We start from the raw sequence: 51,907 nt of genomic DNA on the forward strand, positions 1-51,907 counted from the left end.
CCCGAAGGACCAGGCGGCCACTCACTCCGAGCCATCAAACGGCAGGTCACCATCAGCCACACCCAGTCCTCCCGGACCACCAGCATTCTTAAGGGTCACCATGCTCATCGTCACCCGCGAGGGTGACCGCCGCTGCAAGCTCCCACCGCACCAGCGTGCCCTGGTCGCTCTGGTGTACCTGCGCAAGCACGAGCCCTTCGCGCAGATCGCCGCCGGTTTCGGCATCTCGGTCGGCACCGCACATGCCTACACCAGCGCGGTCATCGATCTGCTGGCCGCCCGTGCCCCCGGTCTGCTGCGCGCACTGCGCGAGGAGGATCCCGAGTTCGTCCTGCTGGATGGCACCCTGGCCGAGTGCGACCGCCTCGGTGAGGGCCGGGCCGACTACTCGGCCAAGCACCGCCGGCACGGGGTGAACGTGCAGGTGGTCACCGACCCCCAGAGCGAGGTGTTGTGGCTCTCCCCGGCCCTGCCGGGGCACTGCCACGACCTCACCGCGGCTCGCGCCCACCGCATCATCAGGATCTGCGAACGTCAGGGGGTGCCGATCCTGGCCGATCGCGCTTACAGCGGTGCCGGCGCGTGGGTGACCACACCGGCCAGACGGCCTGCGGGAGGCGAGCTGACGCTCACCCAACAGACCACCAACCGGGCCCTGTCGAGGGCGCGGGCCCCGGTCGAGCGTGGAGTCGCACGACTGAAGTCCTGGCGGATCTTCCGCAAAGCGCGGTGCAGCCCGAATCGAATGACGTCAATTGCAGCAGCGGGGTCAAGCACGAGGGCGCCCAGAGCGTGCTGTGGGGCGCCGACGTCCTCGAACAGCTCGCCGGTGACAGCCACGACGCCCACCTCGCCCGCTCCATCAGACCGGCAAGGTCACCGCCAAGGACACCGGAGAGTAGGGCAGTTACGGCGACGGCCACGATCGGCGAAGCCTCGACAAAGCCGTCGAGGGCGCGATCACGCGCCCGATCCCGAAGACCGCCGGAGCGCAGATGCGCTACCTGGTCAGGCAGCACCGGCGCAGCACTAGGCGCGTGGCCGAGCTGCTCGGCGTCAGCCAGCGCACCGTCGAACGCTACGTGAAGAACCAGATCAAAAAGTCGCGTCCGGAACTCGCCGACCGCCTGCAGCGTGAGGTCCGCACACGCTGGCAGCCGCAGGTCAGGGCCAAGCCGAAGCAGACCGCGGCCACCACCGTCGGCATCATGATCGATGTCCAGGCCCGGTTCGGCTACACCGCCGCCCGCGGCAGCACCGACGACGCCCGCCTACGCCACCTCACCCTCGCCCTGCCACCCGGCCACGCCGCACGCCTCTTCCAGGCCCGGGAGGCCGGCCTCACCGAGGACCAGCTCCGTCAGATCGCCGCCGAAGCCCTGGGCGAGGTCTACTTCCGCGACAACGGCCGCCGCGCCCACGGCCTCGAAGTCGAACTCACCGACCTCCTCGACCTCGAGTTCGAGCTGTAGCCGGTCAGGGGGCCAGACAGGACAGGCACGGGGGCGCCGACGGCCGCTGCCCGTTGTGGTCGCTCTGCTGATGCGCAGTTCCGCGGTCTCCCATAGCGGTTCTTTCCTGGCGATGGGCTGGTCAGGGGACGTAGCGGTTCGCGAACGCTGCATCCTCCGCGCGGCCCGTTGCCCTACGCCGACGGCACCGTCATCGCCGTGACCGGCATCGCCGTGGCGCGGCCGCGCTGACCGCGCCACGATTCGTCAAGGTCGGCAGGACGGCCGGACGGTGAGCAGCTCGGTGCGCAGCACGGGCGTGCCGTCGACGGGCGCCGGGTCCTGCGCAGTTGGTTCGATACCGCCAGCAGCGATCTTGTCGAGCGTCTCCAGGCCGGCGGCACCGACCGTGCCGAACACCGTGTAGTTCGGTCGCAGCGCGGAGTCGCCGTAGACGACGAAGAATTGCGAACCGTTCGTGTTCGGCCCGGCGTTGGCCATCGCCAGCAAGCCGCGCCCGTAAAGGCGACGGGCGCCGGTAGGATCGCTCGGTGCCGGCGGCAGGTCCACCGGCAGCTCGTCCTTGTACTTGTACCCCGGCCCGCCTTCGCCGGTGCTGGTCGGGTCGCCGCACTGCAGGACCTTCAGCGTCGGGTACGCCGTCAGCCGATGGCACACCGTACGGTTGTAGAACCGGTGCTGCGCCAGATGCACGAAGCTCTGGACCGTGCACGGCGCCTTCGCCCGGTCCAGACGCAGCGGGAGCGGGCCCTGGCTGGTCCGGACAGCCACATCGATCGTGCCGTGACTGGGGGTGCGTCGTGGATCGGGCGGCAGGGGTACCGGCCGCGCCGCCGGCTCGTCCGGGGTCTGGGTGTACTGGCAGGGACCGTGCGTGGTTCGCGGCGGGGCATCGTAAGCGGAGGCGGTGGTGCTGCCCCCGGACACGACTAACGCTGCCGCCGCCAATGCGGTCATGAGAGCTCGGTTCATCCTGCACACCCTCCAAAAGATCGTCAGATTTCGGAGCGGTCGCAGTCTAGAGCGCGGCCTGGCGGGCGAGAACCCGCCCGCAAGCCACATCGGGCCATCGTGAGGGGGGTGGTGGTGACCACGAGAGGTTCCTCTGGGCGCCTGGATCGGGACGACAGGCCGGGGCGCAAGGACCGCCCCGGCCTGTCGTCGCTCGCGTCAGTGGCCGGTCGGTGGGAGGAGGGAGAAGATCTTGCTGCCGTTCCTGGCGATCAGCACGTCCTGGTACAGCAGGAGTTGGGGCGTGTCCGAGAGGCCGCCGGGCTGCGGTTTGCCGGTGTCGATGTGCGCGTGCCAGATCTGCTTGCCGGTGCGCAGGTCGAGGCCGGACAGGTCTCCGGCCGGGTTGAAGAAGTACACGGTGGCCTGCCTCGTCGACACCACGGGGGACGCGAGAGATGCCATGGTGTCCTTGCCGGGCATCGTGACGCCCACCGGGCCGGCCCACAGCGTCTTTCCGGTGGTCAGCGAGTAGGCGGAGGCCTGGCCTTTCCAGGACACGGAGATCAGGCGATCACCGGCGACGGCCCAGTTGGCGATGTGCCCCTTGACCTGGTCGGGCAGTGACGTCCGCGTCCCGGAACTGCTGAAGGCGGACAGCTGGAAGTCGTCGCCTGCCGTGTCCGCGGCTCCGGCCAGGACCATCCGGTCGTTGGAGGTCCCGAAGAGCTGCTGCCTGCCGGGAAGAGTCGTGACCTTGTGGGCCTTGCCGGTGGCGGGGTCGAGACGGAAGACGTCGGTGTCGTGCACTTCCTCGCTGTCCTGGGTGCACAGGAGGTAGGGCACACCGCTCAGCACGGCCCGCTGGCACACCTCGCCCTTGGCCCAGGTGTGGCGCCACTTCGTCTGACCGGTCCGCGGGTCGAGGGCCGACATCGTCCGCAGGGACGGGGTGTTCGCCCATACCGCGCCGTCGATGAGCATGGCCGCCTGGCCGGTGCGGTCGTCCTGCGGCATCTCGACCGACCACAGCCGCCGGCCTGTGGCGGCATCGACTGCCATCAGATCGGTGCCGCCGGCGTAGTCCCCGTTGGGCAGGTGCTTCGCCGTGTGGTTGCGGTAGGCGTAGACCACGCCGTCGCGCACGGCGAAGGGGTGGTCGTTCCCGTCGCCTTCGCCGTTGACCTTGACGGTCCACAGCCGCTCGCCGGTGTTGGCGTCCACCTTCGCAACGTCATACTCCGACCCGCTGCAGTACAGTGCGGAACCGTCCGCCAGACAGCCCCGCTCGCTGACGCCTGCCACGCCGCTCTGCCACGGGTGCCAGCCCTGCGGCGACGCCGCCGGCCGCACAGGCCGGCCCTGTTCGGCCGCACCGCCGCCCCACGGGCCGAGCATCGCCCCCGCAGCGATCGCGACGACGGCCACCGCAGCCCCCGCGGCCTGTGAGAAACGACGCCGGCTGCGCCGCCGTACCACCTGCTGCGCCAGGTCCCTTGGCGCGAGCACCCGGTCAAGGGCGACCGCGTGCAGCGTCTCCCGGACCTTCTCCTCCACCCGCTCTGTCGTCATCCCTGGTTCTCCTTCGCCGTGTAACTGAGCGGCCGCAGCTGTTGAGCAGGCCTGTCGGGCTCAAGCTCCGGTACGAGCGACCGGAGCTTCGCGAGTGACCGGTGCGCCGTGCTGCGCACCGTGCCCACCGGGATGCCCAGGAGCGCCGCGACCTCGGCCTCGGGCAGATCCTCGAAGTAGCGCAGTACGACCACGGCGCGCTGGCGCTTCGACAGACGGCCCAGCGCCGCCCACAACGCGATCCGCAGCTCCGGGTCCGCCCCGGCGCCCGCCGGTCCGCCGGACTCGGGCAGGACCCCCACCGTGGTCTCGGCGTGGTGTCTGCGCAGCCGCCAGCGGTTGACCTGCTGGCGGTACAGGATCTGGCGGACATACGCCTCGGGCTGTTCGATGTGAGCCCAACGCCCATAGGCCTTCATCAGCGCGATCTGCAGCAGATCCTCCGCAGCGTGCCGGTCCCCGCCGGTGAGCAGCACCGCGAGCCGCAGCAGCACGGTGGAGCGCATCGCTACGAACTCGTGGAATTCATCGTGGCTCAAGGCCTCCATCGACCCTCCCCTTCTTCACGACCCCCACGACGCGGTGAGCCCCTCGTGGCTATCCCTCAACTGGGCGAGACTGTGCGTTCCTACCAAGCCGGCCACAGCCCTTGGGCCACCGCCGGCCGTGAGGCCGGCCCAGTTCACCAGAACCTCTCGCGGACAAAACAAGGCGGCACCACCTCGGGTGGGCCGGGTGGGCGAACCAGCGGTCGGCGTCAGGGGGCTGCGGGCTGTCCGCTCGCCGTTTCCGTCATGTCGCCAACGATGAGGGTGTCCTCGGGATCCGATCGACGGCGGGTCGGACGGAGGCCGGTCAGGACGATGTGACGGCCGAGGCGAACACGACATCGTTGAGGCACAGGACGAGGCGCGGGCCGATGTCCGAGACAGTTTGCCGTTGGAGGTCGCCAGACCCTCACGTGATCACTCACCATGCCAGGCGCGTCGAGCGGCTCGCGAAGACGCGACACCTCAACGTGCGAGCCCACCAGTCCCAAGGCCGGCGGACATGGCTGCGGACGGTCGCGTCGTCCCCTGTACGCTGCCGGGGCGAGCGACGGCCAGGGCCCGCATCGGGCTGATTGGCCGATGCCAGGGGGCGTTGGCGGTGCGGCGGGCCGCCGTCTCGAGGTCGCCCTGCTGAGTGGTAGGCGGGTGGGGTGCGGACCGGCTCGGCGAGTGGACGGGGCGGTGCCGCGAGGACGGGCACGGTCCCCGCCCGCCCCTGGGCGCGCTCCCCGGCCGCACGGCCGCGCTCCTGCGCTCACGCCGGGCCGACCACGCGGTCCTGTGCGGGGGGGGCGGTACGCGGCGGCGAGTTGGGCCACTGCCGGGTCGGTGCGCGAGCTCCCCGACACGCAGCGCCGCTCCGCCGAACTCCAGTGCCACCGCAGGAAAGCGGGTCGTCATCAGCTGGGCGCAGCCGGGGCCGCCGAACTGGAGGGCGAGCGCGTCGTCCGGGTTCCAGGCGTCGTCGATGACGATAAGCAGCCGTCTGCCGCCGATCCGGCGGTGCAGCGCCTCAGACCAGCCGACCAGGTCTGGGGCGGTTAGCTCCTGGAGGCCGAGTCCGACATGTTCTCCCCACAGTGCCAAGTGCCGTACGACATCGGTGGTTCCGGCTCGTGAGCCCAGGCCTGCCCACAGCACGCCGTCCGAGAAGCGGGCGCGCACATCGTCGTCGTAGGCGAGGTCCAAGGCGAGCGCGGTCTTGCCGACGCCAGGCAGTCCGTACAGGGCGACCGACCCGAGCTGGAGCGCCCCTCCGATCCGGGCGCGGAACTCGTCCCGCCCGACCAGCTCAGAGGGGCGAGGAACGGCGCCGGGACGGGCTCGGGCCGGGGGGATGTGGACGGTGGCATGGTCACCAACCAGTGCGACGTCACTGGCTCGCCCTGGGCGGGGAAGGGGTGCGTGTTCGTCGCCAGCGAAGGTGGTCGTGGGCGACAGCTGTTGCTGCCATGGTGTGCCGATGAATACGACACCGGATGGACGGCCTATCCCACCCCCGCATGCTGACGAGCGGGCCATGCTGGAGGCATGGCTGGACTTTCACCGTGCAACTCTTGCCCTGAAGTGTTCGGGCCTCAAGGATGATCAATTACGGCTTGCTGCAGTGTCACCCTCGTCGATGACGCTGCTCGGTCTCGTTCAGCACGTGGCTGAGGTGGAACGCAACTGGTTCCAGCGTGTATTCGCAGGTCACGATATGCCGCCAGTCTTCGGGAAGAGCAACGTTGACGGCTATGCGCTCCGGCCGGACCGGGGGCTCGACGAGGCGACGGCTGCCTGGCAGGCCGAGGTCGCCCGAGGCCGAGAGCTGATCGCTGACGCGTCACTGGACGATTCCGGTCGCCTGTCCGAACAGGAAGCGGGTTTCGTCGGCGATGAGGGGGTCTCCCTGCGCTGGATCATGGTGCACATGATCGAGGAATACGCACGTCACAACGGTCATGCTGATCTCATTCGCGAGCAGATCGACGGAGTCACCGGCACATGAGATGTGCTTGCGCGGTCGCAACTACCGCGCAAGCACCCGCTCCGGCTCTCAGCCGACGACGGTCTGCTCGGCCAGGGCCTTGGTGTGGGCGAGGCGGTAGGACTCGGTGCCGGTCTGGATGATGGCGCCGCTGAAGGTGAGCCGGTCGACGATCGCCGCGCAGAGCCGGGGGTCGGTGAAGGTCTTCGTCCACCCGGCGTCAGATGACGCGGATGTTCTCCGCTTGAGGGCCCTTCTGGCCTTGGGTGACGTCGAACTCCACGTGCTGGCCCTCGCGCAGTTCGCGGTAGCCCTGAGCGGCGATGTTGGAGTGGTGGGCGAAGACGTCCGGGCCGCCGCCCTCCTGCTCGATGAAGCCGAATCCCTTCTCCGCGTTGAACCACTTCACAGTGCCCTTGGCCATGCCTGTCTCCTCCGAAGGGGTTCGGGCCCGCACGGTGCTGCGGGTCCGGAGGTAATCGCCCTGGTCCGGAGAGGGCTGCACAGCAAAGCGCCCGCAGGCAAGGTGACCGCGGGCGAACGACTTCGGAACCACGACTGCTCTGTGGATTACGCTAATCCCTCTGCTGCGATACCGCAGGCCGAAACGCTGCCAGCCCTGTCGTGTGCCAGTGCAGGCGTTGCCGCGAGCCGCTGAAGGCGACCGCCCGCAGTGACGCCAGGTTCTGCTCGCCGGCGTGCGCCCCGGCAAAACGCTGGTGGCACCGCCACTACGCGGAAGCCGTCGAGTCCAGCTTCCTCCTCACCGAGTGCTGCACAGCCGAGGCGCTGCCTGGCCTGCGGACGCCGGTTCGTCCAGTGGATCCCCGATGCCCGTGATCTCCGCCATCTCCGCCCGGATGCCCTCCACCGGCTTGAGCGCCCGCCGCGTGACCAGCCAGGTCACCCCCGCCACGACCGCGAGCAGGCACGGCAGACCGATCAGTATCGCGCGGGTGGCCTGGTCCAGCGTGGCCTGTTCGTCTGCCGGCGAGGCGCTGGCGTACACGGTGTAGGTACGTCCGTCGTACGTCGTGCCGTGGACGGCCGCGAAGCGGTTCTCGTGGGTCTCGTCGCCGACCTGCACGGTGAGCGCCCTGAGGTCCACGTCGATGCCGACCTTGCCGCGCGCCGGGGTGCTGTCGTGCTCGTCATCTTCGTTGTTCTCGCCGCTCGACGTCGTGCCCTCCCGCTGCCGGCTCATCACCTACAGCAGCGCTGGCCCCTCACCCGTCCTGGTCCACCCTGACGGCACCTTCGTACCGCTCGACCAGGCCACCGACCAGCCGCTGGGAGCCCTCCCCCGTCACGTCCCGCGCCCCAGGCCGCCCTGCCCTACACACCCGGCGACACCCTCGTCCTCTACACCGACGGGCTCATCGAACGACGCGACGAGGACATCGACCTCGGCCTGAACCGCCTAAACTCCCTCGCCGACAATCCCCGGCTCAGCCCGGGCCACCTGGCCGACGTCCTGCTGTCCCGCCTTGGCGTCAGCGGCGGCGGACACGATGACATCGCCTTGATCGTCGCCCGCCTTTAGTGCCCTGCTGCAGCAAGGTCTGAGGCGATCGGCGTCCTGTGCCGTGGCCGACGTGATTGTCGCGTGGGCTGCTTCAACACACGTGCCGCTCGTGCTCCGGCGGGTACAAGTTGCCGTCCCTGAACTGCTCGGCGCCCCAGCGTGCGGCCCACCGTGATCACGGCAGTGCGCAGGAGACGGGCGGTCTTCACCTGGGCGGCGATGTCGTCGAGGGAGGACGGCGTTGCCACGCTGGCGGGCTTCATCGGCGACGAGGGCGCCGCCCTCGGCCTGGTCGAGGACTTCCACGCCCTCGTAGCGATGCTCGCCGAACGCGACCCTAAGATCGTCCATTGGCGCTTCGTTCAGTAACTCGCTCTCAGCCGGAGGCAGCGCCGCCCCGGGGGCAGGGAAAGGTGTCGGGCTCGGTTCCCCACTTGGCGGGATTCTGCCGGTCGGGCAGTATCCCGCAGCTGAGCAGTGTGGCCGTGGCACCGCTCGGCTGGGAGATCTCACGGATGAAGACTGCCTTGTCGGGCGGGTACTTGTTCTTGCCGTCCAGCTGCAGCACGCCGGAAGCGCCGGGGTACTGGGACACACCGTGGGCGGTGAGCCACAGATAGATGTCGTTGGGCTGGACGTCGTGGGAAGCCGGCAGAAGGCTCTCGATGACCTTGCTGACGATGCCCACGGTGTCGAAGCCGCCCGCGGCGTCCGCGTCGCCGCTGCGGCTGCCGAAGACGGTAGCGAAGTCCCGGGTGAACTGCGCGTAGGGATCCCGCGAGTCCTGCGTGGGAGCGTTCGCCGTCTCGTAGAAGAGCGTCATGTACGGGTAGGCGCGCGCTGTCTGTGCGGGATGGAGCTGGAAGTCGATGGGGGCGCTTTCGGAGATCAGGGGGATGGTCGTGCCCTCCGGCGGCTGGCACTGACCGCCGGCACTCTGCATCGCGTTGAGGAGGCTGGGAAGCACTCCGGACCGGCCCAGATAGACGACGATGCCGTGGGTCGCGGCGACCTTGTCGCACACCTCGGTCGCGATGGTGTCCGGTGTGGTCGCTCCCGGCTTCTCACTGTAGGTGACCTCGTCGACGTCGCCGTGCTTGCGGTAGGCGCCCACGACGACGTTCTTCAGGTCCGTACTGAAGTACATGTCGGTCGGGTCGTACACGACAACGGCGTGCGGTGTGCCGCTGGTGAGGTCGTGGACTGCGGGCGAGCGCCGGATGAAGTCGGCGAGGATCGACCCCACTCGCGTGTCGGGCGCCGAGATCTGGAAATATCGCTGAGGTGAGTCGGGTCCGACCATGTTGCTGCCGGACACACCGTTCGCGATGACCGGGATTCCGGCCTGGTCCAGCTCCTGGACCGCGTTGAGCGACTCGGGACGGCTCTGGGTGATGCCGACGACCGCTGCGATGCGATCCTCGCGCTGACGGGTGATGATCATCTGTGCGACGTCCGGGTCCTTCGGCGCCGCGGTGCTGCGCGCACCGTACTGGAAGTACTGGCCGGTGTTCGCGATGAGCAGGCGGATCGGCATCTTGTTCTGGCGGACCCCCGTGTTGAGCTTGTGCTGCTGGGCGATCGCGCCGCGCAGGATTTGCAGTCCGATCGGGGGGTCGTCGTACACCCCGTTCTGCAGGCTCAGGGGCGCGAGGAACACGAGGGTGCGGTAACGCCCGTCGGGAATCTGGGCGTTCTCCTCGGCGACCTGGCGTTCCAGGTCCCGGAGCTCCTCCCCCCGGTGTCCCGGCACGGCAAGATCGCATTGCTTGCCGTCGGTAATGCCCACCCGCTCACCGGTCTTGACCGTCACGCACGAGGGCAGCGCAGGAGGAGGAGCAGGCCAGAGGTAATGCGGGGCAAGGAGGACGCTGGCGGTCGCCACAGCCAGGACGGGCAGGACTGCCGGACGCAGCCAGTCGAGAGAGTGGTTCCTTCGGGCCATGACCCCCGGATCCTTCTCGATCTTGTTCTTCGCCGTGCCCTCCGTGTCGTCCTCGGCCGGCAGCGCAACGAGGCGTACGGGTTCGGCGCTGCCCTCGTTGAGGAACGTGAAGACCTTGTCGGCGATGCCGTTCGGCCGGTCGGAGTCGGCGCCGAGCGGGGCGGCATAGTCCGGGGGCGGTCCTGCGCAGGCGGCTAGGACGAGCAGCGGCCTGGACGGATGATCGCCGGCCAGTTCCTCGAACGTGCCGAGGAACGCCCGACCGGGGCCGTCCACGTTGTCGATCTCCGGGATGAGGATGACGAAGGACCACCGACGCCGGGCCCACAGGTGACTCAGCCAGGTTCTGCCCCGGGTTGCCGTGCGCAGGTCGTTGAGGAGCGCGCGCAGCAGGATGCGCCGCACGCGTGGGTCCTCCCGGTCCAATTCCCCGTCCCGGCAGAAGGCGAGCGCGGCGTCCAGGAAACAGGTCGCGTTGCTCTCGTCCGCGACCCAGCCCAAGCCCCAGTGCCGCAGATAGAACCGGTAACACAGCTTGGGAAAGCCGACGATCACGGCAGCAACGAGCCCTTGGAGCCAGCCGGTCAGGAGATGCTGACCCAGGAAGTCCGCGACGCGAGCGCCGGCGCGCAGCGTTTTCCGCCTTGTCAGCAGTGCCGTGTACAGGCCATCGACGATCGGCTGCTGCTGGGCCTGGAGATCTCCCGTGCCACGCTCCGATTCCAGCACGGCGCGGCAGGTGTGGAAGGCCGGCAACCGTAGACGCCCCGAAGGCAAGGTGAGCTGGAACCGCAGCGCCACTCGGTCGATTGCGGTGAGGAAGCCGCCGGTCAGCTCGGCGTCGTCGACAACCGCGTGTGGCACCTGAAAATGCGAGGTCCCGCGGCCTCGCGACAACCGGTGCTCGTACTCTCGGATCATGAAGCCGGGCGAGCGGGCATCTCCGCCGTCCTGCCTGGTGAGTACCAGGGCCGGCACCCTTTGGGCCTTGGACCTTGTGGCCGCGAAGGTGTCGAGCTGGCGTATCAGACGGTCCGACCACCTGGGGTAGCGCGGTGCCGAGTCATGCCTGGGCGAGTCGTGCACGCATTTCCTCCCGGTGAAGTAGGGAGGTCAACATGCCATGAGTGGTGGCCTTGAAATGACTACTTATCCGCCACTGAGACCTAATGAGTGATTCGGATCGATTCGAGGCCGTCAGTTGTCAGCACCGGGATGCGGGACGTCTGCACGTTGACAGCGGTGCGTCACTTGAGTGGGTTCCGGCTGATCCATCCGCTGACGCACTGTGAGTAGCGAGTCCGCCCTGCCGACCGTATCGACGAGGAGGGCGGTACGGGCGACGATCCCTACGGGGCGGGACCGCGGTGTTGAGGAAAAGTCGAGGAAGAAGACGGCGCAGGCGATCCGGCCTTGGCCGCACCGCTGAACCTGGCCGCCGAGCGGATGCTGGGCGGCACGGCCCGTCGGCTCAGCCGCGCCACCAAGGGTTTCGACGCCGATACCACTGCCGCATTGGAGGAGGTGACCGCCTTCTTCACGATGGCCGGCGCCTCCAAGGGCGGCGGGCTGTACCGCTCCGCGATCGTCGCCCAGCTCGCCGAAGTCGCCCGCCGCATCCAGGACGGCGTCCCCGCCGTCGCTGAAGGCCCGGGCATTCGCCGCGACCGCCGACCTGGCCGCTTTGCCCAGCTGGGTCAGCCATGACTGCGGGCGGTACGCCACCGCCCAGCGCTACTGGTCCCCGCAGGCCCCGCACCCCGGTGCCGGGGCCCACGGTCCAGCCGACGAGGCGGTGTTGCACGGCTAGCCCCCATGACGGTGTAGCGGCCGCGATTCAAGCCGCCATGGGCAGAAGAACAGCGGGTCACCGGTCTTGAATGTGGTTCGCTCCGTCGGCAACTTGGGCTCCGCTGCCGGGGCTTGCACGGCTAACCCCCACTCCCCCACGCTTCGGCACTGTCAGATCCGCTGCCCGCAACCCAAGGGCCGGGACTGCTGCACGCCCCACCCCGCTCGCGCACCCGACACCTGCACCCTCCAAGCCCGAAGGACCACCAACATGCCCCCCCCCGGCCGCACGACGCCTCCTCGCCCGGACCGCCCAGACCGGCGTAGGCGGGCGATGCGCCGACGGCGGTCAGGCCGATCAGGACGGCCAGACCCGCGACGAGTGCCTTCAGCGCTCTCCAGGGCATTTCGCACCCTCAGCAGGCAATGGTGGCCCAGGAGTGGACGGGGAAGGTGCGCGAGCCCGCTTGGCCGCTTGCCAGCACGTCGAGTTCAGCGCCGGTGGTCGGAGCGGTGATCACGAACGACAGCGTAGCCTTGCCGTCGGAGTCGAAGACGCCGGACGCTCCCGAGGCGTAGGTCTTCTGGCCGACGATCCAGTAGTCGACCCAGACTGACCGGCCCGCGTACCACGAGGGCCAGTAGGAAGAACCGTGCGCGACGTTCACCGTCACGATGTCCTCGCGGATATAGGCGTGCCTGCCGCCGACGCCGATGTCGACGGTCTCGCACCGCTGGGAGACGCCGGCCACGGTTACGTAGTCGTTCCACGTCGAGGCGTCGACGTAGGTGGTGTTGTCCAGGGTGCACGGAGCCAGCGGAGCGCTCACGAAGTTGCTGTAGTAGACGCCGACGTCGTGCCACCACACCTGGTAGGTGACGGTCAGTGTCGTGCCCGGTGGCGGGTTGGACATCGAGAAGTTGAACGTGGCGTTCTTCCTGGCGGTGTCGAACGCACCGGTGGCGGTGCCGGTCTTGGTGCTGCCGCTGATGGTGTAGAAGGCGGTGATGGTGGAGTTGGCGGGCGCGTAACCGACGGATTCGACGTTGAGGGTGATCCGGTCGACGGGTATCGCGATCGTCATGGGACCGCTGCCGCTGTTCTGCACGGCGCAGTGCTGGTCCAGGCTGGGCGCGACCGGTCCGCCCGGATCGGCGGAGGCGGATGACGCCCCGGCGGCGGTCAGGCCGATCAGGATGGCGAGAGCGGTGGTCACCGCTCTCCAGGATCTCCAGGTCTTCCAGGTTCTTCGGGTCTTTCGGGCCATCGCGGATGCCCCCCATGTCGTTGGTGCCGGACGCTGCTCTCCACTTGCGGCGGCAGAGACGCCCGTACGGCACCTACGGTTCCTGGCCTGGTGCAGCCCCGCTCAGTCCCAGCGGAAGGACCAAGTACGCGCGCCGACAAGCCACTTGGCGTAGTCCGGAAGGTCCTGCGGGTCGTCGCCCGGCTAGTCCGGGCAGAACGCGAAGTGCTCTACGGCGAGTGCCTCGCGTCGGCGGTGCGATGGCTGGTGGTGCACTTATGCCGATCCCGTCAGGGCAACATCCGCATCAAAGCCCCCAGCCAGGAAGGCAAGCCCTGCGGGAAGCGGAATTCCATGGGGACGTGCCTTCCGGCAGCGAGGGCGTCCATGCCTTCACGGCAGGCGGCCTGAGCGGCGTGTCGTAGCGCACGGCGCCGTTGCGCGCGCGTTGCTCGGGCGTGGTCGAGCCCACCACGCCCATACCGTGCGTGGCTTGGGTGATGAGGCGGATCAGCGCCCTCTTTCCACGGTAGGTCCGCTGCATGATCCAGCCGAGGTAGAGACTCCTGCCGTACGGGAAGACCGTGATGTACAACCGTGTGGTCGGCATCGACGAGGACGATGCGGTTGATGACGGAGCGGGGTCCGTCAAGCACTCGAGCGGCTTCGATGTAGGCAGGTACCCTGCGTGTCTTCAGCGCGCCGATCACCAAAGCCGGGCGTCATGGTGGAACGGCACGGTTGCGTGATCACCGTCCACCGGGCCGTCGATCTGCCGGAGCACGTCATCCCCCCGGCAGGTGAAGCCCGATGCGGGCGGCAGCCGGCAGTTGGAGCGGGTGGCGCTGTCGGCGCACATGCAGACCGGCTCGACCTTCGACTACCTGACCGATGAGACGTGGACCCCCACGTCCTTGGTGTTCCGGGCCTTCCTGGAGCTGAAGCACCTTCCGGACACCTTCGCCCCCTTCGAGGCAGAAGGTGAAGCCTGGCGCTGTCAATCCCCTCGTTTCGTGGAGACCTTCCCATACAGCCGGCTCCTGGGTGAGGCCGGCCCAGTAGTCGTGTTCGTAGTCGATCGGGCTCCGGCTTTCGCATGTCCGGGCTCAGACCGTGCCGCCGGGCTCGTCGGCTTCGGCGAGGATGCGGTAGACGGTGGCGACCGAGGGACGTTGGCCCGTGTTCTTGCCCGAGGGATACGACTCAGATACGCGCCAAACGGGCAATGCATCAGCTTGAAGCCGCGCGGTGGGCTGAGAGCTACGAGTCCTCGATGATCCCGCGGACGGTAACGGGCTGGCCGTCGGTGCAGTCGTCGACTCGCTGCCGGGTCTCGCTGAGCGCCCCGACCGGGTGAACCCGCAGGCGGCTTGCACGTTCTTCGAAGGCCACATAAGTTACCGTTGAGTAGGAACCAAGAGGGCGCCTGCCCTCTGCCCCGAGGAAGGATTCGCCGTGCCCACCCTTGAACGCCAGGAGAATGTCTTCGTTCTCAGCCTCGGGGATGGCGAGAACCGATTCCACCCCGACTGGATCGCCTCGGTCAACGGCGCCCTGGACGAGGTAGAGAAGACCGAGGGGCCGCGCGCCCTGGTGACAGCCGCCTCGGGGAAGTTCTACTCCAACGGCCTGGATCTGGACTGGCTGTCCGCCCACGCCGACCACTACCTGGACTACGTCAATTCTGTCCACGAGCTCTTCGCGCGGATGCTGTCCCTGCCGGTGATCACCGTGGCCGCTCTGCAGGGACACACCTTCGCCGCGGGCGCGATGTTCTCCCTGGCCCAGGACTTCCGCGTGATGCGCGGTGACCGCGGCTTCTGGTGCCTGCCGGAAGCCGACATCAACATCCCCTTCACGCCGGGGATGTCCGCCCTGATCCAGGCGCGGCTGGCCCCGCAGACCGCACACGAAGCCATGACCACCGCCCGCCGCTACGGCGGCCACGACGCCCAGGCCGCCGGGATCGTGGATCGAGCGGTGGACGAGGGCGCGGTCCAGACAACCGCCATCGATATCGCCCAGGCACTGGTGGGTAAGGCGGGAGACACCCTCGGCGCCATCAAGGCCCTTATGTACGCCCCGGTACTGGCCGTCCTGCGCGAGAAGAACAACCCCCTCGGCTGACGCCGGAGCGGGGGGCGAAGCAGCTGCTGGCGGAACTGCCGGCTGCACCCCAGAAGGGGGTTACACCGCCATCGACGGCACGGCAACGGCCTCGGCCCACATCGCTGGCCTGGCCGCCCTCGTCCTCGCCCACCACGATGTCTTCCACGGCCAGCTGCTGCCCCGCGGCATCGGCCGGGTCCAGCATCTCGGACGCAGCCTTCACCGGACGCGGCCTGCCCGACGCCCTCACCGCCCTCGGCCTCACCCCCGGCACACAACTCGCCCCAGCCCTGACAGCCTTCGCCCCCACCATGACCGGATAGATCCCCAACCCGCGAGCTACCGCACGGACGGCACTCGCCCGAAAGGGCGCGTGCCGGTCGGTCTGGAGGCCGATTCGGAAATCGTCGGCGGCAGGCAGGAGCGACGGGCGACGGGCGACGGGCGACGGCAGGAAGAAACTCGACGAACGGCTCATCCCGCTGTGGTGGAACTCGAGCCTGCCCCGCCAGCCATCGCCAGCCGCCTGGACATCTCCTGTCTGCACACGATCGACCGATAGGCAGCCGACCTCGGACTGCCCAGCCGCCGAGGCGCCGCCCACCACCGGCAACATCAACGTGACGCCATGACACCGGCGTCGTGAGACGGGTGTTCCCGAGTGGGTTTGACCAGCATCGCCCGACGCCTTCGTAGATCGCTTCCCATCGCAGGGGCGATCGCTTCTCGGCAGGAGGGCAGTAGCCGACCTCAGGCCGCGGCGCGTTCGGCGAGTGGGCGGCGCCGCAAGGCGGTGTCGGTCAGTGATCGCGGAGGGAGGGAGACGCTGGGGTTGTACTGGTTCACCCCGGGCGGCACGACTTCGTCGATCGGGCAAGGACCCAGACCGCTACGCCACGTTCTGGTTAGAGTCCGGCATGGTCCTCAAGGAAGGACTGGTCACCGACTCCCTCATCCGTCGACGTGATGTTGCAGGGACTCGCCGACGGTCGCATAGTTGGAGATCGGGCCAACGGGCTTTTCTTCAGCTGCGATTCGAGGACCTCGTAGGCCCGGGGGCCGTGCGGCTGGGAGGCCCGCTGTACAGCACGGGCCTGCCCAATCCTGCACGGCCGCCTCGTACGCCCTGGTCCGCCGCTTCGGCCTCAAGTCGGCATCACCCCGTGAATCCGCGACAGCGTGAACACCCGCTCCTCGTCACGCAGCTGGCACCACGCGTACAGGTACGGCGGGTCGAGGGCCAAGTCGCTGAGCGTGCGGATCGTGCGCTTGCCCGTGGCGGCGACGTACTCGATCGTGACCGCCGTGCCGTCGTCGACGGCGTGGGCGAGTTGACGGACATCGGTGTGGGAGAGGCGCCTGACGTATCCGGCGATGACTTCTTCGGTGTCAGTGGCGAAGGGAACGCCGTTGTGCGGGTCGGGGGCGGGACCGGCGAGCGGGGCGGCCGCGAGTCGGGCGGCCAGCGCGGTCAGCTCGGCGGACACGGGTGCGGTGGTCGTACGGGCCCGGGCGCCGAGCGCACCCGCCGCGCTGCGTGGCGGCGGCACCGGCGCGATCGCCCGGTGGCTGCGGGGCCGCTCGATGCGTACGGTGCCGTCGGCCGACTCCGCGACCGGCGCGTAGCCCTCGGCCCGCAGTGCGGCGAGCGTCTTCTCCAGTGGTGAGCGACTGACAAGGACGGTCGGGGCGAGGTGCCGCAGGCCCAGCTTGGAGAGTCTGCGGTGGGCGGCGAGTTCGGCGAGAACGGCGGGGTCCTCGCCGTGGATCACGCAGGCGGCCGGGGCGAGGCGGATCCGCCCGTGACCGCGTGCCGTGTCGTTGATCAGGTACGCCAGGGGCTGCGGCAGCGGGCCAGTGGCGACGGCGGCCAGGTCCGTCTCGATGGCGTTGGGGCAGCGGCCGGCGTCCAGGGCACGGCGAACGCTCCTCGGGCTGAAGCGCCACACCGAGGCCGTGCCGCCGGCCTCCCGGTCGGCGACCGAGTCCAGCAGCGTGACCAGCCGCGCAGCGGGCGTGCCGGTGACGACGGCGGTCAGGTCGGTGCCGAAGCGGACCGTCGTGGCGGCCTCGGGCAGCAGGCGACAGCAGACCGCGGACAAGCCCTCGGAGTCTTCGGCCAGCAGCGCGGCGCCGATCGGGGAAAGGGCGCCGCGGGCGAGGATGCCGAGCAGTTCCGCCTCCCGGATCACGGTGGCGAACGGCGTTGCGTCCTGCGGCAGTACCTCGGCGAGCGGGCGGGTCCAGGCGGTCACGAGCCCCAACTCCGCCACTCTCCTCGCACCTTGGCCAGGTGGGATTTGGGAAGCGGCGGTGAGCAGCCCGTGCCGGGCCTGGAGGCAGCCGGCGCAGGGCGGGGCTTCGGCCAGGGCGGGCAGCGCCTTGTTGTCCTCGTTGCGGGTCTGTGAAGGGGTGAGCGCAAGGGACCACCAGGCGTGCACCAGCACTCGGAACTGCTGCGAGGGCTCGAGCTCCGCCCAGGTGTCGTAGGCGTCCGTCGTCGCCACCCGGTCACCGTCACGGGCCATCAGACCGGCCTCGTACGCCGTCTCCAGGGTGAGGCGCACGACGGCCTCCTCGCAGCGTGCCCCCTTGCCGATCCTGGCTAGTTCGCGGGCGCCGACTCCGCCGGACTTCAGCCGGGCGGGCGGGGCTGTCGCACATACCGAAAGGACCGAGGCGGCATGGCCAGCGAACGCCGTGGCCGCTGCGGACGCCTCCCTGTCCACCTCCACAGGGGTGACGGGTACCAGGGGCGTGGCGGGCGGCGCGGGATCGAACGGAGCATGCCAGCCGAGCCCGCGCAGCGCGAGCGTCACCTCGGCGGGCATCCGTGCGGAGCCATAGCTGTATCGGCCCTGGACCAGCAGGCCCCGCTCCAGCGCCCAGCGCGCACTCGGATCGGGGACTGATGGGCCCCCGAACGTGAGGAATGGCTCCGGTCGGTACTCGGGGTCGGCCCGGCGCTCCAACAGGTCCCGGGCGTCGGCTGGGGCCAGCGCGACCACCGCGGCGACACGCGCCGGGTCGCTGTGGTGCTCCAAGAGCGCCGCCAGGCGCTGCGACTTGGTTACGGCAGGCCGCAGGCCCAGAGCGGTCAGCATGCGGCGCAGTTCCTCGGAGGTCGTGTCCTTCAGCAGCGTCGCCAGCGGCTGGTCCAGTCCGAGCGGTGTGTCCCACGCCTGCCGCAGGGGCGCGGCCATACGCAGTGTTCCCTCGCCGTCCGGCCAGACCAGTGCATGTGCGGCCAGCGTCTGAAGTGCCGCTTCCAGGCCGCGTGCGGCATCACCCTCGGTAGCGTCGAGCAGGTCCGCCAGGGCGTCGCGCGATACTGGTGCAGTCAGTGCCGCCAGTGCCTCAGCCGCCTGCAGGGCGGGAAGCATCAGCCGGGGCAGCGCGAGGGCCACCGAGCCCGGGCGTTGCAGGCGTTCGGCCAGTTCACTCACCGAGCGGGGCTCCGGTGGGGACACGACGTCCCGACGCGCCGCGAGCACCCCCTCCAGGTGCGCGGCATCGAGGCGGTGCAGCCACGCTGCAAGGGTCGACTTACCGGACTTCATTGATCAGCACACCTCGTCAAGAACAACGCCACTCTGCGGTACAGCCTCTCAGCACGGCGCGTGTGGCGAGCGCCGCGTTCGCCATCGCGTCACGATACGCGGGGCCACGTCAGGGGTGTATTGATGGCCACTCGGTGATCTCGTCTTTGAGGCTATGCGGTGAGTCCGGTGGGCAGGGCGGTCCCGTCGGTTTCTGACTCGATCAGGTGGAGACGGGCCTGGGCGGGGAGCACGTAGCCCATGCAGCGGCAGGCTACGGTCCATTCGTCGTCCTGCTCGGCCGGGACCGCCCCGACCAGGCGGGTCAGAGTGGCGCGTCGAAGAAGATCTTCGACGACATCGGTGCGGCGCCGGATCTCCTTGCTCAACCGCCTCCTCTTGGAATGTCCGACCAGATCCGCCGCCAGATCTCACGCGGGAACGCGGCGAACGCCAGCAGTTCGCGCCGGCTCGTGTCCAAGTGGACTGCGGCCCTGGGGAACTCGAGCCTCAAGCACGTCCAGGACGTGTCGCATCCGGGCCCGGACAGCCGTCGTGCTGGGCAGTTGGACAAACCGTCCCCAGCAGCGTGGCCACCCACCGCTGAGCGGACTTCGGAACCCGGCCCAGCATCTTACGGTTCTAATACGTGCGGCATCGCTACCAGGGGGCACCGGGCAGGACCGCGCCGATCGCATTCACCAGGCCCACCTCCTGCAGGGCACGCAGCAATCGCGTGACATTCTCCGGCAGGCCGAACGCTGCGACCTGAGGCCGATCCGCTCCTTCGCCAGCCTCCGCCAGGACATCGATGCCGCCACCGCCGGCTTCACCCTCCCCTATAGCTTCGGCGTCGTCGAGGGCCACGTCTGCAGAATCAAGCTCCTCAAGCGGAGCATGTACGGCCGCGCATCCTTCGCACTCCTCCGAGCGCGGATTCTCACCCCACCGTGATGCCGACCTCATGCCGACACTCAGCTTGGGTAGCTGCGAGGAGATTCGTTGCGCAGCCTCCAGATCTCCTTCCACTGCCGGGCGTGGTGGGCCGCCAGCAGCGGGTCGCGCGTGTTGGCCCGCTGGACCGCGAGGCTGACCCCGCATCTCCTGCACAGCAGATGGATCCAGTAGGTGCCGTCGTGCCAGACGCTGCTGTTGTCCCGGTCTCCGCATACTCGGCACGTCAGCGCAGGAGCTTCGTCGGGCGGGGCTGATGAACGGAGCACCCGCTCGACCACCACGGGCAGCGGCTCGTCGGGATGGGTTGTCGGCTCGGGACAGTATGCGATGCTCCCCCACCCCGGCTGCAAGCCTCGCCAGGACTCGTCTGCTTTCACCTGCCGAAATCCCCGTGCTTTGTCGGCCCGGCGACTGTTGGTATAGGCACGCTCGTCGGCGAGCCAGAGCTGTCGGGCGTGGTGCAACTCTTCGACGGCGCGTATGAGCGAGCTCGGATCCTTCTCCAGATCCTTGGGGATCCCCGCGCTGTGGCAGAGGTGGTGATACGTGGCCCGGAAGCCGTAGGGCGCGAAGTGGACGAGGCAAGACCGCAAATTCGTATGCCGGGCGCGTGTGGGCAGGCCCTCGTCGTAGACCCGTCTCTGGTGCGTGTTGAAGCTGCTCATCCCAGGACGCTACGGCCTGCAGCGCACGCATCGCATTTCACTTTGGCGGCCCAAGGTTTTTCCTCGGATGTGTTCTTCACGAAACCGCTGCCAGAACCTTGAAAATCCCCACCGTGTCATCAGACGCGGGACGGACCTGCTCGCCTCGTTTCCCCACTCGCTGCTCGCGGGCAGGTCGCGTTCCGTCTCGCTCGTCTGAGCCCCATTCGACCGGCGGGGTGGTGATCGCCTTGCCCGCCACGTGCTGGACGCAGCCACCATCGTCTACCGCCTCGGCAAGACAGCGGCACAAGGCCTGAAAGCTCGTCCCGACCAACGCTCTCTTGCCAGGTCCAACGGCTTTGCGGCGATGGTTAGTTCCCGATAGGGACGTGACGTTTCGCCCAGCCCATTGGCTTGTCGCAGCACACTGTGATGGCCTCATACTCCGGGACCTGACGAACCGACGGGTGAAGGAGCACGGTGAGCGCAGCAGCGGCAGCAGGGACCTGGACGCTCGGGGACCTGGAGGTGAATCGCATCGGCTACGGCGCGATGCGGCTGACGGGCAACGGCATGATGGGCAACTCCGACGGCACGCCGATCGACCGCGATGTCGCCGTCGGCCTGCTGCACAGCGCGTTCGAGCAGGGCGTCAACCACATCGACACAGCCTCCTTCTACTTCTCACCACTGCGGTCCGCGAACGAGCTCATCAACCGAGCCCTCGCATCCTGGTCCGGCGACGTGGTCGTGGTGACCAAGGTCGGCCCGGCGCGTGATCCCTCCGGCGAGTGGCTCTACACGGTCCGCCCCGACCAGTTGCGTGGCCAGGTCGAGGAGAACCTGCGCCAGCTCGGCCGGGACTACCTGGACGTGGTGAACCTGCGCGCCAGCGGCCCCCGCACGGCCTCGATCGCCGAGCACTTCGGCGCCCTCGCCGAGCTGCGCGAGGCCGGCTTGGTCCGGCACCTCGGGCTCTCCGCTGTCCTGCCTGAGCACGTGGTCGAGGCCCAGAAAATCGCGCCCGTGGTCTGCGTGCAGAACTCCTACAGCGTGGACTGGCGCCGTGCCGATGAGAGCGGGCTGGTGAACCTGTGCGGGGAGCAGGGCATCGCCTTCGTCCCGTTCTTCGCGGTCTCCGGCCTGCGGCGCGAGGCGGCCGCAGGCCAGGAGCACGATGCGCGGGTCCACTCTGTCGCCGACGCCCACCATGCGACGCCGACCCAGGTACGGCTCGCATGGACCCTCCACCGCGGTCCGCACGTGCTGGCCATTCCCGGCACCAGGAACCCGGCACACCTCACGGAGAACATCGCCGCCGCAAGCCTGCGCCTCACCGAAGAGGAATTGGCTCTCCTCGACAGGCCGGACGAGGGCACCGACTGAGACTCTGCCCGCGATGCTCGGTGAACTTCCCCAGACCGTTGAGAACCCGACCGAGTGGGGCAAGGAGTGCCCCTGGTCGTTTTCAGAGCTCTGGTCGCAGTTCCGTGAGCACGCCACATGCAGGGCATTGCACGGGCTCACCATCGGGCGACGTCCAAGCGTGAAAAGCGCTGGAGTTTGATCTCCCAGCCACTACCCGCAAGGCCCAGGGTGAGTCGGCCGTTGGACCAAGTGCCACGCACCCTGATCTCCTCGGGCCTGAGGTGGCCGCGGGTGGTGAACGCAACACGCGCCCCGCGCTGTTCGTAGTGTGCCATGTGAACGCCTGAGGTGGGCGTTTCGCGTCGCAGCCACCTCGCGAGGGCGTCGGCGTCCTCGGGCCGGGGTGCAGGGCGCACGAGCACGTCGAGGACGGTTCCGTAGAGTGATGTTCCAGATACGGGCGATGGTGCGCTGGGCTGGGGTGGTGGCCCCGCCGTAGCCGTACATGTCCGCCGGGTGCCGGGCGAGCAAGTCCAGGTAGGCACGGGGTGTGGTGAGTGGGTTCTGGGCGAGGTAGGCGGCTGCCTGTTCGACGGCTAGGAGCTGTCCGGCCGATCATGTGACTGTCGCCTGGTCGGATCGTTGTCCTGTGCATGGGGCGGGGTGATCTGTCGGACGCGGAGTGGGAACAGTTGCGGCCGTTCCTGCCCGTCAGCAATGGTCGGTGCGGGCGGTGGCGCGACCACCGCCAGGTGATCGACGGGATTTTGCATCGGGTGCGGACCGGGGTGCACTGGCGCGATCTGCCGGCGCGGTTCGGACCGTGGAAAACGGTCTACGAACGTCACCGGCTCTGGTCTGGGGACGGCACCTGGGAACGCCTTCTACAGCAGCTCCAGGCGGCGGCCGACGCGGTGGGCGAGATCGACTGGGACGTCTCGGTGGACTCCACCATCGTGCGCGCGCATCAGCACGCGGCCGGCGCCCGCACCGACCCGCCGCCGGCCCTCGCCGCCCCAAAGGGGGACGAGCCGCTGGAACACCAGGACGAAACTCCGTGTCAGAGCCTCGTCGACCGGCTGGTGGAGGTGGTGCAGGAGGCGAAGGCCTGGGGCGTTCGCGCGGCGGCTTCACCAGCAAGATCCACCTGAGCGCGGACGGTCACTGCCGCCCGCTGTCGCTGATCGTCACACCGGGGCAGCGGGCCGACTGCACCCAGCTCGTGCCGGTGCTGGAGAAGATCCGGGTGCCCCGGCCCGGTTCGGGCAGGCCCCGCAAGAAGCCCGACAGCGTCGCAGCAGATAAGGCCTACAGCAACGGTCCCTGCCGCCACTACCTGCGGCGGCGCGGCATCTGGCACACGATTCCCGAGAAGACCGACAGTCGGGCCGCCCGCCTGCGCAAGGGATCACGAGGCGGACGACCACCGAGGTTCGACGAGGAGCGGTACAAGAAGCGCAACACCGTCGAACGAGCTGTGAACAGGCTGAAGAACTTCCGTGCGGTGGCTACGCGGTATGACAAGCGCGGCTACGTGTTCCTCGGCACTGTCTCAGCTGCAGCTGTCATCGTATGGCTCCGCTCATGACCGGCCACTCGAGTTGAAGTCGAGTGCGGAAGCCCGGCCGACCGCGGCAAACAGGATGAGTGGCAACTCCTTGTCGGCCTGGCCGAGTGCCAGCGCGAGCCAACGACCGCTGTCGGGGAGCGGCCACACCTGCATGCTCACGACCTGTTGGCTGAGGTAGTCGAGCGGCTCGGGCACCGGCTCTCCCTCGCAACTGGCACTCAGATACGGTCCGAGGTCAACGACAAACGCATGGCCCCACCGAGTCGTCAGGCGTGCGGCCAGGTCGTTGAGGCAGGCCTGCAGCTCGGCTTCGGCCTTCGCCCAGGCCTGCCCGTCATCTTCATCCCAGAAGTCCCGACTGACCTGCAGTTCTCGCACATGATGCTCTGGGCCACCTTCCCCGGAGGAGTCGACATAGGTCACCTCCGGGAACGGCTGCACAACCATTGCGTCAATCGTCGAGATGTACTCCTCGGTGGTCATGGCCACAGGTTATGGGATCGAACAGACATCCACCGTGACCGTGGCGCACAGACCAATGATCGGCCGGACAGCCCCTAGTAGGACTCCGTTAGGTCTGTCTCGATCTGGGTGTCTTGGGCGTCCTGCTGGGCAGGGGCTGATGGCAGGTGGTGCAGATGCCGGTCCAGCACCTCAGGGTGTTCTGGAGGATGTCGAGGACCTGGTAGAGAGTGGGGCTGACCAGGGGACTTTTGGGGCCAGACGTTCTTCGGTGAGGAAGGCATGAGCGGCGGTCACGAGGGTGACGTGATGGTGCCAGCCCGGCCAGGAACGGCCCTCGAAGTGGTCCAGGCCCAGGCCGTGTTTGACTTCGCGATAGTCGTGCTCGATGCGCCAGCGGACCTTGGCCAGACGGACCAGATCGACGATCGGAATGCTGGCGGGAAGGTCGGACAGCCAGTAATTGGTTGGTGCCTAGCAGGGCAGCATGATCCGCCGCTACATCATCTGGCGGAACAAGCATGCCGCCGACGAACGGCTACGCGAGGTCGTCGACAGGGCGAACGTTGCCTGACGCGGCACTAGCCACTGAACTGTTTCATGCGTCACTGAACTCCGCAGCGTTGTTCAACAGTCCGGGTGTTGGACGAGAGAAGAGAGTCAGTGAGGTTTTCTCAACGAAGATCACTTCCGGCCGTCGCCGACAACCGGCGGGCCGTCGGCGATGGCTCGGGGATTGACTCGCTTACGCACGGGTGACAGCCTGCCTGCGATCATGAACCGACTGGCCGCAGGGGAGACATGCCCTTCTTCGACGCCGTCCTGCTCGACTGGGTTGGAACACTCATCGTCCCCAAGTGGGGCCCAGCGCAAGCGCGGCCGCGAGGGGCGCTGTGGATCGAGCGCACACTGCGACAACTCGGACGTGACTCATCCGAGGCGGAGGTGCAGCGGATCAGCGCAGCGCTGGTCGCTGCGGGCAAGCGGCCGGACGTCGAGCGGGGCTGGTCACGGGCGGACGTGTCAGCGGCGGCACACCGCGACAGCTACGCTCGATGGGCGAATGCTGCAGGAGTCGACCCGGTCCTGGCTGATGAGCTGTACGCGGCACTGTCCGACGCCACCGACAACCCGTTCGCCGCCGATGTCGAACCCACTCTCGCGGCCCTGAAGGCAGCCGGGCTGAAGGTTGCGATCATCAGTGACATTCACTTCGACATTCGCCCTGGGTTCGTGAAGGCCGGCCTGGACGGGTACGTCGACAGCTTCGTCTTGTCCTTCGAGCACGGCGTGTGTAAGCCCGACCCTGCCCTGTTCCGCCTTGCCCTGGACCGGCTCGGGGTGCAGCCCGGCGAGGCACTGATGGTGGGCGATCGTTCCGGCTACGACGGTGCGGCCGTCGAAACGGGGATCGCAACTCTGCTCGTCCCGCCGTTGACGCAGGTCACCGAGGAGCGGCTGCACCTCGTGCTCGCGGCCTGCGGCATTCCCGCCCGTTTGACGGCTTCGTTCGTGAAATGACCTTCGCGGAGCGGTGTGATCCCGGCGGCCGCCGTGGGGATCAGAAATCGGGTGCCAGTCGCAGGAAAGACGTAAAGCCCCTGGTAGGACAGGTCTCACGACAAGATCATGTCCGTAGCTACCAGAGGCTTCACGTTGGTCACCTATGTTGCCACGCTCGACGTCCCGCGCCACGTCGTGGACTTCCTTGCCCGTCTGCTGGCCGCCCACCGCCGCCGGATCGGCACGCCGAAGGGCTCCCGTGCGCTGGGGCCGTTCCGTCAGGCGGTGCTGGTACTGCGCTGGTTCCGCGAACGCGGCTGCGTGCACTGCCTCTCCCACGACGCCGGCGTCTCCCAGGCCACCGGTTACCGGTACCTGCACGAAGGCATCGACGTCCTTGCGAGCCAGGCCCCCGAGCTGCACGAAGTCCTGAACCGCTGTCAGCGTGAAGGCATGACACACGTCATCCTCGACGGCACACTCATCGAATCCGACCGCCTCGCCGGTGTCCGCGAGAACGGCAACGACCTCTGGTTCAGCCAGAAGCACAAGGCGTTCGGCGGCAACATCCAGTTCTTCGCCGCCCCGGACGGCACCCCACTGTGGGTGTCGGATGTCGAGCCCGGCTCCACCCCCGACATTACCGCCGGCCGCATCCACGCCCTGCCCGCCCTCTACAAGGCGGCGGCCGACGGCCTCCCCACCCTGGCCGATAAGGGCTACATCGGAGCGGGCATCGGCATCCGCGATCTCCTGGTTCAGCTCCCGGTCCACACGGAGGACCGCACCGGTTACGAGCGCACGAAGTTCAAGCACTGGATCGACGCCGACAAGGACGGCTGCAACACCCGCGCCGAGGTACTCAATGTCGAGCCCAGCAGGACGCCCACGGTTGACGAGTGCTCCTGGGCCCCCGGTGGAGGTCAGCGCAGGTCTGCACCCTCGGGACACCCTCAGGGCAACCGACGGAATGCTGTGGCCTGCTGAAACAAGCCATCTGTGAGGTGAGGAACCCGCGTATCGATGTGGGGAATCCCTGCCGAACTTTCATCCGCGCATTCCGTCACTCGGGGAACCTCATGTCATCGGATCTTCGGGAGGCTCAGAGCACGACGAATGTGACGGCATCACCTCTGCTCCGCGTCAGGATCGACCATCACCCACGGCAGGTCCTCGAACTGCGCGACGATCCGGCTCCAGCCACCGCTTCGCGCACCGCCGGTGGGAGCGGCATCGTCCAGCCAGATCTCCGTGCCCGGCGGAAGGTCCTCCGGTCCGCGCTCGGTGCCGATGACGAGGGTGAACTCGGGGTCATCAGGACTGCTCCGGCTGTAGTACGCGTCTCCGTCGCGCCACGCTTCCAGGGCGAAGTCCGCAAGGATCGCCCGCCCATGGCGGCCCTCGGGAAAGAGCAGAAGCAGAGTGTCGCCTCGCACGGGCACGTCGGTGTCAGCGACACGGGCGGCCAACGCCTTGATGGGGACGGCAGGCTCGACCTGGAGACCGAAGCCGGTGCGGTGCGAGCCGGTCACGGTCACGATGTGGTACGGCACGCCATATCTTCCCACCCTCGTGGTGCTTTCCCACAAGCAGGGCGCCGGTGGGGGTCGGTGGGCAGAACACCGCGTCGCCTCAGCCGACCAGCCTCAACTCTCCTTCGGGTATTCCGTCACCCCGGGAACTTCATTTCGTCGGTACCTCCCTCTTTCTAAGAGATCAGGAGGGTGGCGAAGACGCTGGCTACGGTGGCGGTGAGGGTGATGACCGCGGCGAAGGTGACGGCGGCGCGGGTGAGGGCGGCGGGGTAGCTGGCGCCGTCCATGCGGGCGAGCTTGCCCACGCCAGCGGCGGCCAGCAGCGCGACGACGATCACGAGTGCGGTGGTGAGAAGGACGACGGCGACGGTCACGACAGACTCCCGTTAAACGATGGGGTGTTGACGTGGACGAAGGTCGTGGAAGTGGTGTGCGGCGGGGTTCGCCGGGACGAAGATGAACACCGGCGAACACATCACGGCCCGGGGGCGAGCACGTGCGCGACGAGCAGAACCGTCAAAATCCGGCACTTATCCAACTGCGCAAGAGGCTGAGCGGCGGACTGGCCAAACTCGGGCTGAACAAGACGGAGCTAGCCCGCCGGGCGGGGCTGGGGCGTACGACCGTGTCAGAGGCCTTCCAGACCGACGGGCCGGTGCCCTCGGCGCAGACGGTGGCGGCGCTGGCAAGCGCGCTGAAGCTGCCGGTCGAGGAGATACTGGCGCTACAGCAGGACGCGGCCCGGGGCGGTAAACGGCCGGGGCCCGGCAGGTTGATCGGACAGTGGGAGCCGCACGATCTGGAGGTCCATCCGACCGGGCACAGCACGGTCGTTGACGGCTCGGATGCGCCCGGGACACGGGCGCTGCCCGGGTACGTGCGGCGCGAGCATGACCGAGTGCTGGCCGAGGCGGTGAGGGATGTGGCGGCCGGCCGCAACCGGATCGTGGTCCTGGTGGGCACCTCGTCGACCGGGAAGACCCGGGCCTGCTGGGAAGCCGTCCAGCCGCTCGCGCTGAAGGGTTGGCGGCTGTGGCATCCCTTCGACCCGACCCGGGCCGAGGCCGCCCTCGAGGACCTGGACCGTGTCCAACCGCGCACCGTGGTGTGGCTGAACGAGGCCCAGCACTACCTCGGGAACCGGGCGGCCGGTGAGCGGATCGCGGCGGCGGTGCACCATCTGCTGGTCACCCCGGAGCGCGGGCCCGTCCTCGTGCTGGGCACGCTCTGGCCCGAATACGCCCACCAGTACACGGCTCTGCCCGCCCCGGGCGGGGAAGATCCGCACAGCCGGGCCCGGGAACTGCTCTCCGGCCGCACCCTGAGCATCCCGGACTCCTTCGACGCCCCGGCCCTGGCCGAAGCCACCGCCCTCGCCGAGGGCGGGGACCGGCTGCTGGCCGACGCCCTCACCCGCGCCCACACCGACGGACGCATCACCCAGGACCTGGCCGGTGCCCCCGAACTCCTCAACCGCTACCAGCACGCCAGCCCGCCGGCCAGAGCGCTGCTGGAAGCGGCGATGGACGCGCGCCGCCTCGGCGTCGGCCTCCACCTCCCGCAGGCCTTCCTCACCGACGCCGCCCCCGACTACCTCAGCCAGACCGACTACGACCAGCTCACCGACGACTGGGCCGAAGCCGCCTTTGCCGAACTCGCCGAACCGGTCCACGGCAAACAAGCCCCCCTGCGCCGCACCACCCCCCGCCCCCCACGACGCCCACCCACTCCCTCCACAGCCACGGGCCCGCCGTCCCCACGGCCGTCCGGGCCGGTGTTCCGGCTCGCCGACTACCTCGAACAACACGGCCGCACCACCCGCCGATGGCTGTGCCCGCCCGCCTCCTTCTGGCACTCCGCCCACGCCCGCCTCACCCACCCCGAGGACCTGGACAGCCTCACCCGGGCAGCCAAAGCCCGGCACCGCCTGCAATGGGCCCACCACCTCCAACACCGCGCCGCCGACCACGGCAGCACGAACGCCCTGAACCGCCTGGCCGCGATCCGGTGGGAGGCCGAGGACTGGCAGGACGCCGAAGCCCTCTACCGGCAGGCCGCCGAACACGGCGACACCACCGCCCTGGTCCACTTGGCCCATGCCCGGGAGATGGCCGGGGACCGGGAGAGCGCCGAAACCCTGGCCCGGCAGGCCGCCGAACACGGCGACACCACCGCCCTGGTCCGCCTGGCCCGTCCCTGGGGGACGGCCGGGGACCGGGAGAGCGCCGAAACCCTCTACCGGCAGGCCGCCGGCCACGGCAACACCACCGCCCTGTACCGCCTGGCCGAGATCCGGGAGAAGGCCGGAGACCGGGAGAGCGCCGAAACCCTGGCCCGGCAGGCCGCCGACCACGGCAACACCACCGCCCTGTACCGCCTGGCCGAGATCCGGGAGAAGGCCGGAGACCGGGAAGGCGCCGAAACCCTGGCCCGGCAGGCCGCCGACCACGGCCACACCGACGTCCTGTACCGCCCGACCGAGGTGTGGGGGGTGTTTGAAATGCTGTGGCCGTATGGCCTGGACCCGGACGGTACGCCGACGCCCCGATGGCAGTAATCCACGCGCTACCGGCCACGACAGGGGCGCGTCTGCCGTCGGTGGACGCACCGGAGGCGGACACAGAATCGTGAGGGATCCCCGCACCCCGCTCGGATGCACGCTGGGAGGACCGAGAAGTGGTGCCAACGAGGACGACGTGAACCGACCCGCCCGCGGCACGGGCAACGGGCAACCAAGCGGGCGGCGCCGGGAGGCGGTCACCAGCCACCCCAGCCCATGATCGATCTCAGCGTTAACGGCTACCCCGCTACTGCTCGCACATCCCCGGCGGGTGGTGGACGGCGCGCAGACACGGACGGAAGTGGTCCAGCTTAGGCAGGCCCACTGCCAGCGGCAGGGTTCTCGTCGGGCCAGCTGGCCCTGGCGCACATCTCCCCGGCCCGCAGCTCGGTGGTCAACTACTACGGCTCGATCACCGTCGACTACGAGCACGAACTCGCCCAGCTCGACGAGCAGGGACACCGGCCGCTGCGGACCACAGGCATGGACGACCCCGGAGCTGGGCTGTAGCAGCGATCGGCCCGGTGACGCTCGGGGCCATACAGTCGGAAGCGGTCCGGCCCGGAGCCACCAGCTATGGCTCCGGGACGGACCGCTTTGTGCGCGAGGCTCAGAGCCTGTCAGGTGGCTGGTTGATTACGCTGCGATGAGGTCCTCGACGGTCTTGGCTCGGGCGGTCTTGCGGTGGGATTCATGGCTCCACCGCGATGGCTGCCCGGCGAGCCGGACAAGCATGAAACGGATCATCGCTACCTTGATCATTGAGGCCCCGACTCCCCCTTCCGCCTCAGATATCTCCAGCCCTATGCCGAGGCAGCCCGCACCTGGCTGCACGCCGAGGCCGAGGTCGTCGACACCACGCGGCTCACCCCCGCCGAGGCGGCCCGGCGGATCGCTGAGGCAGTCACGATCCAGCCCTGAAAGAGTCATGGATGATCACATCTACGACAGAAGGGAAAATGTTAGCCGGAAACGGGCCTCCGGATTCTACGGTGACTCCCCCGCGGCAGGTGATCCGCGGTAGGTGATCCATGGGGGGGGAACCATGTTTCTGTCACGCGGAACCCGCACAGCTCAAGAGCCGCTGCCAGAGCCGGAGTCGGAGTCGGCGGTGCCGGTTCCCGGGCCCGGCGGGTGGGCGGCCGTGGAGTCCCTGGGGCGTGCCGTGTTCGCGGTGCTGGACACCGACGGCCGCGCCGACTACGCGGAGTGGTTCGAGGAGTTCCGGGAGGATCCGCAGGGCGTGGTGAAACCCGCGCTCACTCCGGCCGTCGGTTCCGGAGTGACCGTCACCTCGGCTCTCCTGTACGTGCTCCCGGTGGCGGCCTGGCTGGTGAAGGCGGTCGCCGAGCGCCTCGCGGGGCAGGCCGTGGACACCCTCGGCCAGACCGTCCGGGCGAAGATCGGACGCCTGCTGGAAGACCGCCGCGGCGGGGCGGCGCCCGCCCTGGACCCGGACGAGGAGCAGGTGGCCCTCGCCGCGCTGGCGGCCTGGGCCCGGAGCGTCGGCGCCGACGCCGAGCAGGCGGGCACCGTGGCCAGGGCCGTCATCGCCGTCCTGCGCGGCGGAGGTGCCGGTTGACGGCCGGTGACGACCGGCAGCGCGGGGTCCTGTCGCCCACCGGCGCCCGCTATGTACTGCTGATCGTCACACTGACCCTCGCGGGCGCGTTCGCGGGGCAGGTGATCCACAATCTGGTGCTCGGCCCGTCGTGGGCCTCGGCCGTACTGAAGTGTTCGGGCAGGGGCGCCGCCCTGTTCCCCGACTCCGCCTTCGATCGGGCGCTGTACGTGTCCCGCTGCACGGGACCGGTGCAGCGCCGCGAGGCCGAGGTCTCCCTGGTGGGCTCGGCGGCGGTACTGCTGCTCGGACTGGCCGGTCTGTGGGTCCTGCCGCGCCGGCTGCTGCGCCGCGCGGGTCCGCTGAAGGCCGTACCGGCGCGCTGGCAGGAGCTCGCCGACCGGGTCGCCGCCGAGATGGGGGTACGGCGTCCGCCGCGACTGGTCTGGGGCGCCGCCCCCGTCCGGGAGGCGTTCGTGCTCGGCCGGGGCGGGCGCTCCCGCGTCGTCCTGCCGCGCGGCATCCGGCTGCTCCCCGAGGCGGAGGCGGAGGCGATCGTCCGCCATGAGGTGGGGCACCTCGCGGCGGGCGACACCGTTCTGGTCTGGCTCACCCGCGGCCTGTGGTGGGCCCTGCCGCCGGTGCTGCTCGCCGCGCCCCTCGTCGCCGCCGTCCAGGGCTGGCGGCTGCCGGAGACGAGCCCTCTGCAGATGCTGTCCCACCCGTTCTGGGCCGAGTACGGCGCGAGGGCCCTGGTCCTGCTGGTGGTCGCCGCGCTCGTCACTCAGCTGATCATGCGGTCGCGGGAGCACGAGGCGGATCTGGCCGCCGTACGAGGGCAGTCGGTCGCGCTGTGGGAGTCCCTGCTCGGCGGGGCGCAGCCGGCCGGGAGGCGGAGCTGGCTCGACCGGGCGCGCGCCAACCACCCCACCCACGACCGCCGACTCGCCGTACTGCGCGCGCCACTGACGCTGCTGCGCCCCAGCCTCCTGGACACCCTTGTGGTCGGGCTGCTCGCGGCCGTCCTCCTGGACTCCATGGACGGCCTCGGCAACCTCCTCCTCAGCGGCACCTCGTGGAGTTCGGCACCGGTCGGCGCCCTGTCCGCCGGGCTGTTCCTGGCCGTCGGCTGGGGCGTCGCGGTGTGGCGCGACACCCAGGCTCGCGGCGGCGCGAACAGCGGGGCCGTACAGTGGCTCCACCCCGCCCTGGGCATGAGTGCCGGGGCCGGGCTGCTGGTCCGGTTGCAGAGCACGGGGACCACGGCGAGCGGGCCGATGCGGGGATGGCCCCTGCTGATCGTGCTGCCGCTCGCCGTCATGGGGGCGGCCTCGCTCGGTGCCGCGTTCGCCCGTCTGTGGAGCAGCAGGCGCGGTGCCGAACGCATCGCCTTCCGGGACCAGTTGGCCGTTGTCACCGTCAACGCACTGCTCTTCGGCGGCGCGTTGTGGCTGGCGATGGACTTCTGCACGATGCTGAAGGCGGCGTTCGCCGAGCCGGTGCCGTACGCGGCGCTGCTCACCGGCCCCTACTCGGCATCGAGCGGCACCCGTGCCGTCGGGTTGGTGGCGGTCGCCGCGACGGCCCTGTGGGCGGCCCTCCGCCGGGCCCGGCCGCTGGACAGCCACTGGTTCCCGGCGCTGGGCGTCGCCGGTGCCGTCGTCGCCTCGGCGGTGACCCGGCTGGGGTACCGGCCGACGGCGATGCCGCGCGACTGGACCGCGACCTGGCAGCTCGACGTGCTGACCGCGCTGTGCGCGGGGGCGGTCTGCGCCGTCGCACTGGTCGTCTGCCGGGGTTCGGACGGTCTCGGCCCCGCCCTGTACGCGGCTCCGGCGGCGTCCGTACTCACGGCCACCGTGCTGTGGGCGGCGCGCTTCGGTTCCTGGCGGCATCCCTTCGACGTATGGGCCACGGTCCTGGTCGGGGGCTCGCTGTCCGGTCTCGTCGTCGTGCTCGTGGCCCTGGCCGCGCCGGCGGGGCTGCTGCCCACGTGGGGCGCCGGGCGCCGGACCGTGACCGCGGGCGCGGGGGCCGTCACCGCGCTCGCGGCGATCGCTGCCGTCGTGGCGCTCGAACACTTCGGGGACGCCGTGCTGTTGCGCTGAACCGACGCCGACGCCCCGAGCCGCGCCGAGCCGCTGGACCGACGCGCCCGGCCCGCCCTTGTCAGCGCCGCCTCGACCGGGCCCGGTAGGGCTCAAGTGCTCTCAGAGCCTGTCGGGTGGCTGGTTGATTACGCTGCGATGAGGTCCTCGACGGTCTTGGCTCGGGCGGTCTTGCGGTGGGATTCGGGCTCCGAGTAGGAACGGACCAGGAAACCGGCGTTGCTGTCAGAAGTTTTGACGGGCCGTGTCCTGGCCATCAGGGGGCGTATGGCTCTGGGCCTGCCGCGGACCGCGCGTTCGTCTCTGCGGAAGCGTACGAACCGGGACACTCCCGTCATGGCTGACACCTACGATCACTCGCCCGAGGTCTGGACGGCCGGACGCCTCCGCGACGCCATCAAGGACCTTCCTGACGACGCGCCCCTCTACATCGGCATCGCGTCCGACCCGGGTAGCTTCGACGGGTACCAGGAGCGGGTCCTGACCGGCTACGAGCCCGCCGAGTTGCACTGGGCCGCGACGAAGTGGACGCCGGAGCGGACCGAGGTGCAGCACACGCTGTTCGCGGACTGGCCGGCCAGGCCATCACACCACCGAGGAAGCCGCGGCCCGGGACACTGCCCGGGAGAGTCGAGCAGTGGGAACGCGACCGTCACGGGCACTCGTCCGACCGCATCACCGTCGAGCACGCCCTGGCCGACCACAAACGATGGAAACAACTCATGCGCTGGACCCATCGCCGCGATCGCCTGCCCGACACCTACAGAGCCATCGCCGGCCTCGTCTCCGACCGCCCCGTCATGACCTGAGAACCACCGTTGAGCAGGGCGAACACGCTTCACCCGCTATCACGCACCAACTCGTAACAGGCCATTTCGTTTGGTGTGATCTTGCGGGATGCTGGCTGTATGGCGAACGAGCTTGTCGAGCGGTTGGTGCCTGACGGTTTGTGGGAGCTCTTTCAGAGGGTGGCACCGCCGGCGCCGGAACGACCGCAGGGCGGAGGCCGCCGTCGGTCGCACGGTGACCGGGAGGTTCTGGCCGCGATCGTGTTCGTGGCCACGTCAGGCTGCACATGGAACCAGTTGCCGCCTGGATTCGGACCGTCGGGCGTCACCGCGTTCCGGCGGTTCACCGAGTGGTCCCAGGCCCGTGTCTGGGCCAAACTGCACCGCCTGGTGCTCGACGAACTCGGCGGTCAGGGAGAGCTCGACTGGCCGCGGTGCGCCATCGACTCCGTCAGCGTCCGCGCGGTCAAAGGGGGCCGCTGACGGGACCGAATCCGACCGACCGTGGCAAGAGTGGATCGAAAATCCACCTCATCGTCGACCGGAACGGCCTGCCTCTTTCCATCGGCGTCTCCGGCGCCAACGTGCACGACAGCCAGGCCTTCGAGCCACTCGTCAGAGGCATACCGCCCGACGCACCGGGCAACTCCAAGATCCCCGACAGAGTCAAGCTCAGCTATGGACTGTCTGTTTGACGCCATCCTTGTCGGTGATGCTGACGGAAACGCGCCACCGCGTCCGCTTGTCGACGTCGATCTTGACCGTACCGCCGAACTTCCGGCCATCCAGGTCTTTCGCCTTCATCGAGGCACCGTAGGTGGCGCTGTCGTCACACACTTCGATCCCGGCGCGCAGCGCTATCCCATTACTGACCTTCAGACCACCCGAGGGACCGAGACAGTCATACCGCACGGACAATGCGGCAATCCGGTCCGCAGCCACGGGCAGCTTCACCGTCCCCGGACCCAGCCGGCCCGGTGTCTTAGCGCCCTTCTCAGGATTGCCCGGATCGGACACCAGCGCCGTCTTCGAGGCACTCGGCGAAGGCGGCGTACTCTTCCCGCCGCTGCACCCGGACACCACAGCAGCGGACACCACCAGCAGAACGATCCCTGCGCTGCGCATCAGCTTTTCCCGTGCCACGTCTCGCGGCCGTTGTAGACCAGCCGCGTCGTTCCCTTGCGCAGCACCTTGGTGCTGCAGTTGGGCTCGGTGGTGTTGTAGTTCCACTTCGTGTACCTGGCCTTCACCCCGGCGTGAAAGCGGCCCCACCGACCGCCAGGAGCTGACCATAGGGCGCAACTCGCTTTTCTGTCGCGGCAGTTGAGTGAAACATGAGGTTCAGGTCACCCTAAGGTCGTCCCGTAAGTCATCTTGGATTTGGCGTGGATGCGGGCGACCGGAGCGCGATCGGCTCCGCTATCCGTTGAGGGCGAGGTTGTGCAGGCGGGCGATGCCGAGCATGGCGTAATGGACGCCGTCGCCTTTCAGGCGGCAGTCGCGGAGGATCTTCCAGCCCTTCATGCGGGCGAAGGTGTGCTCGACGCGGGCGCGAACTCGGTTGTGGGAGCGGTTGTGTTCCTCCTTCCAGGCGGGGAGTTCCTCGCCCTTCGTCCGTCAGTGCGGGATGACGAGTCCGGTGCCCTGGTAGCCGCCGTCGGCGATGGTCATGGTGTGGCCGACCGCGTCCTTGGCGCCGGACTCCTCCCAGCCGCGGGAGTCGTGCCAGTTGCCCGGCAGCGGCCGGCCGACCACCACGACCAGGCGGCTGTCGGCGTCGATGACGACCTGGTGCGCCGTGGAGTAGCGGTAGTTCTTCGACTGCTCGGCGATCGAGCGGTCGCGGGTGGGCACCAGGGTGCCGTCGACAGTGAGCACGGTGTCCTTGCGGAATCGCTTGCGCGGCTGGAGCGCGAGCAGGGGGCCGAGATGGTCGATGATGCGGTCGGCCGCCGACGTCGAGACGCCGAACAGCGGGGCGAGCTGGCGCATCGTCAAGTTCGTGCGCCAGTAGGCCGCGACCAGCAGGATCCGGTCCTCCAGCGGCAGGCTCCACGGCCGACCCCGGTGCACATCGGCCGCGGTCTCGCGGCGTACCGCGGTCACCAACTTGCCGAAGCGGCGCGGGCTCAGCCCCGTGAACGGGCCTATCCAGGACGGCTCCGACGCCGTGATCACACCAGCCACACCAAGATCATTTCACCCCTGACCAGGGGTTACGGAACAACCTTTAGCCGGCAGCCGCCGGCTTCCGCGATTCTCGAAGACCGCGAAGGCTGAACCCCCGGAACGGACCTGTCCGCTCCCCGCGGCAGACTCCCTCACGTAGTCACACACACCACCCCCGGCGCGATCCCGCGCCGGGGGTGGTGTGTGTGACTCTGCGCCTCGCTGACATCTGCTCTGCGCCCCTCATGCAGAACAGACCCGTCCTCCGAAGGCGCCGGCCGTGCAGCACTGAACACCGGAATTCGCGGCGCAGCGACCCGCCCCACCCACCGGCGGTTATCTGCTCCCCGTCAACCCCCGTCCGCCGGGGACACCCACCACTCACGGAGGACCGGCGCTATGACCACGCACACCGCAGAAACCGACTTCGGCACCCTGCACATCCAGCGCGTCGACCACCGTGACAACCCGGCCCTGCGGTACTTCCCCTGGCGCACCACCTACGCCATCACCGGCAACACCATCGAAGGCCACCTCAGCATCGACCCCGCCTTCGGCGACAGGACCACCAGGTCGACAGACCTCTTCCTGCCCGCCGAACTCTCTCTCCCCCGACCCCGGACCTCTTCTACGTACACTTCGGCCGCCACGGCGCAACCACCCGAATCGACGGCACCCCCGTCAAACACGACGGCATCCTCCGCGTCGACGACACCGAGGTCCTTACCGCGGGGACCACCTTCACCAGCAACGGCGACACGGGTGAGTTCCCCGTCATGCGCCGCGTCGCAGCCTTCGCATCCACCCCGGCACCGGTCCTGACCACCGCCAAGACCCACCAGGCCGTGTTCGCCGCACTCAAGATCCACCAGGCCGACACCGAACACACCGCCCGCATGGGCCGCCTCTACAGCCAGCACCGCGCCCCAGGGCGTCGGAAGAAGGCTCTGCAGGAACTGCGCCGCACCGAACAGCTGACCGCCACGCTCAACGAGCGCGCCGCCAGGCTGCGACAGTTCCTCGGCCACCTCGACGCCACACCGGCCCCGAACTGACCCCGCCTTCCGGTGCGGCCCGAAGCCGCCCGCCAGCACGCCGACCTCACCAAGGACCCCGACTTCATGGGCGTCGGCGAGCAGCTGGGCGGCCAGTACGTCCGATGCGAGACCGTCGCCCCCGAGCACGGCGACCGGTTCGACCGAACCGTTTCCGGAACTGTCCTGTTTGGCTGGAATGGCCCGGGCCGTACCTAGGCTGCCGGGGGCTCGGTCAGCGTTTGATGCGTCCGCGGATGGCGAGGGCGCCGAGGGCGAGGAGGGTGGGTTCGAGGAGGCGGGAGACCATCTCGATGTAGGTGCCGGCGGTGGTGAGGTTCTGGCCGCTGGAGCGGAAAACGACCGAGTTGACGGCTACCCGGGTGGCTTTCTCCGTGCGAGCCCAGGTCATTCGCTGCGGCCATCCTCCGTGCAGGGCCGGGTCGGGGGTGCTGGTGTTGAGGCTGATCTTGCTGCCGTTCAGGGTGCCGGTGGTGGCGGGGTCGTGGTTGGGCAGGCCGATGCCCATCAGGAGCAGCACGGTCACGCCCATGGCGGCAAGGAGCCAGGTGAAGGCACGGGCGGCGCGTAGGCCGTAGCCGGACAGCAGCCAGTACCCCCACAACAGACGGCGCTCGCCCTTCGTGGTGCCGGTGGGATCATGACGGCGCATCTCGCATTCGCCGTAGTAGAAGTCGGCGGCGCCGGGTTCGTTCTTGCCGTCCTCGAAGGCTTTGCGCAGCTGCCGGTACAGGGCAGCGACGTCTACCGGATCGGGGGTGTGGGCAGGGTCCTGAGAGGCGGGGCGATGCCACCCGGAGTCCTCACCGAGGGTATGGGCGCGCCAGTGGTGTTCCTCTGCGAGGGTACGCCGACGGGTGAGGCGGATGGGCAGGATGCCGCGCCAGCGCTGGCCGGTGGGAGGATCGGCGAAGGTGGTGCGGCCTTCCAAACGGATCTGGTCGAGGTGAAAGGTCCCGGAGAACAAGCAGTCGGTCAGGTCGGTGTCGGTCAGCACCAGGTGCATGGCGTCCACGCCTTGCACCGAAGCCACCCGCAGCCCTGCGGACCCCGACAGGATCCTCTCGTCAACGTAGACGAACGAGTCGTCGGCGAAGGGGGCGGGGTGGGAGCTAACTGCTACGGGTGCCGAGAGCACCGCATGGCTGAGGAACGAGACGTGGTGGGCCTACGCCACGAACAGTGACCCAACAGCCCGGGCACGCTCCAGGCCTTCGCGGTCTGCGCGAAGGTGACCAACCTGGATGTGGTCCACACTTCCTGATTCGCCGGGCGTCCGTCCGCCGGCAGGCCGGGCGAGGACCTCGCCGCGCGGCTTTAGCAGCCAGCGCCCGCTCGGGTCGTGTTCCCTCGCGACCGGGGCGGGCGCTGCCGTGTCCGGACGGCACTACTCCCCATGCCGTGCCGGAGACGCTGTGGCCTCGATTCTGTATAGATGCAGGGCGCCGACGGACCCGGACATCCGGCGTACCAACCGCGTGCAAGGCTCAGCACGAGATGGACAAGTAGTTCCGGGCCGCGCCGTAGGCGGCAGGCCCGGGCGCCGGCGCTGGGCGTGGCCGCTCCCGCGAACCCATATGACAGCCGGGAACGAGGGGTTTAGCGTCGAAATGGAGCTGGATGACCCCACTGGTGTGAGGCGAGCTGCTGTGGTTACCGACAGGGCCGATGCGCTCACCGTCCACAGGCTCCGGGAAGGCGACGAGGTCACGTTCGTTTCGATCATGACCTCGTGGTCCCCGGCGATGCTGAGGCTGGCGCGGGTGTACGTCAGGACGCCACAGTCGGCGGAGGACGTGGTTCAGGACACGTGGCTGGCCGTGCTGGCGGGGCTGGACGGGTTCCAGGAGCGCTCTGCGTTGCGGACGTGGGTGCTGGGGATTTTGGTCAACAAAGCGAAGACCTGCGCCCTTCGGGAGCAGAAGGTGTACCCGACGGACGTGCTGGACGGCCAGGAGGCAGGTCCCGCTGTGTCGCCCGATCGATTCCGTGGACCAGAGGACCGGTGGCCCGGGCATTGGCGGGTCTTTCCTGAGCGGTGGCCCGTGATGCCGGAGGACGAGGTGTTGTCCGGCGAGCTTCGTCAGCGGTTGGGACGGGCTTTGGAGAGCCTGCCGCGCAGGCAGCGAGAGGTGATCGAGCTCCGGGACGTCTATGGGTACTCGGCGGACGAGACCTGCTGGATGCTGGATGTGTCCGCGGTGAATCAGCGGGTTCTGCTGCACCGGGCGCGTGCGCGGATGCGTGCCGGCATTGAGGAGTACCTTCGATCCGCAGGGGTGGGTGGACGCAATGGATGAGGCGGAGAGTCTCAGTTACGCCGAGTTCGTGGAGCTGGTGACGGACTACCTCGAGGGAGCGCTCGATACTCGGTCACGTCTGCGGTTCGAGGAACATCTGGCTGAGTGCGAGGGCTGTGAGACCTATCTGGAACAGATGCGCGAGACGTTGAGCATGCTGGGTTGTATTCCGCGCCAGACCCTCTCGGAGGAGGCCCAGCGCCGATTGCTCACTGCTTTCCGCGCCTGGAGGGCCACCGCGCCGTAAAACGCCTCGGTGGTCGGAGGCCGCTACGCGTCTGCCTGTGGTCTGCCAATACGCCGCGTCCGGTGCTGCCGACTTCGGCGCAGTCGACTTCGGTGCAGCCGGCATCGGTGCAGCCGGCATCGGTGCAGCCGGCATCGGTGCAGCCGGCATCGGGGCGGCTGTAACGCCCGGCTGGGGTGGGGGGACACACCCAGACGGGTCGTTCGTGTGGAGGAGGCGGACATGCGCGAGCTGCAGGTGGATGTCGTGGTGGTCGGGGCGGGACCGGCAGGTGAGAACGCGGCGGGTCGATGCGCTGATGCCCGGCTGTCGGTTGCGGTGGTGGAGCGGCAGCTGGTGGGTGGGGAGTGCTCCTACTGGGGCTGTATTCCCAGTAAGACGCTGCTGCGGCCGGGGGACGCGGTGGCGGCCGCCCGCCGGGTGCCGGGGGCGGCTGAGGCGGTGACTGGGGGTGTGGACGCGCAGTCTGCTTTCGCCCAGCGCGATTACATGACGAGTCACTGGCAGGACACCGGGCAGGCCAAGTGGCTCGCCGACCGGAATATCACCCTGGTACGCGGGGCTGGGCGGCTGGAGGGGGACCGCGTGGTGGAGGTGACCTCCGAGGACGGCGACACCACACAGGTGACGGCGAGCAGGGCCGTAGTGCTGGCCACGGGTACGGCGGCGGCCATCCCGCCTGTCGACGGATTGCGGGACATCCGGGTGTGGGACAACCGGGATGCCACCGCGGCCAAAGAGCTCCCGTTGCGTCTGCTGGTGCTGGGGGGCGGGGCGATCGGTGCGGAGATGGCGCAGGGGTTTCATCGGCTGGGCTGTCCGGAGGTCACCGTGGTGGAAGGGACCGATCGCCTGGTTCCGCGGGAGGAGCCGTTCGCGGGCGAGGAGTTGCGGACGGCTTTCGAAGCCGAAGGCATCACCGTCATCACCGGTGTCCTGCTGCAGAAGGTCCGGCGGGAGACTGCGGACGCGCCGGTGGAGGCGACACTCGCCGACGGCCGGGAACTGGTCGCCGACGAGATCCTGGTCGCGGTGGGACGCCGTCCGGCGACGGCCGATCTGGGTCTGGACAGCGTCGGCCTGCAGCCAGGCCGTTTCGTGGAGGTCGACGACCACATGAGGGCGACCGGCGTGTCCGGTGGCTGGTTGTACGCCATCGGGGACTGCAACGGCCGCGCGCTGCTGACCCACATGGGCAAGTACCAGGCCCGGATCGCGTCCGACGTCATCATCGGCAAGGGCGAGCCAACCGCCACGGACGTGATTCCCAGGGTTACGTTCACCGACCCGCAGGTCGCCGCCGTGGGGCTGACCGAGGAGCAGGCACGCGACCAGGACCTGCCGGTGCGGACCGTCAGCTACGGTACCGGCGACGTGCCCGGCTCGTATGTGCGAGGCAACGGGCTGGGTGGCACCAGCATGCTCGTCGTGGACACCGAGCGGCGGATCGTGGTGGGCGCCACCTTCACGGGCCAGGACGTTCAGGAACTGCTGCATTCCGCCACCGTCGCGGTGGTGGGCCGGGTGCCTCTGGAGGTGCTGGGTCACGCCGTGCCCTCCTTCCCGACGGTGAGCGAGGTATGGCTGCATCTGCTGGAGCAGTGCGGGGTGTGAGGGGATCTCGGCATGCCTGACGTGTCGTTCGTGAATCTTTTCGCGGTCACTCTCGTGGCACTGCTGGCCCCCTTCCTGCTCGGGCTCGCTCCCAAGGTGCGGATCCCGGCGGTGGTGCTGGAGATAGTGGCGGGCATCGTCCTGGGACCGTCCGGCCTGGGCTGGATCAGGGCCGATCTGCCGGTGCAGATCGTGGCCCTGCTCGGTCTGGCCTTCGTGCTGTTCCTGGCGGGCCTGGAGATCGACGTGCACCGGCTGCGCGGACGCCTGCTGGGCTCCGCACTGCTCGGCTACGTGATCACCGTGGTCCTCGGTGTCGCGGCCGGGGTGGCCTTCCGCGCGGCCGGCTGGGTGCACAGCCCTGTCCTGATCGCGGTCACACTGTCCGCCACATCGCTGGGTCTGGTCGTGCCCGTACTGCAGGACGCGGGACGGGTGAACACCGCCCTCGGACAGATCACCATCGCGGCTTCGTCCGTGGCGGACTTCGCAGCGGTGCTCTTGCTGTCGCTGTTCTTCTCCGGTTCCGGCGGAAGCACCGGAAGCCGTGTGGTCCTGCTGGTCGCTTTCGCTGCCTTGGTGGCCGTGGCCGCAGTTGCCGTCGGCCTGGCGGGACGCTCGATGCGGGTGGGTGATGTGCTGTTGCGTCTGCAGGACACCACGGCGCAGATCCGGGTTCGAGCGGCCGTTGTCCTGCTGGTGGCGTTCGTGGCCCTGGCGGAGAAGTTCGGCCTGGAAAGCATCCTCGGGGCCTTCCTGGCCGGCGGGGTCGTGGGTCTGGTGGACCGTGACTCCGCCTCCCACCCGCACTTCAGGATCAAGCTGGAAGCCATCGGGTACGGCTTCGTGATCCCGGTGTTCTTCGTCGCCAGCGGCCTGCGGCTTGATCTTCGCGGGCTTCTTGCGAGCCCCTCGGCACTGCTGAGGGTCCCGGTGTTCCTGGTGGCCCTGCTGGTCGTGCGCGGTGTGCCGGCCCTGCTGTACCGGCGTTCGGTGGGGAACCGCTCGTCGCTGGCGGTGGCGCTGCTCCAGGCCACGTCCCTGCCGTTCCTGGTCACCGCCACGCAGGTGGGTGTGGCCTCCGGCTTGATGACGCCTGTCACGGCGGCGGCCCTGGTGTGTGCGGGTCTGCTGTCGGTGCTGCTGTTCCCGGTCTGCGCGCTGGCCCTGCTACGAGGGCGGGCCAAGCCCGAGACCCCTGCCCGAATGGATTCGAGGATGGGCGAAGCCATGTGAGCGGGCCTGGTGAGAACCATGCGGGCGAAGCCGTGTGAGCGGATCTGCTGAGAACCATGCGGGCGAAGCCGTGTGAGCGGATCTGTTGAGAACCTGCGGCGCAGCCAGTGAGGGTGGCGGAGCCGTGGCCGCCGCCCCCGGCATCGCGTTCAGGCTTCGGCGATCTCCACGAAGACTTTGATCGCACCCGGGGCACCGAGCGCGGCGAGTGCCTCGTCGTAGTGGTCGAGTCCATGGACCGGGTGGGTGAGCAGGCGCGACAGCCAGCCCGGGTACTGGGCTTCGGCGACGGCGAGGTCCTGGACGCCTGCCTCGAAATGTTCGCGGTTGGCGTTGACGGTGCCGAACATGACCTTGTTGCCGAGGACGAAGTCCAGGTTGATCGCGTCCGAGGGGACTTCGCTGCGGCGCATGCCGCCGGTGACGCTGGACAAGACGAGAATGCCGTTCTTGGCGACGAGATGGCACATGGCGTCGAAGACGATGGGCGAGTACCCGGCCGCCTCGAACACCAGGTCGTAACCGCCCGTCTGGGCGGCGTTCTGGGCGAGGGACTGCTGCTTGGTGCTGATGTAGGCGGCGCCGACGGCCTCGGCGAGGTCGGAGTTGAGGTAGGGCGGCTCGTCCAGGCCGAAAGTGGTGACCGCCAGGCCGCGGTTGCGCAGGATCACGGTCGCGAGCAGTCCGATGGTTCCCGCGCCGAGGACCGCCGCACGGCGCGGCTGCCACACCTTCAACCGCCGCTGGATCTCGTATGCCTCGATGATGCCCTTCTCCGCCACACTGGTGGGCTCCAGCAGGACGGCCACGTGTTTGAGGCCCTGGGGGATTTTGATGAGGTAGCGGGGATCTTCGACGTAGTACTCGGTCAGGAAGCCGTTGACCCGGCTGATGCCGTGCTCGTAGTAGGCGTCGTCCGTGGTCATGTCGGGCGTGTCGATCAGGTCGTAGAGGCTGTCCCCGGCCCGGCGGACCCGGGCGACCACGTAGTCGCCCGGGGCGAACTCGGTGACGGCAGGGCCGATCTCCTCCACGCGGCCGAGGCTTTCGTGGCCCGTGATCAGGTAGTCCTGCCCGTCAGGGGCGGTGCCGTACTCCCCGGCGTTGATTTCCTTGTCGGTGCCGTCCAGTCCCAGGCGCAGGATACGGACCATGACTCCCCGACCGTGCGGGATGTCCTCCAGTGCCGGGCGGGGGACGTCGATGAGGTGCGCGCTGCTGGCTTTTCCGGGAAAGACGCCGATGGCTTTCATGGTGTCGGTATTCCTCTCTGGTGAGCGGCTCGGGTCACGGACGGGTGCCGGGACGGCGTCCGTGGAGGTACGCCAGGTAACGGCAGGCTTGTGCCGGACCGCCTCGATTGCGGCTGACCGTCTGTCCGGTATGCCGCCGGTGCACGGTCGCCGGGACCGCACCCTGCGCACACGCCGCTCCGGCGGGGTGTAGCGACAATCCAAGAAGGGGCAGGCGTAGGCGTCGTCGTGGATGAGCTTTCCGCACGCCACCGTCCGGCGGCGCCGCCGGTACAGCACCGCCGCGGCCAGCGCGCCCGCCGGCGGGGCGATCAGGTACACCCACCATCCGGTCCAGGTGCCGCCCACCAGAGCCGGTCCCAGGCTGCGCGCCGGATTGAGGCTGGTGCCCGACACCGGCGCCTCGACGAACACCAGCGTCGCGACCAGCAGACCTGCCGCCGAAGCCGTATACGGCATCAGCCGGGGCCGGTCCACCAGGTTCAGGATCAACGCCACCAGCAGGAACGTGGCTGCGGCCTCGGCCGCCAGACAGGCCCAGACACCCCCGGTCCCGGGCACGGTCGCACCGAGCTGCACGTCGGTGGCTCAGCTGCCCCACAGCAGCAGGACGAGCACCGTCCCCAGGATCGCTCCCGCGACCTGCGCTGCCGCGTAGCCGGCGGCGCTGCGTCCGGTCATCTTGCCCAGCCGGTAGAAGGCGAGGGTGACGGCCGGGTTGATATGCCCTCCGCTGATGCGGCCGAGCGGGGAGTAGACGATCAAGGTCGCCGAGCCCGCGAACAGCACCCCGGTCAGCAGTCGGCGCAAGTCCGCGCTCGGAACGGCGGCGACCACGGGCGAGTGGGCTGCGAAGTCGGCAACGACCGCGCTGAGTCCCAGCAACAGCAGCAGGGCGGTGCCGGTGAACTCGGCGGCCATCTCACGCCATCCCGTCACGGTGCGGCCTCCTCCAAGGCCCGGTCGTCCCGCTCAGGCCACGACGGGCCGACGTGCCTGGCTGATCGCCCAGGCGGCGTTGACCAGCCCGATGTGGCTGAAGGCCTGGGGGAAGTTCCCCAGCAGCTCTCCGGTGGCCGGGTCGACCTCCTCGGCGAGCAGACCGACATCGTTGATGTATGCAGCCGCCCGCTCGAACACGCCACTGGCACGTTCGGTCTGCCCGGCCAGGGCCATGGCCTGGGCCAGCCAGAACGTGCACAGCAGGAAGGTGCCCTCCTCGCCGGCAAGGCCGTCCACTCCGCCCTCGGTGCGGTAGCGGTAGACCAGCCCCGCGCCATCGGTCAGCCTCTCCGCGGTGGCGTCGATGGTGGCGACCATGCGCGGGTCGTCGGCCGGCAGGAACCCGACGATCGGCATCATCAGGTTGGACGCGTCCAGAGCCGTGGAACCGAAGTACTGGGTGAAAGCGCCGGCCGCCTCGCTCCAGCCCTCCCGCAACACGGTGTCGTGGATCTCCTCACAGGTGCGACGCCACGCCACCACCTTGTCCGCGGGCGCATCGAGGCGGTCCGCGAGGCTGATGGCCCGGTCCAGCGCGGTCCAGCACATCACCTTGGAGTACAGGAAGTGGCGGGGTTCGCCCCGCACCTCCCAGATGCCCTGGTCCTTCTCCGTCCAGCGTGCGGCGGCGGTATCGGCGCAGGCGATGAGGAAGCGCCGGGTGTCGTCGTCGATGCGCTGCAACTGGTCCGCCAGGCGGTGAGCGGCGTCCAGCAGTTCCCCGTAGACGTCGATCTGCTGCTGGCTCCAGGCTCCGTTGCCGACCCGGACCGGACGGCTGTCCCGCCAGCCTCTCAGGTGCGGCAGCGTACGTTCGGACAGGTCGTGCTCGCCGCCTACCCCGAACATGATCTGCAGCGACCGCTCCCTACTCAGGGAGGGCGCGGCGGTCGCCAGGAAGGAGAAGAAGTCCTGCGCCTCGTCCGGGCAGGCCGCGACCCAGAGTGCCTCCATGGTCAGCGACGCGTCGCGGACCCAGGTGTAGCGGTAGTCCCAGTTCCGCTCACCGCCCACACCCTCGGGGAGCGAGGTGGTAGCGGCTGCGACGATGGCGCCGCTGGGTTGGAAGGACAGCGCCTGCAGCACTCGGCCGCTGTGATGCACCAGGTCCCGCCACGGGCCGTCGTACGCCTGGTGCAGATCGGACCACGAGCGCCAGGCGCCGATCGTCGACTCCAGCCGGCCGGCGAGTTCCTCCTGAGGCCATACATGGGCCGGGGCCTCCTCCAGCGTGGAGCGATGCATCCCGAAGTACAGCGACTCACCCGCACGGACGGTGAACGCCCCGCGGGCGCCGGCGTCCGTGAAACTCATCGCCGTCGGTGACGTCAGCACCAGCCACTCGGCGCCTCCTCGCGAGGTCACCCCACCCGGCGTGGCGGACAGGATCGGAGCGATCAGCCCATACTCAGGGCGAGGCCGATAGACCATCTCCATCGGCACTTCTCCGTCCACACCGGAGACCCTGCGCGCCAGCAACCGCGGCACCCCGACCCCAAGCCGATGGCCGCCGTTGTCCGCCCCCACCAGCAGGGCATCGGTCAGCACCACCGTCCCCGAAGCGGTCCGGAGTGTCGTCTCCAGCACCATCGTCCGCTCCACATAGCGCCGTGAGACCTCGTACGACGCTGACGGCCGAATGGACCAGTGACCGGCCTCCTCGTCCAACAGCCGGCCGAACACCGAAGGGCTGTCGAAGCGGGGAAAACACAACCAGTCGACCGAACCCTCACGGCTGATCAACGCGGCGGAATGACGATCGGAAATCAGTGCGTAATCGGCGATGGCGATCGAACTCATGGCAGCTCCCACAAACGGCGTCGACACCATGCAGTCCATCCAGAGGCCCAGACGTTACGCGGCAACGCACACCGAGCCTCTCTCGACCCCTGTTGAAGGCGTTGAGCTGAGCCGGTGAGGAAGCCAGAGGACCTGCGAAGATGCCCGAAGACCGGCCGGGAGGATCTGACGACGGCGCTCGGGGCAGCCAGCAAGCCTGGCCGCTGCCCCGCGCCCCCGATCCGGCGCAGCGCCAGCGCGCACGGTCCGCCCAGCAGCTCGCCTCGCTCGTGGCGGTGGCTTCGGGGATGCGGGTGTGCCGGGCAGCCTCGGGCGGGTATCGACGCTGGAAGAGCCTCGCGTCGCCGTCGGGGAAACGCCGGACGAACACGGCAGACGGGCCGCCCCGATAACCAGGCCGCGCGCCGGCCGGCGGTGGTGAGGAGACACCTTCGCCGGGCGGGAGTACCTTGAGCCACGCCATGGCCATCAGCCTGGAGCAGGACCTCCCCTGGCAAGGAGCAGAAGGACGGGGGCGACCTTTACGACGCCGGATTGAGCAGCTTCCACCGGCCCTCGGAGACGACCTCGACGTTGTCGTCGGTCACCTTGAGGGCGGCCTGAGGATCGATGGCATACGCCGGACCCCTGATCCCGGCAGCCCATTGTTGCGCCGCAGTCATGGTGTTATCCGGACAATCCGGGCTGTCGAGGTGTGGGAAGATGGAGAAGTCGACGACTCCCAGCGCGCTGTCGTCCACGATGGGCGGCTTCCAGCCGACGAACTCCTCTCCGACGCGGGGAGTCAGTGCCATGCTCCCGGCACTGAGCCCTACGTAGACCGTGTCGCGCAGCGACGGGAAGAGGTCGGCCAGTCCGGACTCCCGCATCCAGTGACACAGATAGAGCGTGTCGCCGCCGTTCACCAGCAGGGCGTCCGCCTCGCGGACCCAGGAGACCCAGCGTTCCTTGTCGATGCTGGGCAGTGCTGTGAGTTCCAGGACGCCCACCGACTTCCACCCCAACTCGGGTCGGTGAGGAGAAGCTTCATCAACACCCCGTAGTGATCGCACAGTGAAGCGAACGACGCGCTGCTCGTGACCAGGAACCGCGCCCACGGTAATCGCCCGCGCGTGTGAGCGGCCCGCCAGAGCACTGCGCGACGACGCCTGCGAGGCCAGAGTGTCCGGACGGCTTGCCTAGTCGGGGATGCCGAGTGCGGTGTCGGGCCGGCAGTGCACGCTCTCGGCCGTGGCCCGGCAGCCGTCGGTGTGCAGGGCGTCGATGTTCCTGCGGTTGAGGCCGGCAAGACGACACTCACGTGCCGGGCAACTCGGCCGTGCCCACCGCCGTGATCCGGACGTCCACGCCCGGTGTGCGGCTACAACGCCTGGCGGCACGACGACTCGTCCCCGATGCCGGGCGGATGCAGGGGATCAGTGGTCACCCGGATCCGGGTGTCAGGGGGTCAGCCCAGACAGCGTGACGGTGACGAGTCGCCGTACCGCAGCCTGGGATGACAGGCCAGCGGCCGCGGCGAGTGCGCGCAGGCAGTACCCCGCGAATTCGTCGGGTGTGACGTCGTCCCTGATTTCGCCTGCCTGTACTCCCTCGGCCAGCAGGTCCTGGATGAAATGGCGCAGATGCTGCTCGGCGTGGGCCGCGTGACTGCTGCGGTGCAAGACGGCCGAGAACTCTTCTCCGTGGCCATGCCTTTGTTGCTGGATGACCGCGTAACGCTCCAGCACGGCCGCCAGTCGCTCGCCGGGGGTGCCGGCGCGGTCGCGGAGTGAGGCGAATTCCTGGAGATGGCTGGCGATCTGGCGTTCGTGCCAGGCCATCAGGATCGACTCGACGTCCGGGAAATACTTGTACAGCGTGGCTCGCCCGATGCCGCTGTCCTGCGCGATCCGCGACATCGTCACCCCGCGCAACCCGTGTTCGGCCACAAGTGCCGCCGTGGTGGCCAGCACCGTGTCGCGTACTGCAAGGCGCACGGTGGCGACACGGTCGCTGCCCGGCAGGCCCTGAAAAACGCCAAGGGCGCCGTGCCGAGGATGGCTGCGCCGATCCGCGGGGATGGGCTCGTAGGGCGGCGTGATGTGGCATGTGTTTGGTCAGTGCGCCTCACTTGGTTTCCGCCTCGGGCGGCGGTGGGGTGACCCGCGCACACTGGATATATGCCCGGAATGATCACCGACGGGGCTGCGGAGCGTGAGGACATGCTCGCTGCGGCCGTCGTGGAAGCTGTCCGCGGCACGAGCGCGTACGCGGGGAGCATCTTCTTGCGCTCCCGCGACCGCCGGTCGCTCGTGCTCGCTGCCACGTGTGGGGTGCCGCCTTCCTTGCTGGGTGGCTGGCGCCTGATACCCGTGAGCAGCCCCATCCCGGTCGCCGTGGCATTTACCTCGGGGCGCACGGTCCACCTGGCAAACGCTGACGAAACTATGCGACGGTTCCCTCAGCTCGCGGTGGCTCTGCCGCATGCCTTCGGCTCCTGCTCAGTACCGGTGAACGCAGGTCCAGAACCCTTCGGAGCGCTGGCGATCGTGTGGCCAGCATCGCCGGCCAGTGAAGGCAGCGAAGGGCTGTCCAAGGCCCAGCGCAGACACCTGCGGAGCGTCGCAAGCCGGCTCGGTGACTGCCTGGCCGCACTCCGTGCTCGTACCGGCGATCCGGTGGAAGGCGATCCAGGGACGGCTCCTGTGGAGGTTACGGCTCCCTCGGCGGCGGCCGCGCGGGTGGGCTTGTTCGACTGGGACCTCGACTCCGGCACCTTCAGCGTGGACGACACGCTCTGCGCGATCTTCGAACTCGACCCCGGTGCTTTCGACGGACGAGCCGAAACGCTCGCTTCGTGCCTGCACCCCGGCGATCGTGGGGCCTTCAGAGCCTGCGCTCAGGAAGCAGCACGCGAGGGCCGGATCACCGCGCGACGCATGCGCGTGCGGGATCATAGAGACGGCGGCGAGAGGTACCACGTTGTCGAGCTGTGGGGCCGTGCATCGGAAGCCGAAAACACCCGCGCATCCGGGCATGCGATCGGTGCCGTCGTGGATGCCGAGGTCGGCAGCGCGGCCGTCGCAGCGATTGAACGGCTGCGGGACGGGCTGTTCTCCCTCGCCCCCGACGGACGGGTGACCTATGCCAATGACCGCGCCCTGCGACTGCTCGACGTGTCCGCCAACGAGGTTCTGGGCCGTTTCCTCTGGGACGTGTTGCCGTGGCTGTCCGACCCCGGTGTCGAATACCGGCACCGGTCCGCGATGATCTCGCAGGCTCCGTCGTCCTTCCTGGCGAGCCGACCGCCCGATCAGTGGCTCGCTTTCTCCCTCCACCCGCGGGGGGACGGGGTGACCGGTGTGGTGGTCCCCGCCGCCCCTCCCCCGTCGGCCAACAGTGCCTTCGCTTCCCCGGCCGCTGCGGCACCCGCCGCCCCACCGGCGCGTCTGGGGGTTATGTACCACGTTCTGCAGCTGAGCAGCGCGCTGACCGAGGCGGTCACCACACGCCAAGTCTGCGAAGTGGTCTCCGAGCAGCTCCTGCCGGCCTTCGGGGGCCAGCAAATGGCAATCTATGTGGTCCGCAGCGGAACGATGCACAGGCTCCACCACATCGGTCACCACGAAGAGTTCCTCGCCTGGCTGGAGGGCGTTCCGCTGCACGCCCACTTGCCGGCAACGGAATCCCTGACCTCCGGTGCTCCGCTCTTCATCGAGTCGCAGCAGGACCTCGCCCGGGGCTACCCGGACAGCCCCACGGGCCAGGTGAGCTCCTGGGCGTATCTGCCGCTGATCGCCTCCGGCCGCCCGGTCGGCACCTGCGTCCTCGGCTTCGACGAGATCCATCACTTCACCGAGAAGGACCGCAGCGTCCTCACCGCCCTCGCCGGGCTGATCGCCCAGGCCCTGGAGCGAGCACGGTTGTACGACTCGGAGTACGCCGTCGCGCACGGCCTGCAGCAGGCGCTCCTGCCGCACCGGCTGCCGCCCGTCCCCGGCATCCACACCGTCGCCCGCTATCTGCCCGCCACCGGCGGTATGGACATCGGCGGCGACTGGTACGACGTCATCCCCACGCCCAACGGAGTCCAGCTCGTCATCGGTGACGTTGAGGGTCACAGCATCGCGGCCGCAGCCACCATGGCCCAGCTGCGCAGTGCGGTTCGGGCCTTCGCCGCTGCGGGCCATGCGCCCAGCGACGTGCTGGCGGGCGCCAACCGAACCCTGATCGACCTTGATTCCCACCTGCTGGCCACCTGCTGCTACATCCACTTCGAACCCCACAGCCGACACGCCTACGCCGTCACCGCCGGCCATCCCCCGCCTCTGCTCCGCCACCCCGACGGCACCACGAACGTCCTTGATATCGATGTCGGCACTATCCTCGGCGTGGATCATGCGAGCGCCTACACACAGACGCCCATCGCGCTCCCGCCTAATTCCGTCCTCGCTCTCTACACCGACGGGCTGGTGGAGGAACCCGGCACCGACATCGATGTGGGGATCGACCGCCTGCGCGCATCACTGGCCCACGCCCGGTCGGGCTCGCTGGACGAACTTGCCGACCGGATCCTGCGCAATGCCCGCGCATCGTCCCACCGGGCCGACGACATCGCCCTGCTGCTCACCGAGCATGATCCGGCCACGGCCCCCACCACACCCTAGGACTGCGGGTCTGGGCCCTGTTTCGATCTGGTGGATGAGCCGCTTGAGTTGGCTGGCTTCGTCTCGATGGCACGGCCGCCAGCGGGGGGTGAGGGAAAGCCAGGTGCGGGCACGTTTGCCCTCGTAGCAATCCGATCTCGTTGTAGTGCGCTGCGGGGCATCGTTTATGTGCTGTGCAAGAGCGTGAGCTGGCGGGATGTTCCGGCGGAACACTGCGAATCGTCTCCGATGACCGGTGCGCCCCCGAGCGACAGGCCGGTGCGGTCTTCACTGATGGGCGGATCCCGGGCGCGGTCGGGCCTGGGGACGGCCGGCGAGCGAAAAGGCGCGACGGCGAGACTAAAGGCTGTCCCGTAAGTGATCTTCATTTGGTGTGGACGAGGTCGGGTGCCGTACGAACTCGTCGCCTATCCAGCGAGGGCAAGGTTGTGCAGGCGTGCGATGCCGAGCAGCGCGTGGTGGACGCCGTCGCCCTTGAGGCGGCAATCGCGCAGGATCTTCCAGCACTTCATCCGGGCGAAGGTGTGCTCGACGCGGGCGCGAACCCGCTTGTGCGAGCGGTTGTTCTCCTCCTTCCAGGCTGGGAGCTCTCTCCCTTTCTGGCGGCGGTGCGGGATGACCAGGCCGGTGCCTTGGTAGCCGCCGTCGGCGATCGTCATCGTGGCGCCGACGGCGGCCTTGGCGCCAGACTCCTCCCAGCCCCGGGAGTCGTGTCGGTTGCCGGGCAAGGGCCGGCCGACCACGACGACCAGACGGGTGTCTAGTACTGCAACGGTGCTTGTTCTGATTGCTGGCTAGTTTTCAGGGGCTGTGGCCGCGTCGTTTGTAGTGGCTGATGCGGGCTTGGTGTTGGCG

43 protein-coding genes and 12 pseudogenes are annotated in these 51,907 nt (G+C 68.9%); 26 read left to right on the forward strand and 29 right to left on the reverse strand.

The genetic code is table 11. The annotated features are described in order from the left end of the window. Positions 1-100 precede the first annotated feature (100 nt). Positions 101-766 (forward strand): annotated as a pseudogene (locus tag ACIRVH_RS44760) (transposase family protein); the annotation flags it as partial. Positions 767-935: 169 nt separating this feature from the next. After that, positions 936-1,472, forward strand: a pseudogene (gene tpg, locus ACIRVH_RS44765) (telomere-protecting terminal protein Tpg); the annotation flags it as partial. Positions 1,473-1,718: 246 nt separating this feature from the next. On the opposite strand, the gene ACIRVH_RS44770 reads toward tpg, so the two are convergent. From ACIRVH_RS44770 to ACIRVH_RS44785, 4 genes are all read right to left on the reverse strand, one after another. Next, on the reverse strand, positions 1,719-2,444 hold the full coding sequence (locus tag ACIRVH_RS44770; RefSeq protein ID WP_403966334.1) for a peptidylprolyl isomerase: 726 nt from the start codon (positions 2,442-2,444) through the stop codon (positions 1,719-1,721). 198 nt (positions 2,445-2,642) lie between these two features. Then, positions 2,643-3,995: a PQQ-binding-like beta-propeller repeat protein gene (locus ACIRVH_RS44775; protein WP_403966337.1), complete on the reverse strand. Its 1,353-nt coding sequence runs from the start codon at positions 3,993-3,995 to the stop codon at positions 2,643-2,645. Next, positions 3,992-4,543, reverse strand: coding sequence for a SigE family RNA polymerase sigma factor (locus ACIRVH_RS44780; RefSeq protein WP_403966340.1), 552 nt, complete (start codon positions 4,541-4,543; stop codon positions 3,992-3,994). Before ACIRVH_RS44780 ends, ACIRVH_RS44775 begins: the two co-directional genes overlap by 4 nt. Before the next feature lie 465 nt (positions 4,544-5,008). Continuing rightward, the gene (locus tag ACIRVH_RS44785; protein WP_403966343.1) at positions 5,009-6,067 is read right to left on the reverse strand and encodes an NB-ARC domain-containing protein; all 1,059 of its coding nucleotides are present in this window, start codon (positions 6,065-6,067) and stop codon (positions 5,009-5,011) included. Here ACIRVH_RS44785 and ACIRVH_RS44790 point away from each other — a divergent pair. Next, the gene (locus ACIRVH_RS44790) at positions 6,009-6,536 is read left to right on the forward strand and encodes a DinB family protein (protein ID WP_403966346.1); all 528 of its coding nucleotides are present in this window, start codon (positions 6,009-6,011) and stop codon (positions 6,534-6,536) included. The two genes, ACIRVH_RS44785 and ACIRVH_RS44790, sit on opposite strands and share 59 nt — an antisense overlap. Positions 6,537-6,584: 48 nt before the next feature. Here the strand turns inward: ACIRVH_RS44790 and ACIRVH_RS44795 are convergent. The 3 genes and pseudogenes from ACIRVH_RS44795 to ACIRVH_RS44805 all read right to left on the reverse strand — a co-directional run. Beyond that, positions 6,585-6,749: pseudogene (locus ACIRVH_RS44795) on the reverse strand (ATP-binding protein); the annotation flags it as partial. Beyond that, entirely contained in the window at positions 6,736-6,939 is a 204-nt protein-coding gene (locus ACIRVH_RS44800; RefSeq protein WP_403966349.1) for a cold-shock protein, read from the reverse strand. The pseudogene ACIRVH_RS44795 and the gene ACIRVH_RS44800, both read right to left, overlap by 14 nt. A gap of 339 nt (positions 6,940-7,278) precedes the next feature. After that, entirely contained in the window at positions 7,279-7,719 is a 441-nt protein-coding gene (locus tag ACIRVH_RS44805; RefSeq protein WP_403966352.1) for a hypothetical protein, read from the reverse strand. Here ACIRVH_RS44805 and ACIRVH_RS44810 point away from each other — a divergent pair. Together ACIRVH_RS44810 and ACIRVH_RS44815 are read left to right on the forward strand one after the other, a co-directional pair. Beyond that, positions 7,706-8,058 (forward strand): annotated as a pseudogene (locus ACIRVH_RS44810) (PP2C family protein-serine/threonine phosphatase); the annotation flags it as partial. The gene ACIRVH_RS44805 and the pseudogene ACIRVH_RS44810 overlap by 14 nt on opposite strands. Before the next feature lie 153 nt (positions 8,059-8,211). Continuing rightward, positions 8,212-8,409, forward strand: coding sequence for a hypothetical protein (locus tag ACIRVH_RS44815; RefSeq protein WP_403966355.1), 198 nt, complete (start codon positions 8,212-8,214; stop codon positions 8,407-8,409). Between the two features lie 7 nt (positions 8,410-8,416). Here the strand turns inward: ACIRVH_RS44815 and ACIRVH_RS44820 are convergent, their stop codons facing one another. Continuing rightward, positions 8,417-10,849, reverse strand: a complete 2,433-nt coding sequence (locus tag ACIRVH_RS44820) for an ABC transporter substrate-binding protein (protein WP_403966358.1) — start codon at positions 10,847-10,849, stop codon at positions 8,417-8,419. Between the two features lie 549 nt (positions 10,850-11,398). Here ACIRVH_RS44820 and ACIRVH_RS44825 point away from each other — a divergent pair. Continuing rightward, positions 11,399-11,692, forward strand: a complete 294-nt coding sequence (locus ACIRVH_RS44825; protein WP_403966361.1) for a hypothetical protein — start codon at positions 11,399-11,401, stop codon at positions 11,690-11,692. A 500-nt stretch (positions 11,693-12,192) separates the two neighbouring features. On the opposite strand, the gene ACIRVH_RS44830 is transcribed toward ACIRVH_RS44825, so the two are convergent. Further along, positions 12,193-12,993 (reverse strand): hypothetical protein, encoded by an 801-nt coding sequence (locus ACIRVH_RS44830; protein WP_403966364.1) that lies wholly within the window; start codon positions 12,991-12,993, stop codon positions 12,193-12,195. 337 nt (positions 12,994-13,330) lie between these two features. Continuing rightward, positions 13,331-13,633 carry a hypothetical protein gene (locus ACIRVH_RS44835; RefSeq protein WP_403966367.1) on the reverse strand — a complete coding sequence of 101 codons (303 nt, stop codon included), beginning with the start codon at positions 13,631-13,633 and terminating at the stop codon, positions 13,331-13,333. An 845-nt stretch (positions 13,634-14,478) separates the two neighbouring features. Between ACIRVH_RS44835 and ACIRVH_RS44840 the strand changes: the two genes are divergently transcribed. Continuing rightward, positions 14,479-15,150 (forward strand): enoyl-CoA hydratase-related protein, encoded by a 672-nt coding sequence (locus ACIRVH_RS44840; RefSeq protein WP_403966370.1) that lies wholly within the window; start codon positions 14,479-14,481, stop codon positions 15,148-15,150. A 732-nt stretch (positions 15,151-15,882) separates the two neighbouring features. Here ACIRVH_RS44840 and ACIRVH_RS44845 read toward each other — a convergent pair. The 3 genes and pseudogenes from ACIRVH_RS44845 to ACIRVH_RS44855 form a co-directional block, all read right to left on the reverse strand. After that, a pseudogene (locus ACIRVH_RS44845) lies at positions 15,883-16,002 on the reverse strand (aldo/keto reductase); the annotation flags it as partial. A gap of 275 nt (positions 16,003-16,277) precedes the next feature. Then, on the reverse strand, positions 16,278-18,692 hold the full coding sequence (locus tag ACIRVH_RS44850; RefSeq protein WP_403966373.1) for a helicase-associated domain-containing protein: 2,415 nt from the start codon (positions 18,690-18,692) through the stop codon (positions 16,278-16,280). 152 nt (positions 18,693-18,844) lie between these two features. Further along, entirely contained in the window at positions 18,845-19,060 is a 216-nt protein-coding gene (locus ACIRVH_RS44855; RefSeq protein WP_403966376.1) for a hypothetical protein, read from the reverse strand. A 166-nt stretch (positions 19,061-19,226) separates the two neighbouring features. Here ACIRVH_RS44855 and ACIRVH_RS44860 point away from each other — a divergent pair, with 166 nt between their 5' ends. Further along, positions 19,227-19,625: a transposase gene (locus ACIRVH_RS44860; RefSeq protein WP_403966379.1), complete on the forward strand. Its 399-nt coding sequence runs from the start codon at positions 19,227-19,229 to the stop codon at positions 19,623-19,625. A 20-nt stretch (positions 19,626-19,645) separates the two neighbouring features. Here the strand turns inward: ACIRVH_RS44860 and ACIRVH_RS44865 are convergent, their stop codons facing one another. After that, the gene (locus ACIRVH_RS44865) at positions 19,646-20,293 is read right to left on the reverse strand and encodes a hypothetical protein (protein WP_403966382.1); all 648 of its coding nucleotides are present in this window, start codon (positions 20,291-20,293) and stop codon (positions 19,646-19,648) included. A 462-nt stretch (positions 20,294-20,755) separates the two neighbouring features. On the opposite strand from ACIRVH_RS44865, the gene ACIRVH_RS44870 reads away from it, so the two are divergent. Together ACIRVH_RS44870 and ACIRVH_RS44875 are read left to right on the forward strand one after the other, a co-directional pair. Next, complete coding sequence (locus ACIRVH_RS44870) at positions 20,756-21,661, forward strand: oxidoreductase (RefSeq protein ID WP_403966385.1); 906 nt, start codon at positions 20,756-20,758, stop codon at positions 21,659-21,661. Positions 21,662-22,296: 635 nt separating this feature from the next. Next, positions 22,297-23,231, forward strand: a protein-coding gene (locus tag ACIRVH_RS44875) for an IS5 family transposase (RefSeq protein ID WP_403966388.1) whose coding sequence is annotated in 2 segments (ribosomal slippage) — positions 22,297-22,633 and positions 22,633-23,231 — 936 coding nt in all. Because the reading frame shifts where the segments join, the coding sequence is not laid out codon by codon here. On the opposite strand, the gene ACIRVH_RS44880 is transcribed toward ACIRVH_RS44875, so the two are convergent. Both ACIRVH_RS44880 and ACIRVH_RS44885 read right to left on the reverse strand, forming a co-directional pair. Continuing rightward, a complete protein-coding gene (locus ACIRVH_RS44880; RefSeq protein ID WP_403966391.1) occupies positions 23,226-23,696 on the reverse strand; it encodes a hypothetical protein in 471 nt (156 codons plus the stop codon). The genes ACIRVH_RS44875 and ACIRVH_RS44880 overlap by 6 nt on opposite strands. 171 nt (positions 23,697-23,867) lie before the next feature. Continuing rightward, a pseudogene (locus ACIRVH_RS44885) lies at positions 23,868-24,149 on the reverse strand (transposase); the annotation flags it as partial. A 4-nt stretch (positions 24,150-24,153) separates the two neighbouring features. Between ACIRVH_RS44885 and ACIRVH_RS44890 the strand changes: the two are divergent. The 3 genes and pseudogenes from ACIRVH_RS44890 to ACIRVH_RS44900 form a co-directional block, all read left to right on the forward strand. Next, a pseudogene (locus tag ACIRVH_RS44890) lies at positions 24,154-24,249 on the forward strand (transposase); the annotation flags it as partial. Positions 24,250-24,476: 227 nt separating this feature from the next. After that, entirely contained in the window at positions 24,477-25,196 is a 720-nt protein-coding gene (locus ACIRVH_RS44895; RefSeq protein WP_403966393.1) for an HAD family hydrolase, read from the forward strand. Positions 25,197-25,304: 108 nt separating this feature from the next. Next, on the forward strand, positions 25,305-26,165 hold the full coding sequence (locus ACIRVH_RS44900; protein WP_403966396.1) for a transposase family protein: 861 nt from the start codon (positions 25,305-25,307) through the stop codon (positions 26,163-26,165). Positions 26,166-26,305: 140 nt separating this feature from the next. Here ACIRVH_RS44900 and ACIRVH_RS44905 read toward each other — a convergent pair whose 3' ends face one another. After that, positions 26,306-26,731, reverse strand: coding sequence for a hypothetical protein (locus ACIRVH_RS44905; protein WP_403966400.1), 426 nt, complete (start codon positions 26,729-26,731; stop codon positions 26,306-26,308). A gap of 155 nt (positions 26,732-26,886) precedes the next feature. Next, positions 26,887-27,087 carry a hypothetical protein gene (locus ACIRVH_RS44910; protein ID WP_403966403.1) on the reverse strand — a complete coding sequence of 67 codons (201 nt, stop codon included), beginning with the start codon at positions 27,085-27,087 and terminating at the stop codon, positions 26,887-26,889. A 122-nt stretch (positions 27,088-27,209) separates the two neighbouring features. On the opposite strand from ACIRVH_RS44910, the gene ACIRVH_RS44915 reads away from it, so the two are divergent. The 4 genes and pseudogenes from ACIRVH_RS44915 to ACIRVH_RS44930 all read left to right on the forward strand — a co-directional run bounded on the left by ACIRVH_RS44915 (position 27,210) and on the right by ACIRVH_RS44930 (position 32,942). Beyond that, entirely contained in the window at positions 27,210-29,270 is a 2,061-nt protein-coding gene (locus ACIRVH_RS44915; RefSeq protein WP_403966406.1) for a helix-turn-helix domain-containing protein, read from the forward strand. 768 nt (positions 29,271-30,038) lie between these two features. Continuing rightward, positions 30,039-30,194, forward strand: a pseudogene (locus ACIRVH_RS44920) (ATP-binding protein); the annotation flags it as partial. A gap of 190 nt (positions 30,195-30,384) precedes the next feature. Continuing rightward, positions 30,385-30,855, forward strand: coding sequence for a hypothetical protein (locus tag ACIRVH_RS44925; protein WP_403966409.1), 471 nt, complete (start codon positions 30,385-30,387; stop codon positions 30,853-30,855). Continuing rightward, complete coding sequence (locus tag ACIRVH_RS44930; protein WP_403966412.1) at positions 30,852-32,942, forward strand: M48 family metalloprotease; 2,091 nt, start codon at positions 30,852-30,854, stop codon at positions 32,940-32,942. Before ACIRVH_RS44925 ends, ACIRVH_RS44930 begins: the two co-directional genes overlap by 4 nt. Positions 32,943-33,070: 128 nt before the next feature. On the opposite strand, the gene ACIRVH_RS44935 is transcribed toward ACIRVH_RS44930, so the two are convergent. Then, the gene (locus ACIRVH_RS44935; RefSeq protein ID WP_403966415.1) at positions 33,071-33,280 is read right to left on the reverse strand and encodes a hypothetical protein; all 210 of its coding nucleotides are present in this window, start codon (positions 33,278-33,280) and stop codon (positions 33,071-33,073) included. Between ACIRVH_RS44935 and ACIRVH_RS44940 the strand changes: the two genes are divergently transcribed. Continuing rightward, positions 33,279-33,746, forward strand: a complete 468-nt coding sequence (locus ACIRVH_RS44940; protein ID WP_403966418.1) for a DUF6225 family protein — start codon at positions 33,279-33,281, stop codon at positions 33,744-33,746. The genes ACIRVH_RS44935 and ACIRVH_RS44940 overlap by 2 nt on opposite strands. A 104-nt stretch (positions 33,747-33,850) precedes the next feature. After that, positions 33,851-34,362 (forward strand): annotated as a pseudogene (locus ACIRVH_RS44945) (IS5 family transposase); the annotation flags it as partial. Positions 34,363-34,402: 40 nt separating this feature from the next. Here the strand turns inward: ACIRVH_RS44945 and ACIRVH_RS44950 are convergent. The 3 genes and pseudogenes from ACIRVH_RS44950 to ACIRVH_RS44960 form a co-directional block, all read right to left on the reverse strand. Then, positions 34,403-34,855, reverse strand: a complete 453-nt coding sequence (locus ACIRVH_RS44950) for a hypothetical protein (RefSeq protein ID WP_403966421.1) — start codon at positions 34,853-34,855, stop codon at positions 34,403-34,405. After that, positions 34,855-34,980 carry a hypothetical protein gene (locus tag ACIRVH_RS44955; RefSeq protein ID WP_403966424.1) on the reverse strand — a complete coding sequence of 42 codons (126 nt, stop codon included), beginning with the start codon at positions 34,978-34,980 and terminating at the stop codon, positions 34,855-34,857. The genes ACIRVH_RS44950 and ACIRVH_RS44955 overlap by 1 nt, the downstream gene beginning before the upstream one ends. A gap of 169 nt (positions 34,981-35,149) precedes the next feature. Further along, positions 35,150-35,917: pseudogene (locus ACIRVH_RS44960) on the reverse strand (transposase). A 758-nt stretch (positions 35,918-36,675) separates the two neighbouring features. Between ACIRVH_RS44960 and ACIRVH_RS44965 the strand changes: the two are divergent. Both ACIRVH_RS44965 and ACIRVH_RS44970 read left to right on the forward strand, forming a co-directional pair. Next, positions 36,676-36,954: a hypothetical protein gene (locus ACIRVH_RS44965; RefSeq protein ID WP_403966427.1), complete on the forward strand. Its 279-nt coding sequence runs from the start codon at positions 36,676-36,678 to the stop codon at positions 36,952-36,954. A gap of 12 nt (positions 36,955-36,966) precedes the next feature. Beyond that, the gene (locus ACIRVH_RS44970; RefSeq protein WP_403966430.1) at positions 36,967-37,152 is read left to right on the forward strand and encodes a hypothetical protein; all 186 of its coding nucleotides are present in this window, start codon (positions 36,967-36,969) and stop codon (positions 37,150-37,152) included. A gap of 16 nt (positions 37,153-37,168) precedes the next feature. On the opposite strand, the gene ACIRVH_RS44975 is transcribed toward ACIRVH_RS44970, so the two are convergent. Then, entirely contained in the window at positions 37,169-37,969 is an 801-nt protein-coding gene (locus ACIRVH_RS44975; RefSeq protein WP_403966433.1) for a hypothetical protein, read from the reverse strand. 595 nt (positions 37,970-38,564) lie between these two features. On the opposite strand from ACIRVH_RS44975, the gene ACIRVH_RS44980 reads away from it, so the two are divergent. From ACIRVH_RS44980 to ACIRVH_RS44995, 4 genes are all read left to right on the forward strand, one after another. Further along, on the forward strand, positions 38,565-39,254 hold the full coding sequence (locus tag ACIRVH_RS44980; RefSeq protein ID WP_403966436.1) for an RNA polymerase sigma factor: 690 nt from the start codon (positions 38,565-38,567) through the stop codon (positions 39,252-39,254). Next, positions 39,247-39,501 (forward strand): anti-sigma factor family protein, encoded by a 255-nt coding sequence (locus tag ACIRVH_RS44985; protein WP_403966439.1) that lies wholly within the window; start codon positions 39,247-39,249, stop codon positions 39,499-39,501. Before ACIRVH_RS44980 ends, ACIRVH_RS44985 begins: the two co-directional genes overlap by 8 nt. A gap of 222 nt (positions 39,502-39,723) precedes the next feature. Next, positions 39,724-41,115, forward strand: a complete 1,392-nt coding sequence (locus tag ACIRVH_RS44990; protein WP_403966442.1) for a dihydrolipoyl dehydrogenase family protein — start codon at positions 39,724-39,726, stop codon at positions 41,113-41,115. 12 nt (positions 41,116-41,127) lie between these two features. Beyond that, on the forward strand, positions 41,128-42,351 hold the full coding sequence (locus tag ACIRVH_RS44995; protein WP_403966446.1) for a cation:proton antiporter: 1,224 nt from the start codon (positions 41,128-41,130) through the stop codon (positions 42,349-42,351). Between the two features lie 149 nt (positions 42,352-42,500). Here ACIRVH_RS44995 and ACIRVH_RS45000 read toward each other — a convergent pair whose 3' ends face one another. The 5 genes and pseudogenes from ACIRVH_RS45000 to ACIRVH_RS45020 all read right to left on the reverse strand — a co-directional run bounded on the left by ACIRVH_RS45000 (position 42,501) and on the right by ACIRVH_RS45020 (position 48,382). After that, a complete protein-coding gene (locus ACIRVH_RS45000; RefSeq protein ID WP_403966460.1) occupies positions 42,501-43,604 on the reverse strand; it encodes a glucose 1-dehydrogenase in 1,104 nt (367 codons plus the stop codon). A gap of 282 nt (positions 43,605-43,886) precedes the next feature. Then, a pseudogene (locus ACIRVH_RS45005) lies at positions 43,887-44,543 on the reverse strand (MIP/aquaporin family protein); the annotation flags it as partial. Positions 44,544-44,576: 33 nt separating this feature from the next. Continuing rightward, positions 44,577-46,406, reverse strand: coding sequence for a glycoside hydrolase family 15 protein (locus ACIRVH_RS45010; protein WP_403966448.1), 1,830 nt, complete (start codon positions 46,404-46,406; stop codon positions 44,577-44,579). 521 nt (positions 46,407-46,927) lie between these two features. Beyond that, entirely contained in the window at positions 46,928-47,395 is a 468-nt protein-coding gene (locus tag ACIRVH_RS45015; RefSeq protein WP_403966451.1) for a Type 1 glutamine amidotransferase-like domain-containing protein, read from the reverse strand. 450 nt (positions 47,396-47,845) lie between these two features. Next, complete coding sequence (locus ACIRVH_RS45020; protein ID WP_403966454.1) at positions 47,846-48,382, reverse strand: TetR/AcrR family transcriptional regulator; 537 nt, start codon at positions 48,380-48,382, stop codon at positions 47,846-47,848. A 183-nt stretch (positions 48,383-48,565) separates the two neighbouring features. Here ACIRVH_RS45020 and ACIRVH_RS45025 point away from each other — a divergent pair, with 183 nt between their 5' ends. Further along, a complete protein-coding gene (locus ACIRVH_RS45025; protein ID WP_403966457.1) occupies positions 48,566-51,052 on the forward strand; it encodes a SpoIIE family protein phosphatase in 2,487 nt (828 codons plus the stop codon). A gap of 407 nt (positions 51,053-51,459) precedes the next feature. On the opposite strand, the pseudogene ACIRVH_RS45030 reads toward ACIRVH_RS45025, so the two are convergent. After that, a pseudogene (locus ACIRVH_RS45030) lies at positions 51,460-51,813 on the reverse strand (transposase family protein); the annotation flags it as partial. Positions 51,814-51,907 lie beyond the last annotated feature (94 nt).

This window comes from Streptomyces sp. NPDC101165, from assembly GCF_044768135.1.
Taxonomy (GTDB): Bacteria; Actinomycetota; Actinomycetes; order Streptomycetales; family Streptomycetaceae; genus Streptomyces.

Coding starts and splice junctions, on each gene's coding strand:
- ACIRVH_RS44965 (WP_403966427.1), top strand. CDS start 36,676: ATGCGCCGCGTCGCAGCCTTCGCATCCACCCCGGCACCGGTCCTGACC.
- ACIRVH_RS44980 (WP_403966436.1), top strand. CDS start 38,565: ATGGAGCTGGATGACCCCACTGGTGTGAGGCGAGCTGCTGTGGTTACC.
- ACIRVH_RS44995 (WP_403966446.1), top strand. CDS start 41,128: ATGCCTGACGTGTCGTTCGTGAATCTTTTCGCGGTCACTCTCGTGGCA.
- ACIRVH_RS45000 (WP_403966460.1), bottom strand. CDS start 43,604: ATGAAAGCCATCGGCGTCTTTCCCGGAAAAGCCAGCAGCGCGCACCTC.
- ACIRVH_RS44880 (WP_403966391.1), bottom strand. CDS start 23,696: ATGACCACCGAGGAGTACATCTCGACGATTGACGCAATGGTTGTGCAG.
- ACIRVH_RS44940 (WP_403966418.1), top strand. CDS start 33,279: ATGGCTGACACCTACGATCACTCGCCCGAGGTCTGGACGGCCGGACGC.
- ACIRVH_RS45010 (WP_403966448.1), bottom strand. CDS start 46,406: ATGAGTTCGATCGCCATCGCCGATTACGCACTGATTTCCGATCGTCAT.
- ACIRVH_RS44865 (WP_403966382.1), bottom strand. CDS start 20,293: ATGAGCAGCTTCAACACGCACCAGAGACGGGTCTACGACGAGGGCCTG.
- ACIRVH_RS44850 (WP_403966373.1), bottom strand. CDS start 18,692: ATGAAGTCCGGTAAGTCGACCCTTGCAGCGTGGCTGCACCGCCTCGAT.
- ACIRVH_RS44985 (WP_403966439.1), top strand. CDS start 39,247: ATGGATGAGGCGGAGAGTCTCAGTTACGCCGAGTTCGTGGAGCTGGTG.
- ACIRVH_RS44785 (WP_403966343.1), bottom strand. CDS start 6,067: ATGGCCCGCTCGTCAGCATGCGGGGGTGGGATAGGCCGTCCATCCGGT.
- ACIRVH_RS44900 (WP_403966396.1), top strand. CDS start 25,305: ATGTCCGTAGCTACCAGAGGCTTCACGTTGGTCACCTATGTTGCCACG.
- ACIRVH_RS44990 (WP_403966442.1), top strand. CDS start 39,724: ATGCGCGAGCTGCAGGTGGATGTCGTGGTGGTCGGGGCGGGACCGGCA.
- ACIRVH_RS44775 (WP_403966337.1), bottom strand. CDS start 3,995: ATGACGACAGAGCGGGTGGAGGAGAAGGTCCGGGAGACGCTGCACGCG.
- ACIRVH_RS44950 (WP_403966421.1), bottom strand. CDS start 34,855: ATGCGCAGCGCAGGGATCGTTCTGCTGGTGGTGTCCGCTGCTGTGGTG.
- ACIRVH_RS44935 (WP_403966415.1), bottom strand. CDS start 33,280: ATGACGGGAGTGTCCCGGTTCGTACGCTTCCGCAGAGACGAACGCGCG.
- ACIRVH_RS44790 (WP_403966346.1), top strand. CDS start 6,009: ATGAATACGACACCGGATGGACGGCCTATCCCACCCCCGCATGCTGAC.
- ACIRVH_RS44780 (WP_403966340.1), bottom strand. CDS start 4,543: ATGGAGGCCTTGAGCCACGATGAATTCCACGAGTTCGTAGCGATGCGC.
- ACIRVH_RS44770 (WP_403966334.1), bottom strand. CDS start 2,444: ATGAACCGAGCTCTCATGACCGCATTGGCGGCGGCAGCGTTAGTCGTG.
- ACIRVH_RS44835 (WP_403966367.1), bottom strand. CDS start 13,633: ATGCCGACCACACGGTTGTACATCACGGTCTTCCCGTACGGCAGGAGT.
- ACIRVH_RS45025 (WP_403966457.1), top strand. CDS start 48,566: ATGCCCGGAATGATCACCGACGGGGCTGCGGAGCGTGAGGACATGCTC.
- ACIRVH_RS44800 (WP_403966349.1), bottom strand. CDS start 6,939: ATGGCCAAGGGCACTGTGAAGTGGTTCAACGCGGAGAAGGGATTCGGC.
- ACIRVH_RS44895 (WP_403966393.1), top strand. CDS start 24,477: ATGCCCTTCTTCGACGCCGTCCTGCTCGACTGGGTTGGAACACTCATC.
- ACIRVH_RS44805 (WP_403966352.1), bottom strand. CDS start 7,719: ATGAGCCGGCAGCGGGAGGGCACGACGTCGAGCGGCGAGAACAACGAA.